Raw genomic sequence first — 44,109 nt, 5'->3', positions numbered from 1 at the left:
CATTCTTTTTTAAATTCATAACTATATTTCATAAAAATACCCTCCTTACTGGTTTGTCCAGTAAAGAGGGTACATATCATAATCTTTGTGCCGATTTTTATTTGCCTTGCAATTTGAAAAATATTATATAATATCTTTATAGATATAATAATTTGCGGAAATTTTTGTTGGATATAATAATTTGCAGAAATTTTTGTTATATAATTATTGGCAAAAAATTTATTTACAAAATTTTAAAAGCTACATAAAAAGGAGGGTTCTATGAAAAAATATTTTTTACTTTTAATGGCGTGCCTAATGTTTGTACTTCCTGCTTGCAATAAGACAGGTCCAAGTGAAAATAAGGTTGAAAGCAATTATCCACCCATGGTTAAGGTTAAGGGCAAAACCTATGTTGACACAGGCTATGAAAATGCCATGGTCACATGTGGCACTGCAGATGGTCAAATAAAAACTACTGTTGATGGGAGAGAGATGCCTAGTAAGGACGATGAATCTAATTTTGGCAAGGGCTATGACTACCAAGTTTGGGAGAAGGGCTATATAAATGTTCAAATTGACAATAGGTGGATTTTATTTAGGGACCTTGACCTAAAAGTTGAAAGCAGAGAAATTCCTGAATGGGTTGCTCATTTTACAGGCAGGGTAATAAAGGCAGAAAGTGATTCACTTATGGTTGAAGCGACTGACATTGACGATAGATTTTATTTTAAAGAAATAATGACAAAGCCCATTTCTCTATCAATTGAAAATTTAGATAATTCTAAAGATGGAAAAGTTACTACAGAAGGTCTTGAAGGTAAAACTGTTGAAGTTTATTTTGGCGGAGAAATTAAAAATATTGAGCCGGAAAATTCTGCGCCAATTTTTCTCGAAAATATTTATAGGATTATTGTGAAGTAAAAATCTTTTTTTAAGAGAAATTTTTATAATAAGAGTTAAATACATTTTACAAATACACTTTAGCATATTATAATCTTAATAATTAGTATTTAATTTAGTGAATTTTTAAGGAGAAATAAATGGATTATAGAAATGGATATAAGGACACAATAAAGGCGAGAGAGAGAATTAGGGATTATGTTTATGACACACCTCTTATTAGGCTTGACTATATTTCCGAAGCTTTAGGTACTTCTGTCTACGCCAAGATGGAAAATATGCAAAGGACAAATTCTTTTAAAATTAGGGGAGCTTTAAATAAGGTTAGAAAGCTTTCCACTGAAGAGCTAGAAAAGGGTGTCGTAACTGCTTCTTCTGGCAATCACGGCAAGGCAATTGCTACTTGTGCCAAGATGCTTGAAATTCCCGCAAAGATTGTCTTGTCAGATACTTCTACTGAATTAAAGAGGCAGATGATAAGGGATCTTGGCGCTGAAGTTGTAATTACAACAGCGGAAAAAAGATTTGAAGTTGCAAAAGAAATTTCTGAAAAAGAAGGCATGACTTTTATTCATCCCTTTGACGATTTAGATGTGTCTGAAGGTCAAGGCACTATAGCTGTTGAAATTTTAAATAAGATGGATCACTTGAAGATGATTGTGCCCATTGGTGGCGGCGGACTTATTTCTGGCATTGCCATGTACACTAAGGGTGTAACTAGATGGGCTGAGGTAATTGGTGTTGAGCCAGAAAATGTGGCAAGATTTACTGCTTCTTTAAAGGAAGGAAGACCAATTGATGTCGAAAGAGGAGAAACTCTTGCTGATGGACTTCTTTCTGTTAAGCCTGGTAATCATGTATTTCCAATTGTAAGAGATCTTGTTGATCATGTGGTAACTTGCCAAGATAAATATATTAAAAAAGCCTTGGATTTGTTGTATAATAAAGAGAAATTAATTGTTGAGCCATCTTCTGCTATTGGTCTTGGAGCAATCCTTGAGGGCAAAATAAAATATGATGACAGGGACAAGCTGGTTCTAATCATCACAGGGGGCAATGTGGAAGCCAGCTCAATTGAAAAAATAATTAATTCATAAGGGAGGAAGCTATGAGGGATTTTATTTGTAGCAAATTTAATAAGGTAGCACCATCAGGTATAAGAAAGATCAACGAAAAAACTATTGAAATGGAAAGAGCTGGCAAGAAAATTTACCATTTTGAAGTTGGTAGACCTGATTTTGATACTCCAAAGGTGATTAAGGATGCAACTATAAAAAGCATTGAGGCAGGAGATGTTTTTTACACTTCAAACTTTGGCATTATGCCACTAAGAGAGGCTGTGGCTGAAAAACTTAGAGATGAAAATAATTTGGACTATTCTGCCAAAGAAATTTTAATAACTGCAGGGGCAAGCGAGGCAATTTACGATACTTATTCTGTAATTTTAGAAGAAGGCGACGAGATCCTTCTTCCAAATCCATGCTGGCCAAATTATGTAAATATTGCCCACATTATGAAGGCAAATCCTATTAGATACAGCTTAGCAGAAGAAAATGATTTTCAAATTGACTTTGATGAGCTAGAAAAACTTGTCACAGAAAAAACTAAGGCTATGGTAATTATCACTCCATCAAACCCAATTGGTTCAATGCTTTCTGAGGAAACTCTTGAAAAACTATCTGACTTTGCCAAGAAAAAGGACCTACTTATAATTGCCGATGAAATTTATGAACAAATTGTATATGGAAACAAGGAACATATCTCTATGGCTTCAATTGATGGAATGAAGGAGAGAACTATTACTATTAATGGTTTTTCAAAAACTTATTCAATGACTGGCTTTAGACTTGCTTATATTGCAGCGCCAGAAGAATTTATTAGAGTTTTAAATATTGTCCACCAACACAACACTTCTTGTGCAACTTCCTTTGTTCAACATGCAGGCATCACAGCCTTAAAAGAAGGAAGAGAAGGCGCAGAAGAAATGGTTAAGGAATACAAGAGAAGACGCGACTACATTGTAGAAAGAGTAAATTCTATTGAGGGACTTAGCTTAAATGCTCCTGACGGTGCTTTTTATGCCTTCATTAACATCAAGGGTCTTGGAGTCTCTTCAGAAGAATTTTGCCAGTATCTTCTCGACGAAGAGTGCGTTGCCATAGTTCCAGGCACTGTCTTCGGAAGTGCAGGAGAAGGCTTTGTAAGATTTTCCTACGCATCTTCTTATGAAGACATTGTTGAAGGTCTAAACAGGGTGGAAAAAGCCTGCAAGCACTTCATGAATAAATAATATTTTTGAGAATGAGAAAATTTTTAATAATACTTTTAAATGTTTTAATTTTTGCAGCGGCGTCAATTTTACTCTCACGGACTGAAAAAAATGGCGATTTGATTTTAAGAATAATTTATTCTGTGGCCCTCGTGAAGGCAGGATTTAATATAACAAAAACATTAAAAAATGAGTAGGTTCAAAAAGAGCCTACTCTATTTTATTTGCATAAGTTTTTAAAAATATGCCAACGACTTTGTGAAATCTTGCCATGTCAGTTATATAGGCATAGTCGTTGCCATAAATCTTTTTGATGTTTGTACTTTCTGATTCTTCGCCAGTGAAGACTCCAAAGCTGTTGATGCCCTTTAGTCTTGTGAGTAGCACTTCCTTTGATGTGTCCATTACTGCCTCATCCTCTTTATAATTTTCTCCAGGAATTTTTGAGGCGCCAACTATACCAATGTCGATCTCGTCAAAGGGAAGGCCGTCTGTTAAAACTATTAAAAATCTTCTTGCGTCCTGATTTTTTGAAATCAATTGGCGCATAAATTTTATTGCAAGTCCATCTCTATTAGACCCACTTGGTGAATACTTGAAGATGTCCTTGTTCTTGGAAGATGGGTCCTTGTAGTCCCTGTATTTTTTTATGACCAGATAATTGTAAAAATTATTGTAGGAAAAAATTCTAGTTTTTATCTTAAGGCTTGTGAGAGCCTCTGCTATGATGTAGCTTTCTGTTGCCACAATTTCCTTTCTGTCATTTTGCGATGCAGAGGAGTCAAGGAGGATGTCCACGAAAATTTCGTTGGAGTCCTTTCTATTTATTTTTCTAAAAATCCTGTTCTCATTTAATTCCTTTGACTTCCAAATTTCTGATGGAATAATTTTTCCTGAATTTGATTTTACTATTTCATCTTCAGATTCCTTTAAGAGGGAATTTCTTATGACGCCGGCAAGCTCACGAATGGCTCGCTGATTTTGAAGCTTGTTATCTTTATAAAATTTTAGGTTATCCTGGTAATTGTTTTTTTCTTCCTGGGCGAAGTAGGAATTTTTATTTTTAAATTCGCCGCTGGGAAAATATAGTTTTATGTCTCTGTGTATGCCTGTGGAAATTTCCTCAGAAATTTTATCAGACACATACCTCTTTACCTTTTCTGCACCGTAGTGTTTTTCCAGGGCTTCATAAATATTTTGGTCGCCAAAATTATTTTTTAAGCTATCTTCCCTTACATTGATGTCCCTGTAATCGTCGTTAAAAAAAGTAAACTCTGCAGATTCAATGTTGTACCTCTCCAGGAAGGTATTGTCTACAAACTTTTTTCTCTTGTAGGGGGAATTTTTTTTGGAAGATGAATTGGACTTGGCTTCCTTTTTAAATTCCTCATAGGTCTCGTCAAGGTCCTTGGGAAGATTTTTATTAATGTGAAAATATTTTTTGAAGAGATATTTTAAGAAATCGAGGTACAAAAAGGTGTCTTTTTCCTTAAAATTATAAATTTCACCTAGCATCTCTTCCAAAACTCTTTGAATTTTTGGATACTTGCCTCTTTCTTTTCTGATGTAGCCAATTTTAAGCTCCACTGTCAAAATAATTTCTCGTCTATTTAAATTTTTTAAGATTTCTTCGTCATGAGACTTTTTAAAATCAAGGGTGCCAGGTCTTTCCAAAATCATTTCCTGAGAAAAAATATTTTCCATTATGAGTTTTGAAATTTCCCACAGGTCTTTTTTGTTGTTTAAATTATTTACATATTTTTTGAAAAAATCATCAATAAGATAAAAATCAAAGTGCCTTGATCCATAGCCAAGTATAGAAGCCTCATAGGCGTCCACTGGTTTTAGGGAAAAATTAAAAATATCAAAATCGTAAAAATCTGAAAGAGTCCAAAAAATATTTTTTAGTCTATTTTCATCTCTCAAATAAATCAGCTCTCTTAGTGTCCCTTGCAAAGAGGGTGTCAATTACATCTGTGACAATTTCTCTCTCATAGGAGTCAAAAGTCTTATCCACAATGCCAAGCTCAAGGGAATCTCTTATACCTAGGCCCCTATTCATGAGCTCAATAGAAGAAAGAAGTCCACGAAGGTCAATTGCCTTGGAAGAAATTTCTGAATTTAAAGATTTTTCTTGCAAGTCTAAAAATAATTTTGTGAAAATTTTTATGGCGCTATCCTTTAAATTTGTATTTTCTTTAAACAATTTTGCCAAGTCACTTTCTGCAATTGTTGGCATGTCGATTACTAAAAATCTTGAGACAAGAGCCTCGTTAAGATCACGAGTGCCAATGTAGCCGTAGTTCATTGTGGCAATAAATCTCGTTGCATCGTGAAGATTTAGTCTGTCATAGCCAGAAATATCTAGGACTCTTCTGTAATCAAGAGTTGAATGGACAACAGAAAGGGCTTCGTTTTTTGCCATATTTATTTCGTCAAAAACTGCAAAGCCACCTTGCTCTGCTGCCTCATATACGGGACCCTTCTTAAGAGTTACTTTGTTGTTCTTAAAGGTATCAGAGCCAATTAAACTTGATGGATCTGATGCAATGTTAAGAGAAACTGTCCAAAGGGGTCTCTTAAAGAGGTAGGCAAGATTTTCTGCCAATACATTTTTGCCTGTCGCCTTTGGTCCGGATAGAAGGATGTTGTCGCCAGATAAGATGGCAGCAATAGCCTTCTCCCAGGTTTTTTTGCCATAATATTTATATTTTATATTTGGAATTCTATATCTATAATCTTCATTTAAGTCGTGTTTTTCTATAAATTCGTCTACTCCCTTAAGTAGATCTTCTGAAACGCCTTGTGAAAGTAAAAACTCTCTCATTTCATCACCTCAAATGTATTATAACAAAAAGGTGGATTATGTGTGGACAATAAATTTTGTAAAAGGAAGATGTTACTGTTATAATGTAATAAAGAATAAAGAATAAAGAATGAAGAATGAAGAATGAAGGGAGAGATAGCCGTGGCTTTTACATCTAAATCATTTATTGCTTTAATTTTAGGCTTTGGGGTCTATGCAGGAATTATTGTACTTATAATTTTGGCAATCCTCGCACTAATAAAATACTTAAAAAAATAGTTTTGTATAAGGAGGTAAATCTATGAATAAAGAATTTGCAGGTTTTATGTACTTGGTTCTTACATTTTCAGTGCTATTTAGAGTAGCAATTTTTATTCTTATAATAGTTTTAATCCTTGCCCTAATAAAATACTTAAAAAAATAAAACCCTAGAAGGGTTTAAAAATAAAAAGGATATGGTATAATATAGATAAAGAGGACACCGTTAAAGACGGTCGCCCTGCAGTATGATTTATGAAACCACCTGTAGTGACGATACAGGTGGTTTTTTCTAACTACTTATTTTTACAAAGTGTTAGGATGGCGATTATAAGTGTAAAAAACTTAAGCATTATACTTAAAATTTCATAATCACTCATAAAAGCACCTCCCAATAATTAAATTGGGCGACCATCTGTATGTCCTCAAGTACATTATACATATTTTACAAATTCTCATCAATTGGTTAGCAACAATTATAAAAAAATAAAACCCAAGCAGGGTTTAAAAATAAAAAGGATATGGTATAATATAGATAAAGAGGACACCGTTAAAGACGGTCGCCCTGCAGTATGATTTATGAAACCACCTGTAGTGACGATACAGGTGGTTTTTTCTAACTACTTATTTTTACAAAGTGTTAGGATGGCGATTATAAGTGTAAAAAACTTAAGCATTATACTTAAAATTTCATAATCACTCATAAAAGCACCTCCCAATAATTAAATTGGGCGACCATCTGTATGTCCTCAAGTACATTATACATATTTTACAAATTCTCATCAATTGGTTAGCAACAATTATAAAAAAATAAAACCCAAGCAGGGTTTAAAAATAAAAAGGATATGGTATAATATAGATAAAGAGGACACCGTTAAAAGCGGTTGCTCTAAGTTGATATTTATTAAATACCACTTGTAGTGCAATACAGGTGGTATTTTATTTCATGCTATTTCTTATTAATAAACAGGGCTAATATAGCAATAATCAAACCAATAATTTTTAGCACAATGCTTAAAATCTCAAAATCTGACATTGCAATCACCCCCTCTACTATAAAAGTAAAGAGCTACCACCTTAGTATGTCCTCACTAACATTATACATATTTTACAAATTCCCATCAATAATTAGCAACAATTACTAAAAAATAAAACCCAAGCAGGGTTTAAAAATAAAAAGGATATGGTATAATATAGATAAAGAGGACACCGTTTATACCCATTCGGGCACAAGCGACGGTTTTCCCTGAGGCAAATTATAAAAACCTACCTATCAGCGAAAATACAGGTAGGTTTTTTATTTTCTATTTCTTATTTTGAAATAGGGTAACAATAGCAATAACCAACATAAAAATTTTAAAAATTACAGATAAAATTTCATAATCAGTCATTCTATCACCCCCAATCTACGTTAGATTAGGGAAAACCATCTGCCTGTACCGTCTAGTTGATGTCCTCATACCTATTATAATCTTTTGAAACAAATCAATCAATTCACTTTACTTTAATGCTCAAAAAGCTTGAACTTATTTTTCCTTATGGTATAATAAAAAAAACTAAAAAAGACAATAATTGAGAATAGTAATTTTAGAAAGTTTTTTAGAGAGCAGGTGGTTGGTGCAAATCTGTAAACTCATAAAATGAATCCACCTCATAGTCTATGAATTTTTAAGTGAACCATTTGGTTAATTAGGGTGGCAACGCGGGTCTCTCGTCCCTTTAGGGATGAGGGGCTTTTTTTAATTTAAGGGAGGATTTATGTTAGACATTAAATTTGTAAGAGAAAACCCAGAAGCAGTAAAGGAAAACATTAAAAAGAAATTCCAAGATGACAAACTTCCACTAGTTGACGAAGTTATAAAAATCGACGAAGAACTTAGGGAAGCTAAGACTAAGGGCGACAACCTTCGTGCAGAAAAAAATCAAACTTCAAAAGAAATTGGTGGCTTTATGCAAAAGGGCGAAAAGGACAAAGCCGAAGTAGCTAAAAAAAGAGTTGCTGAAATAAATGAAGAAATCACAGAACTTGAAGCAGCTGAAAGAGATCTTGGCGAAGAACTTAAGAAGAGAATGCAAGTTATTCCACAAATGATTGACGACTCAGTGCCAATAGGAAAGGACGACAGCGAAAATGTTGAACTTGAAAGATTTGGCGAACCAGTAATTCCAGATTATGAAGTACCTTATCATGTTGACATCATGGAAACTTTTAACGGAATTGATTTAGATTCTGCAAGAAATACTTCTGGCGCAGGTTTTTATTATTTAAAGGGCGACATTGCAAGACTTCATTCTGCAATTTTATCTTATGCAAGAGACTTTATGATAGACCGTGGCTTTGAATATCACATTCCACCATTTATGATTAGATCAGATGTTGTTACTGGCGTAATGAGTTTTGCTGAAATGGAAAATATGATGTATAAAATCGAAGGCGAAGACCTTTATCTAATTGGTACATCTGAACACTCAATGATTGGTAAATACATCAACACAATAACTCCAGAAGAAGAAATGCCTCTTGCACTTACTTCTTATTCTCCATGTTTTAGAAAGGAAGTTGGAGCTCACGGCATTGAAGAAAGAGGAGTTTACAGAATTCACCAATTTGAAAAGCAAGAAATGGTTGTAATTTGTAAACCAGAAGATTCAAAGGAATGGTTTGTAAAATTGTGGAAGAACACAGTTGACTTCTTCCGTTCACTAGAAATTCCTGTAAGAACTCTTGAATGTTGTTCTGGTGACTTGGCAGACTTAAAGGTTAAGTCCCTTGATGTTGAAGCCTTTTCTCCAAGACAAAATAAATATTTTGAAGTTGGCTCTTGCTCAAACCTTGGCGACGCACAAGCTAGAAGACTTAACATCAAACTTCGTGGCAAGGATGGCACATATCTTGCTCACACATTAAACAACACTGTAGTTGCACCACCAAGAATGTTAATTGCCTTCTTAGAAAATCTTCTACAAGAAGATGGCAGCGTAAAAATTCCTAAGCCACTACAAATGTATATGGGCGGCATGGAAAAAATTGTGCCAAAAAATAAATAAAATTTTCTAAAAAAGACTTGAATTAATTTTATTTGGGTAATATAAACTTAGATTGTTTTAGGCAAAATAATTTGATATAATTTATTAGCTTTGGGGAGTAACTTTTAAATTTTCAGTCGTCATTACGGCATAGCCCGGCTGGAAAGCTTATTATTAAGTTTGTGAGACCGATGTAACAATCGGTCTCTTTTTTATTAAATATTTTTATTTTGCATTTATAAGGAGGAATTATGGAAAAAAATTGGTATAATCAGTCGCCTGATGAAGTCCTAAAAAATCTTTCCACCACAAAGGAGAGGGGACTAAGTGAAGATGAAGCCAAAAAAAGGCTAGAAGAGTATGGGGAAAATGCTCTAGCAGAGGAAAAGAAAAAAACCTTTGGCGAAAAACTAAAGGAACAATTTTTTGACCCAATGATAATTATTTTAATTGCAGCAGCCCTTGTTTCTATTTTTGTTGGTGAAGGTCTTGATGCAGGAATTATCATTGCCATTGTTATTGTCAATGCCTTTCTTTCAATTTATCAAGAGGGCAAGGCAGAAGAGGCCATTGCAGCCTTGCAGAAGATGTCTTCACCAAAGGCTAAAGTAATAAGAGATGGCGACCATGAAGAGGTAGACTCAAATAAATTAGTGCCTGGTGACATCATCCTTCTTGAAACGGGGGACATTGTTCCAGCAGATTTAAGACTAATTGAATCATCAAATTTAAAAATCGATGAGTCTTCACTAACTGGAGAATCTGTGGCAGTTGAAAAACATTTTGATCAAGTTTATGAGAGCAAAATGGAAATTGGCGACAGGGAAAATTTAGCATACTCATCAACTATTGTAACTTACGGAAGGGGAATGGGAGTAGTTATTGAAACTGGTCACAAGACAGAAATTGGTAAAATCGCAACTTCTATTGCTACAGTTGGCGATGAGCAAACTCCACTTCAAAGAAAGCTTGCCAAGCTTTCAAAGACTCTTGGAATTTTAGTAATAGTTATCTGTGCAGTGGTAATGGGAGTAGGCTTACTATATAAGCACGACCCACTAGATATGTTTATGACTGCAATTTCACTTGCAGTTGCAGCTGTGCCTGAAGGGCTACCTGCCATTGTTACAATTGTACTTTCCATTGGTATGGGCAAGATGGCAGAAAAAAATGCCATAGTTAAAAAACTTTTGGCAGTGGAAACTCTTGGTACAACAACAGTAATTTGTTCCGACAAAACTGGTACACTTACACAAAATGAAATGACAGTTGTGAAAGTCTTTACTGACGGTCATGTCTATGATGTATCAGGAACTGGCTACTCTCCAGAAGGAGATGTTACTAAAAAAGATAAAATCGTAACAATTGATGATGACGAAAACCTAAAAATCCTTTCATCCATAGCAGCTTTAACTAACGACGCAAAGTTAAAGGTAAAGGAGGGAGATGCCTCCATCACTGGAGACCCTACTGAAGGAGCCCTTCTTACCTTTGCAGAAAAAGCAGGCAACGGACTAGATAAACTTTATAAAAACTTTGACAGATTGGAAGAAATTCCCTTTGACTCTGACAGAAAGATGATGACAACCTTCCACGACAAAATTTTTGAGGGCATCGCATCCTTTACCAAGGGCGCACCTGATGTTGTACTTGAAAGATGCGAAAAAGTTTTAATTGATGGAAAAGAAGTTGAACTTGACGAAAAATTAAGAAAAGAAATTTTAGAAAAGAACAGCGAATTTGCAAGGTCAGCCCTAAGATGCTTAGGTTATGCCTATAGAAAGCACAGCGACATGCCAAGTGAAATTACATCAGAATCCATAGAAAAGGACATGGTCTTTGTTGGACTAACTGGAATGATTGACCCATCAAGACCAGAGGCAAAGGCAGCCATAAAAGAATGTAAATCAGCTGGCATTAGACCGATTATGATCACTGGCGACTACCTTGAAACAGGACTTGCCATAGCCAAGGACCTTGGCATTGCTGAGCGTGACGACCAGGCAATAATGGGTAGAGAACTTAACGAAATGTCTGAGGCAGAACTTAGAGAAATCGTAAAGGAAAAATCTGTCTACACTAGAGTTTCACCAGAAAATAAGGTTCAAATTGTTACAGCCCTAAAACAAAATGGTCACATCACAGCCATGACTGGCGACGGCGTAAATGACGCACCGGCAATTAAAAAGGCAGACATTGGTATTGCCATGGGAATTACAGGCACAGATGTTGCAAAAAATACTGCAGAAGTAATTTTGACAGACGACAACTTTGCCACAATTGTAAACGCAGTTGAAGAGGGAAGAATAATCTATTCCAACATCAAAAAATTCGTGGCTTATCTTCTTTCTTGTAACTTGGGAGAAGTCCTAATAGTTTTAATTTCAATTTTGATGAACTTGCCAGTGCCACTAATTCCAATTCAACTACTTTGGCTTAACCTTGTGACAGACTCCTTCCCAGCTCTAGCACTTGGAGTTGAAAGAGGAGAAGCTGACATAATGAATGAGCCACCTCGCGACCCTGACGAGCCAATTCTGGACACAGAAATAAAAATCACAGTTGCAATTCAATCTATTGCCATAACTGTGGCAACACTTCTTGCATACCTAGTTGGACTTAAGTGGTATGGACAAGCGGAAGGACTACACCACGCAAGGACAATGGCATTTTCAACACTTATTATTTGTGAGCTTCTAAGAGCCTACTCATCAAGATCAATTGACAAAACTGTCTTTGAAATTGGAGTTTTCACAAACAAAAAATTAGTGTTTGCGACTCTATTTTCTTTCATGCTAATGCTAGTAGTAATTTATGTGCCAGTATTAAACGATGCCTTTGGACTCATGGACTTAGGACCAAGAGAAATAGCAGTAGTTCTTGGATCATCACTTATACCACTAGTAGCTGGAGAAATTCAAAAGAAAGTAAGATTTAAGAAAAATAAATAATATAATTTTAAAGCCGACAGGGAAAATTCTCTGCCGGCATTTTTTATTGGAAAAAATTTTTTAAAAGCCTTGACAAAGTTATTTGACGGGACTATAGTGTAAATATAAAGTATACACACTTAAAATTCAAGAAAAGGAGTTTGAGAGATATTATGAAAAAAGATTTAAAAATTTTTATTGGAATATCATTTATAATTCCCTACTTAATGGGATTTGCTATTTACTATTGCAAGCAACACAATATAGAAACAAATATTTATCCTTTACTTCAAATGTTCATTCCATTTTTAGGTGTAATTGCATTATTGCATAAAGAAGACAAAAATATTTTAAAAATTTCTGTCATTAGAATATATTTAGTGACAAGTATCATATTATTTGCACTTTCAATAATAAATATTTTCAATCCAGAATTTAGTAAATTTTCTGAATTTGTTATTTTATTTTCAGCTATTCCAATGATAATAGCTATTTCAACTATGGATAAAGAGGTTAAAAAGAAATTATCTCTAAACAATCCAAATAAAAAGATGACGCTTTTAATGTGTTTAATTTTTATTTTTATATATTTTTTAAGATTATTTATTGGTTGCATTTTAGAAGGAGAAATAATGGAATTTGTAGAAGTCTTTAATCTTCATAGTTTAAAAGTTTTTATTTCCATTATTATTTTCTCTTTTTTAAACATTATGCCTTTTATTGGAGAAGAATATGGTTGGAGGGCATATTTAGCACCAAGACTAAAAGAAATTTATGGCCTTAAAAATTCTATTCTACTTACAGGTTTTATTTGGGGAATTTGGCACTTGCCCCTCAATTTATTTTATTATTCAGATGGGCTCTTGACATCACAAATTTATTCTATACTTGTACAACTTGTATTTTGTATATTTTTAGGGATATTTTTAACTTATGCTTACAATAGGACAAAATCAATTTGGGCTCCTGTTATGATTCATTATTTAAACAACAATCTTGCCCTACTATTTGTCACAGATTTTTCTAAAGATATATTTTCAGGACAACATTATGATTTAAAAGGAACTTTATTTTCAATAGTAAGTTCAATAATATTATTTGGAATTTTCATATTTTCAAAGTATATAAAGGATGAAGAACTTTGGGAAAAATCTGTATATGAGAAAATTAAAGAATCTTAATTATTTTGTTCTTTTAAAAATTATTACAGTATTTAATACAAGTATTGTGTAAAAGCAAAAATATAAAGTATATACACTTAAGGGTGGTGTGATATGAAAATTATTATTTCAAATGACTCTGGCATTCCAATTTACGAGCAGATAAAAAATCAAATCAAGGCTCAAATCGTTGCTGGAGATTTAAAAGCTGACGAAGGACTTCCTGGCATGAGGACTCTTGCCAGTGACCTAAAGGTTTCTGTCATAACGACAAAGCGTGCCTACAATGACTTGGAGCAAGAGGGCTACATTTATTCCATGACGGGCAAGGGGTCTTTTGTGAAGAAATTAAATGAAGAAGTGGTGAGAGAAAATGCTCTTGCAGAGATAGAAAAACATTTTACTGACGCAATGACTGTTGCTAAGGCTTCTGGAATTGGCATAGATGAATTGCAAGAAATTTTAAAGACATTAGATGAAGTGGGTGAAGTATGAAAGTAATAGAAATAAAAAATTTGAAAAAAGAATTTAAGGACTTTGACCTTAATATAGACAGTTTAGAAATTCCAGAGGGAGCAGTTATAGGACTAATTGGGGAGAACGGTGCAGGCAAGACAACACTACTTAAATGCATCTTGGACCTCTATAGGTATGATGGGGACATAAAAGTTTTTGGAGAAAAAATTCACAAGGAAAGCTTTGAAAAAATTGGGGCAGTGATACCTGACTCCTTCTTTAACGATACCTTTAAGATAAAAGATGTTGTGGACATTTTAAAAGTTGCCTACAAAAATTTTGATGAAGAAAGATTTTATGACTGTGCAGATAAATTTAAGATGCCAAGGGACAAAAAATTAAATGAACTCTCTACAGGTAACCTGATGAAGCTGAAAATTATTTCTGCAATTTGCCATAAGCCAGAATTATTAATTTTTGACGAGCCAACTTCTGGACTTGACCCAGTTATTCGCGACGAGATCATTGAATTTTTATTCGACTACATGAGAGATGGGGACAGGACAATTCTATTTTCATCACACATCTTGTCTGACATAGAAAAAATTGCCGACTATATAATTTATATTCATGGGGGAAGAGTAATCTTATACGACGAAAAGGACGCCCTCATAGAAAAGTATGGAATCTTAAAAACTTCTGAAGAAAATTTAGAAAAATACGGCGATTTTATTCTAAAGACAAGAAAAAATAAATACTCAACAGAAGCTTTGATAAAAAATGTCCAAGTTTTTAAAGAATTTTATCCAAATGAAGTTGTTGATAAGGTAAATGTGGAGGACATAATGATATTTTTATCAAGAGGTGGACAATGAAAGCAGTATTAATAAATGAGTGGAAAATATTTAAGTATTATTTTTTAGCTTCTATCCTAGGATTGGTATTAATATTCTTAATTTTTATTAATAATATGGAATCAGATAACAGGTTTTTTATTTATTGCATAGCGATTGTTACTTATACACTGAGAGGTCAAATTATATTTGGTGATAAGTATAGTGATATGTGTAAGTTTCTAACAATGCCAGTTTCTATTAATGACTATACCCTTGGAAAAATCATGAGGAATATAATTGTTTATGTAATAACATCGACAGCATTTTTTTCTTTAGTAATTTTTAAAGAAAATATTACAATGGAAATTATAAAAAGATTTATATTTTATTTTTTAGCAATTGATTTTAGCTTAATGAGCATCTTCCACGTAATTTTTTCAAGATATCAAAAACCTTTTATTTTTATAATTTATATGATATCAGTTTTAATAGTTGGGCTTCCAATGCTTAGATACACCAAGTATCTTTTGAATTACAAAATAATTTTTATAATTCTTTCAATAGTCTTACCACTAATTTCAGTTTTTATGGATTATAAATTCTCATCAAAACTTTTAAAGGAGAATGAGATAGTATGAAAGCAGTATTAATAAATGACTTTAAACTTGTAAAGAATATTGCCCTACCAATTGTTATATTCATTACTTCCATACTTTTTATTGGCTTTTTGATAACAGGACAAGCCTTCAGCAGATTTTTTAGTCAATGGACTCTTACAATGATATTTATCATTAGGGCACAAGGTGTTTTTGGGGATAACTTCAAAGATTTTCAAAAGTTCATGACTATGCCAATATCTATTGAGGACTATTCTCTTGCCAAGATAATAAAAAACCTAATTATCTTTGCAATTACTTCCCTTGTTTTGTTAATGGGAATAATTATTAGTGCTGATGAAGATAAAAATTTTATGATAAATCTTTATCTAAGTATATTTATTGCCCTTGACTTTATGGCACTTAGCCTTAGTCACATTGTTTTTACAAAATATAAAAAGGGAATAGTTGTATTTCTTTACACTATTTTGATTGTAGGCTTAGGAATATTTTTTGGCATGACCTATGCAGCCTATTACGAAAATTTATTAAACTACAGACCTGCCTTTATAGTAGGATCAATAATAATTTGCATCTTGTCCTTTAAGTTAGACTACAAGTTTTCCACAAAATATTTAAGGGAGAGGGGAATCCTATGAAATTACTTTTACTAAATGATTTTAAAATTAGAAAAAAATTTATCATAGCCTATTTCATATTTATTGCAATGATATTTTCCCTAAAGAGTCTTGGACTTTTCTATGAGGAATTTACTTTCTTTGCAGACAAGGCCTTTGCCCTATTATTTATGTCAGCTCTCCTAGTTCACTATGTCCTATATATAATATCCAGCGAAGGAATGATAGTGGACAAAAGCAAGCCCTACCTTTTGACTCTTGGTGCAAGAAGAGCTGACCTTATAAATGTAAAATTCCTAAAGATACTTATGATTTTTATAATGGATTCAATATTAATTTTTTACATCATGCGAGAAGTTGAAATAAATGGAATTGACTTTAGGATAGGATTCTTTTTTGTCTTATTTATAATGGCATACTACCTTATAAGTATTCCAATCTATCTTTACTTTGGACAAACAAGTGGTCTTGGAACATTGTTTACATCATCGCCTGCTCTACTTCCCTTGCTTGACAAAATTGGAAAGAATCCCGCAGGATTTTTCGTTGGCATAATAAAAAGAACAAGTTCTCTTAAATTGACTTTATTCTTACTTGCCTTTGTAATAACAATTTATATAATCTCTCGACTACTAGGAGAGAGAAAAGATTATTAATAGAGAAAGACTTTTGAAGTCCCACTTCAAGAGTCTTTTTTTTCTTATTTAAAAATTATTTTTCACAGAAAAAAATTTATCATCTTCCTACCATTTGCCTTTCAATGTGATAGAATAAAAAATGTATTTTATATGAGGAGGAAAAAATGGAAACAAATTCAAGTTTTTTAGAAAAGACTTTTTCTCTAAGTGAGAGAAAGACTAATGCCAAGACAGAATTTTTGGCAGGACTTACAACTTTTATGACCATGTCCTATATTCTCGTTGTAAATCCAAATATGTTATCAGAAACTGGAATGGACAAGGGTGGAGTTTTCACTGCCACTATTGTAGCATCTATTATTGCCATGCTCTTTATGGGCTTATTCGCAAACTTGCCCTTCGCACTTTCAGCAGGTATGGGACTTAATGCATTCTTCACATACACAGTAGTCCTTTCCATGGGTCACGACTGGTCCTATGCACTTACTGCAGTATTCTTAGAAGGTGTCATCTTTATAGTGATGAGCTTTTTCAACATTCGTGAGGCAATATTTACTTCTATACCAATGTCACTTAAGAATGCAGTATCTGTTGGTATAGGCTTATTTATAACCCTAGTTGGACTTACGTCAGCAGGAATTATTGTAAATAACGACGCAACTCTTGTTGCCCTCGGAGAAATTGCATCAAGACCTTCAGTAGTATTTATAGTTTCACTAATGGTTATGGCTCTTTTAACAGCAAAAAATGTCAAGGGTGCACTTTTATATGGAATAGTAACGGGAACTGTCCTTGCACTTATTTTAGGAGTTACACATCTTCCAGGAGGAATGTTATTTTCACTTCCACCATCACTTGCTCCTGTTGCCTTTAAACTTCACTGGGGGGATTTATTTACCTTTGACATGTTTTCAGTAATGTTTACATTTTTATTTGTAGACTTATTTGACACAGTGGGAACCCTAACTGGCGTTGCCACAAAGGCAGGCTTAATTGACGAAGATGGAAATCTTCCGGGAGTTGGTCGTGCCCTTTTATCTGATGCCATTGGTACAGTTGTGGGAGCACTTCTTGGAACATCTACAGTTACAACTTTTGTTGAATCAGCATCAGGTGTAGCTGACGGAGGTAGAACAGGACTTACATCACTATCATGTGCCTTCTTCTTCCTCTTATCACTATTTTTATTCCCAATATTTTCTATTGTGCCAGCCCAAGCAACATCAGCTGCCCTAGTAATGGTAGGACTATTTATGATCAGTCCAATTAACCAAATAAAATTAGACGACTACACAGAATCAGTGCCAGCATTTTTGACAATGGTTACAATGCCCTTTGCCTATTCAATTGCAGAAGGCATTTCAGTTGGTATGATTTCCTATGTAATATTAAAAGTAGCAACAGGTCGTGGCAAAGAAGTTAGCCCTGTAATGTATATCTTGGCACTTATTTTTACACTTAGATATTTAAGACCAATACTAGCTTTTTAATCTTTAAAGACTCATTTATTGAATTGTTTAAGCCCCTTTAGTATAATTAAAGTATTAAGGGGGCGTTTTTAATGAAAAAAATGTTTTTATACATACTTATGACTTTTACGCTTTTTATAAATGTTTTTGCAGCTGAAGACATTCAAGTTGTCTTGGAGCAACCTGCTCTTTCTGAAGTGAAGAGTGGCGACTCTTTGAAGTACAATTTAATTGTCAATTTGCCAAATAATTACAAGGAAAAATATTCATCTTTCTCTGTTACTCTTTTGTTTGACAAGGCAATTGAGGTTAAGGGCACAAAGCTTTTAGAAGGAGAAGAGTCTCAAGGTAAACTTGACATTAGAGAGACGTCTATTAAGGGCAAGGACCAAAATATTGTCACTATAAATGCCAACGACCTTTCTGTCATCAAGGGTGACAAATTAAATCTTGAAATCGACACTAGGGTTAAAAATGATGTTGGTTCAAGCTCCAATCTTAAAAATTCCTTTGTCCTAAGTTTTGTGGACAAGGCTGGAGAAACAAAGAGCGACCAAAAAAACCTTGAGTCTTCTACTAAGACGCAAAATGGCGTTCTTTCTATAAAGGATGTCTACGATGGCTCTAGTGAAATTGTTGGAGTGACTGAAAAAAATGCCATGGTTAGACTTGCCATTGACAAAAAAGTTGTTGCCAACGCTATTTCTGATGGGGAAGGCAATTTTAAAATTGAAAATTTAGATTTGAAAGAAGGTTCTTTAATTAGAATTGTTGCTGCAAATAAGGAAAAAGAGGCGAGCTTAGATTATATTGTCAAGGCAAAGCTTGAATCAAAGAAATCCACTGAACTTGTTAATGACAACAACGATGAAAAGGAACTTTACAGCATTATTAAGACTCTTGAAAAGTTGACAGATTATGTTGATTTTGCAAAAAATCTTTCAACAGCCAAGGCAAGCATTCAAAATGAAAGAAGAATTCGCGCTGCCATTGCATCAGCTGAATATGTTGTTGTAAAAAGTGAAGTGTCCTCTGATGAAATAAATAAATCCTTTGAGGAACTTCAAAAGTCCATTGAAGTAATTAGACTTCCATATATGTCAGGTATTGCCAAGGATAAATTCGCTCCCGACGAAAAAATCACAAGGGCTGAAGCTGCTTCAGTTCTAAAAAGGGTAATAGATGACAAGGCATCTGCCAATGATATTTCTTCCTTTAGAGATTTAAAGGAAAGCGACTGGTTTTACGACAATATTGTCTTTATAGAAAAGGCTGGTTTAATTTCTGGCTATGATGATGGAACTTTTAGACCAAGGGAAGCCATGACAAGGGCACAATTTGCCAGCATGATGGCAAATTATTTGAAGCTTCCAATGGGCAATAATCCCATTGACTTTAAGGATGTAAAGGAAAACTTCTGGGCAAGAGATGCCATTAACACACTTTCAAGTCAGGGCATCATGGTTGGTAAATCTAAAAATGAATTTAAACCAAATGATAAGATCACAAGGGCAGAGGCTGCCACAATTTTTAACAAAGTTTTAGATAGAAAGATAAACAAGTCTTTCTTAGATAAATATTCAAAGAACCCATTTAAAGATATAAACAGAAAACATTGGGCCTACTATCAAGTAATAGAAATCACAGCAAAATAAGGAGAGAGGAAGAAAAAATGTCAGATATTAAAGTAAGATTTGCACCATCACCAACAGGTTATTTACACATTGGTGGACTAAGAACTGCCCTATACAATTATTTATTTGCCAAGAAAAATGGCGGCAAGTTTGTTTTGAGGATAGAAGATACAGATAGGACAAGATATGTGGAAGGTGCCATAGAAAACCTAATTGAATCCCTTGAATGGGCAGGCATCACTCACGATGAAGGTGTCTTTGTAAAAGATGGAAAGATAACAGATGTAGGCGACTGCGGTCCTTACATCCAATCAAACAGACTAGAAATTTATCAAAAATATGTTGATGAACTAATTGAAAAGGGCTTTGCATATTATTGTTTCTGTTCCAAGGAAAGACTAGATAATCTTCGTGAAGAACAAAGAATTAAGGGAAAAGTGCCTAAGTACGATGGACTTTGCCGTGGCATTCCTCTTGAAGAGGCAAAGAAGAGAGTTGCAGCAGGGGAAGATTATGTTGTTAGACTAAAACTTTCTAAAAATAAGGATATAACTTTTCACGATGCAGTTCGTGGAAAAGTTACAATAAACACAGACGAAATTGACGACCAAGTTTTGATGAAATCTGACGGATTCCCAACTTATCACTTGGCTGTAATTGTTGATGACCACCTAATGGGCATCACTCACATTGTAAGGGGAGAAGAATGGCTACCATCAACTCCAAAGCATGTCTTTATGTATGAATGTTTTGGCTGGGAAGCGCCAGAATTTGTTCACCTTCCAACAGTTTTAAATAAGGACAGAAAAAAACTTTCCAAGAGACAAGGTGATGTTTCCGTTGAAGACTTTAGAAATAGAGGATATTTGCCTGAAGGAATTGTAAATTACCTTGCCCTTGTTGGTTGGTCACCAGAAGATGGGGAAGAAATTATGACAATGGATGAATTAATAGAAAAATTCTCCTTTGAAAGAGTAGGGAAGTCTGGAGGAATTTTTGACACAGACAAGTTAAACTGGGTTAACTCTCACTATATGAAGTCCTACGATTTAGATAAGTTAGCTGAGCTTTCAATTCCATTTGTGACAAAATCAGGACTATTGACTGAAGAGGAAATTAGAGGAAACTTTGAATGGTATAAGATTTTAATTGACACAGTGAGAGAAGCTTGCGACAAGTTAGAAGACATACCAAAGCACATTGACTTCTTATTTGGCGACATTGAAATAACAGAAGATTCAGCTAAGGAAGAACTTGGGCAAGAACATGTGCCTGGGCTTTTAGATTCCTTTATAAAAATTGTAGAATCTCATGATGAAATAGACATGGAAACTGCCAAGGGACTAATGAAAGAGGTGCAAAAGGATTCTGGAGTAAAGGGCAAAAAACTTTACATGCCAGTAAGAGCTGCCATCTCAGGAAATGTTCACGGACCAGAAATGCAAAATATTATTTATCTTTTAGGAAAAGATAAATTAATTGAAAGAGCAGAAAAAATTAAAAATTCACTTTAATTTGAATTAGATAAAATTAAATTATGTATAAAAAATAAGAGGGGAGATAAGTAAATCTTCCCTCTTAAAATTTGCCATAAAAACAAAACTAAAACTATTCTTTAAAAGAACTATACAATTTAGAAACTTCAACAATAATAAGTATTCCAATAATTATGGAAATTATTTGTGTGATTAAAGTTATAATTTGGATTAAAGTAAAAATAGAAAAATTAAAATTATAAAATATGCTTAATTCTTTTGTGCTAAGACCAAGATAATTAATCAATAAACTCCAATTTGGAAAAATTGAAAAATTTTCAGAGATTAATCCAAAACAGTTTACAAATAACAAGTAATAGAAACACAAAAATCCGATTTTAATTATTTTCTTTTTTTTAATCATTTGAAATCAGTCCTCTTATTTTTTATGAATTTCTTGTATAAGCTTGAAATTATTTTAAAACTCCAAACTCATAACCTCTGTCTTTAAAATATTTTATTACAGAGCTTAGGGAATCGGCTGTAAGCTGCTTATTAATTGCATCATGGGCAAGGACAACTGCAATTTTTGTATTTTTATTTTCATTAAGACTTTTATCAAGATAAGATACAAAACCATTTACTGTAGTTGGTCTCACAGATTTTTTTTCTGCATCGCCGACAAGTGAGTTCCAGTCAATCCAGTGTATGCCATTAGATTCCAAGAGGGCATTACTTGCCTCTGTGTTTTGCCAAGACATTTCGCCGCCAGGATACCTAAAGACGCTGGAGTGAAAGTCAGGTCCTAGAATATTTTTTAGCCTTTCATTAGTTTTTGCAATTTCTTCATAAACTCTTTCAGGGCTAACTACTCTTCCTGGATAGAGATAGTCGTAGTCGTGACTAAAGGAGTGGGTGGCAATGGCATTACCATTTCTTAAAATTTTGCGAACTTGACCTGCAGTCTTATCTCCAATGGACTTGCCTACTAAGAAAAAAGTAGCACGAACATTTTCTTTTTTTAGTATATCTAAAACTTGTGGAGTTATAGTATTGTTTGGTCCATCGTCAAAGGTTAAAAATACAATTTTTTTGTCGCCGCCATAATTATTTTTTTTGATGTATTGGCGAATTTCCTTTGTGTCGTAGGCATATTTGTCAGCTTTCTTCAAGTGATTTGAGCCCTTAACTATAAATTCATCTTCCATGCGAAGTAGAGGATCTAGTGCTACATTGGAAATATATTCAGGATCGTAATAGTATTTTCTCGGTCTGTCCTTATTAATTTCATTGGCATAGTACCACATAAGGGCAGGAGAAATTTCATCCTTTGGTTTGTTTATTGCAGAAAAGATCTTTGAAAATATAAAAATAAATATTAGGGCAAAAATTGAAATAGAAATGGTCTGTCTTATTCTCTTTCGCCTTCTTGCTTTTTGCCTTCTTAATTTTTTTCTCTTATCATAATTTGAATTCTTATTTGCATAAGCCTTTGCATCGTATTTTGTTTGGGTCATAAAAAACCTCCCACTGATAATATACATCAGTGGGAGTAAACTTGCAATTACAAAAGAATTACAATTACTTTATTGAGTTATAGATAAGGTATAAAATTTCCTCAAGACTTGGTTCTTTATCTGGATTTATTTCCTTATCAATGTAGCCAAAGCCCTTGGCAATAATATAATAATTTTCATAGTCGCCTAGGGATTTTTGATTTTTAAAGATGTCCTCCTTAAAAATTCCCTTGGCCTTTGTGAAGTCCTCAAAGCTCTTGTATATTACTAAAATTTTTATGGCATCTTTTTCAGAAATTTTCTTGTCTTTTACTTTATCCCCATCTAAATCATAGCGATCAAAGTCGTAATAGTCACCTTGGTATCTTCCATTAAGGAGACTTAAAAATTCCTTGTAAGTTATTTTGTCAGCTAATTTTTTGCCAATAGTTCCAATTTCCATGTCCTTTAAAGAATTTATTGCATCCTTATCCCTTGCCTTATCAAAGTCTTCATAGGATATTTGTTCCTTAAAGTTAACTATATTTCCAAATTTGTCTCGCAAAATTTTATCTTCGCCAACTAGAGGCACAATATTTTTTATTTTTCCATAGAGAAGCTTAGGACCCTTTTCAGTCATTTCATACTTTAGGCCAAAGTTTTTAGAATTTAGATAAATTTTATTTGCCTCATCCTTTGTAAGAGCTATATCTTTTGCCTTCTTAAAATCTGCTGTTGAAAAATCTTTTTCATAAGTTACAACATTTTTCTCGTCGTCAACAGCAATAATTAAGGCTTCACCTAATACAGGAAGAGAGTTAACATACCTTGGTATGTTAAGGATAGTAAGGTAGTCAAATTTCTTTACATCAATTTTTCCTAAATTAAGTTCAGTCTTGTCGCCATATTTTTCTAGGAAGTCAAGGGCAATTTTTTTAGCTTCTTCATCAGTGACCTTAGTCTTGACATCTCTTTTGTCATTCCAAATATCTAAGCCCACTAATTTTAAAGTCTTGGCATTTAATACAAGGCTGCCAGGATTTTTTTCATTTTCAAGATTTATTCTGTAATAATAATTATCCTTGTCGGAAGTTAGGGAAATACTTTCAACTGTATAAGACTTGCCTACAATTTCAAGAGCCTTACTTTTTGCCTCTGACTTTTTCTTTAAATCCTTAAGGCCGTCAATTTTTTTCACTTCAACTTCACTTAAGGCACCTGAATCCTTTGCCTCTTCTTTAGTATAAGGCGTGTAGGGATCTCTTAAATTATTTTTAAAAACCTTACCCGTAAGGGCATCAATATCCACTACATCACTTGAAAAAACTTTTTCTACAGACTTGCCATTCCTAGTCACCTTGTAGGAGAGAGTGAGGGGCGATTGTTCTAAAAATATTTTTTCTGCATCTTCAGGACTAATTTTTGCCTCCCCCTTAAAGTCCTTGTCCCTTAAAAATGTTATGGCATAGGATTTATCTCCCATGAGAATTATGTCACTTATTTCGCCTGTCTCAGATGAAAAGCTTACATTCAAATAATTATCAGCAAGAGGAAGTCCAGCTAAAAGTCTTTGATAAGTTAGCTCTATATAATCACTGCCAGGACGGAGACTATAATCGGATAAAATATATTTCTTGTCAAAATCCTTTATTGCCTTCTTTAAAATATTTTCTGCAGCCTTTAGAGCGTCATCCTTTGAATATTTTTCCTTATTATTTTGCTCCTCAGATCTTGTCCACTTATTATAGGAAATAAATTCTCCATCGCTAGTGTAGGAGACGCTGACCTCGCCTAGCTTTTCGTCAGACCACCTGTAAGTTGTGATGGACTTATTTTTTATGAGCTTATTTAAGTAGTCACTTCCACTATCACTATTCATTGGGTCACTTGAAATAGTAAAGCTTTCATAATTTCCAGTGATGCTAAAAATCTTTTTTATTTCTTCAACTTTTTTCTTTTCAGCCTCTGTCACTTCAAGGGTCACTGCCTCATCTGTTTCAATATATTTGGAGCCCTCATTTACTGCAAGGTCTCTATTTACACTGGCATAACTTGTGCTTGTAAGTAAAAGTAAAGTGCTTGCTAAAATTAATTTCTTATTCATATTTTTCTCCTTATTAAAGTCTTAAAGTTATTATGTAAAAAAAGAAGAGGCCTCTGCCTCTCCTTTATAGCTTAAATTAAGCTTCTGCTTCTTCTTTGCTATCTTTATTAAGTGCAGCTACAAGCATATTAGGATCTATACCATGAACCATGGCAGCTTCTTCAAGAGATTCCATTTGAGAAGATGGACACATGATGCAGCCCATGCCGAAGCTCATTAAAGTGCCAATTGATTCTGGTTTTTTTGAAAGAATTTCTCCAATTAACATTTCTTTTTTAATTTCCAATGTAAACACCTCCTATTAGATTATACCCAATCTTATTTATATTTAAAAGATGAGTATTTAATAAAATGATCTTCAGTCTTTCCACCAAGAGAGATTTCAAATTCACTTGTAGAATCAAAGCCCTTGGCAGCCAAAGTTTTTGCAACTTCAAATTTGCCTTCATAAGGGAAAATTTCAGATTTTTCGCCTTGACTTACTTGAATATAAGGCTTGTAAGTGAATTTGCCATTGTACTTAGTAGAAGTTGGAAGAACTTCAACAATGTTTTCTGATTTAATGTATTTCGCCTCGCCGTTAACTTGTCCTTCATCCTTGGTAGCTAGAATACTATTATTGATATTTCCTAAAAATTTATCAATATCTAAGATTGGATCCTTTAAGATGTCCAGACTTTTATCTTCATAGCTTGCTCTATAATCAAGTATTTTTATTTCAACTTGATTGTTTAAAATGGCCTTGGGTTCAATTGCTCTTGAGTCAATTGTAACCTTGTTGTTTTTTTGGGCATAGTCAACTACAAAGCCAATAGTTTGTCCCAACTCTCTAAGCTTAAAATAATTGTAGCCGTCAATAGTGTAGACATTAAGAGAATGTCTCACTCCATTTACAATAATATTGTGAAAGGATTTTTTTACTTCGCTGTCACTATCCTTTAGGGGACTTAAATCAGAATCAGTTTTTGTGTAGTCGGACTTGCTGTTTATGATGACACTTGACCTCTCTTGGTCGTAGCTTACGCTAAACTCAGCATCTTTTCCATCAAGAAGTGCAGCAACATCTCTTAGTTTAAAATAATTGTTGTCCTCAATATTGTAGCCCTTAACGCCAGTGTCTTTGCCGTCAAGCACAATGCTTTGGCTTGAAACTTTTGCGCCAGCAAAGACATTTATGCTTGAAAATAAAATAAGTGATGAAGCTACAAGGCCTAGAAATTTTTTCATATTATTACCTCCCAAGTCTATTGTATTTTAAAAGATGGCTCTCGACAAGAGAAAATATTTAACCTATAATTTATAGTGGTGATGAAATGGAAAACTTATTAATGGGATTTAATATAGTATCACCTGTTTTTTTTGTATTGCTCCTGGGCTACTTCGCAAAAAGAAGGGGATACATAGATAACAACTTTGTGGACAAGGGTACATGGATAGTCTTTTACCTAGCCTTGCCCTTTAAATTATTTTACGACATAAAAAATGCAAGGATTGTCTCCCTCCATCCAAAATATGTGGCATATATACTCTTGGGAGTAATTTTTGTAATTTTTATTTCAATAATTATTGCCAAGGCTTTGAGGATTAAGGACAAGAAAAAACTATCAGCCTTTGTCCACTGCGCCTATCGCTCAAACTTTGTCTATGTTGGCTTTCCAATTTTAGACATAATTTATAATGGTGCGCCTTCCATGGAGCACATGATAGTCATAATTGCCTTTGGCCTCACTCTTTACAACATTTCTGCAATAATCCTCTTAACTTATTACAGCGAAGCAGAGGACAAGAGCATTTCCTTTATTGATATTTTTATAAAAATTTTAAAAAATCCAATGATAGCCGGCGTTGTTGTTGGGGCAATATTTAATTTCTTGCAGCTTCCTGTCTATCAAGGAGTGGACAAGGCAATAGAGATGGTGGCAAAAATTTCTACGCCCATGTCTCTCATCTTAATTGGAGCAAGTTTAAATTTTGAATCTTCAAAGTCCGACTTCAAGCTCATGTTTATCTCTGCCTTTATTAAGACAGTTATAGCTCCGGCACTGCTTATACCAATTGGAGTTAAGCTTGGCTTTACAAATATGGAACTGGGCATAGCCTATGTCTTTTGGGCGACACCTTGTGCAGCAAACTGTTTTATTTTCACAAAACAAATGAAATCTGACTATGAATTTGCCTCAAAGGTAATAACTTTAAGTTTTATCATGAGTATTATTACCTATCCTGTAGGAATTTCTTTAATGAATTATTTTAATCTATTGCACTAAGTAAATATTGATGTTATAATCAAGCTACAACTAAAAATAATACCTTATTGAGAGTGGTGGAGTGAATGGGCACTTTGAAACCCGGCAACCTAGTTGGTGCTAAATCCCACAGATTTTTATCTGAAAGATGAGGTTTAATGGTCCTCACTTTTTGCGTGAGGATTTTTTTATGGATTAGTATTTCAAAATAAATATAAAGACAAAAAATTAATTCATACATTAAATCAAAGGTATTTAAAATGGAGGAATTAAAAATGAAAAAATGGCAATTTAGTTCAGAGTCCGTTACTGAAGGACATCCTGACAAAGTTTGTGACCAAATATCTGATGCTATATTAGATAAAATTTTAGCAGAAGATAAAAAGGCGAGAGTGGCATGCGAAACTATGGCATCCACTGGAATGATAGTTATAACTGGAGAAATTTCAACAGACACTTATGTTGACTTTGAAAAGACAGCAAGAGAAGTCCTAGAAGATATTGGATACAACAGAGCTAAGTATGGTTTTGACGGAAGAACTTGTGCAGTTTTATCTGCCATTAAAGAACAATCTTCTGACATTGCCATGGGCGTTGACAGATTTAAGGAAGCTGGAGTAGATGAACTTGACGCCTTTGGAGCAGGAGACCAAGGAATAATGTTTGGCTTTGCTTGCAATGAAACTGAAGAGTTAATGCCTCTTCCAATTTCTCTTGCCCACAAGCTTGCACTAAGACTTACTGAAGTGAGAAAAAATGGCACACTGGACTATTTGAGACCAGATGGCAAGACTCAAGTAACTGTTGAATACGAAGACGACAAGCCTCTAAGACTTAAAAATGTTGTAGTATCTTCACAACACGCACCAGAAGTTCCAATGGAACAAATTAGAGAAGATATAATAAGAGAAGTTGTAGAAAAAGTTGTGCCTGAAGGCTTAATTGACAAGGACACAGAATTTTTCATCAACCCAACAGGCAGATTTGTAATTGGTGGACCAATGGCAGATGCTGGACTTACTGGCAGAAAAATAATCGTAGACACTTACGGTGGCTTTGGAAGACATGGAGGAGGAGCTTTCTCAGGTAAAGATCCAACTAAGGTAGATAGATCTGGAGCCTACTACGCAAGATACATTGCAAAAAATCTTGTGGCAGCAGGACTTGCAGACAAGGTTGAAATTGGACTTGCCTATGCAATTGGTATTGCCAGACCAACTTCAGTCTATGTAGAAACTTTTGGCACTGGCAAATTATCTGACGAAGAAATCGAAAAAATTATTATGGAAAACTTTGACATGAGACCAGCTGCAATTATTCGCGACCTTGACCTTCTAAGACCAATTTACAGACAAACTGCAGCCTATGGTCACTTTGGAAGAGATGACTTAGATCTTCCATGGGAAAAGACAGACAGGGTAGAAGACCTAAAAAAATATTTAAAATAAATAAGTGAGTTAAATTTAAAAAATCGGGTACAAAAAGCTTGTTGAGTAAAAAACACTAACTTAGTATGTTATAATAAAAAGGTAAGTTAAAGTTTAGATTCGAGAAGAGGATGATTATGAAGAAAAGTTTTAAATATTTTAGGGCTAACCCTTGTGGTAATATTACTGGCTTTGTAGTAGCACCAGTTTATCCAGGCTATAGAAAAGCTTATACAAAGTGTATAATTGAACAAATAGATAAGGATGTTGAACAAGTTGGATTTATTTCACCAGCCTATGAAGGCGCACCACTTAGAATGGACATGATGGGTGGAGAATTTTGTGCCAATGCAACTAGGGCCTATGGACTTTATTCTGCAGGCTTCTATGACACTGATGGACTTGTTGACATTGAAGTCTATGTAAGTGGTCATGAAGGAACAACTGATGTAATAGCTGATGTGAAAAACCAAAAGGCTTATGTTGCAATGGATGCACCACTTGCAAAGAAGACTGTAAAAGTTAAGGGTGGGGACTACAAACTCATTCAACTACCTGGAATAAGTCATCTAATTGTTGAAGACCAGGAAGACGAAAAATTTGTCCAAGATGCCCTTGAAGTTCTTAAAAAGGATTACAAGGACGAGGCCTATGGAGTGATCTTCCTTGACAAGGAAAAGCTAGAACTTGTACCCTTTGTCTATGTAGAAGGTTCAGACACCTTATTTAGAGAATCTTCTTGCGGTTCAGGCACAGTTGCAGTAGTAAATTATCTTGAAGATGACATAGATGGTCTTGATGAAGATTATAAAATTTCCATTAAGAACCCAGCAGGTGAACTTGAAGTTTTTGTCTACGAATTTGAAAATGGCAAAAAGCTTTGTGTAGGTGGAGAAGTTGAACTTTCCGAAGTAGAAAAGAAATCAATTGACATTCCACAAGATGTTGTTGCCAGCGTAATTGCTGAACACGACAAAATTGTTGAAGAAAGAAAAAAACAAATGGCTGAAGAAGAACAAGAAAAAGTTGTAGACGAAAGCGACTTAACTGACGAAGAGCTTGAAATAATGAGAAAAAAATTTGGCTTTGATTAATTTTTAGTTTATCGAAGAAAATTTTATAAAAGATTTAAAGAGGGGGCAACCTCTCTTTTTTTGACTAAAAGTGTAGGTAAAAAAAGATTTTTTTAAGCACAGCTGATATAATGTAAGAGGTGATAAAAATGATAAATGTTGTTGGACTTGGGTCTACTTCTGCCAAAGATCTCACTCTTGAGGCAGTAAAAATTATGAAAAATGGAAATAAAAATTTTTTGAGGACAGAAAGGCATGACTCTCTTTCTTTTTTTGAAGAAAATAAGATAAATTATGAGTCCTTTGACTATCTCTACGATGAAATGGAAAGCTTTGACGAAGTTTACAATAAAATCGTAGAAATTTTAATTGAAAAATCTAAGAATGAAGACATAAATTATTTTGTGCCCGGTACTCCTCTTGTTGCAGAAAAAACTGTGAAGTTCCTAATAGAAAGAGAAGTTGAAATAAATATAGTTAATGGCATTTCTTTTATTGAGCCAGTTCTGGCAGCAGTGGGAAGGGATGCAGTAGATGGACTTTTGTTTTTAGATTCAGATGCAGATAAGTTTGACTTTGATACAAGAAGGGACACCCTAATCACTCAAGTTTACAACAAGAGAATTGCATCAGATTTATCTCTCTTGCTGCAAGAAGTTTATGATGAAGAGGATTTAGCCTATGTTATTACCAATGCAGGCCTCCCAGAGGAGATCCTTAGAGAGGTAAAAATTTATGAGCTTCCAAGACTTGATGACTACAACCATCAGTCCTGTGTCTACATTCCAAGAAGTTGTGGCAAAAATTTTAATATGATTTTAAATAAAATTTCTTCTATTATTAGTGAAAAAGATATTTATTTAGATGATGAAAATTTTGAAAGTATAAAAAAAGAAATTTTAGAAAAATCTAAGTCGATTTCCATGGACTATGAAGAGGAAAAAGATCTTTTATCCCTCTTATTTTTCTTAATTTTATTAAAGGACAGGGATGGTCTAATAGATTTACGACAAATTTATGAAGAAATATATAAAAAATTGGATAAAATAGCGATTTTTTTAAAATAAATGTAGAAAATAAACGCAACATGAGTTATAATTGTAACAGTCTTAGGTTTGCGCGCCCAATGAGTGCCTAATGTTTTCTGAAACATTGCAATTCTAAGAAAAGATTATAAAAAATCTTCAAGGAGGATATAAAATGAACAAATCAGAATTAGTAGCAAACATTGCTGAAAAATCAGGTCTTACTAAAAAGGACGCTGAACAAGCTTTAAACGGATTTATTTCTTCAGTTCAAGAAGCTCTTGCTAAGGGAGAAAAAGTACAATTAGTTGGATTTGGAACTTTCGAAGTTAGACAAAGAAAAGCTAGAGAAGGAAGAAACCCTAGAAATCCAGAAGAAGTTATTAAAATTCCTGCATCTAAAGCACCAGTTTTCAGATCAGGTAAAGCTCTTAAAGAAGCTGTTAATAAGTAATAAAAGAGAAGGCGAGGCCTTCTTTTTTTATACTCAAATTTCTTATAAGTATTGAATTTTTCTAGTTTTTTTGATATATTCATAGTGGAGTGAATTATGAGATTAGATAAATTTTTAAAAAACTCAAGACTGATTAAGAGAAGGACCATCGCAAAGGAAGCTTGCGAAAAGGGACTTGTCAAAATAAATGACAAAGTTGCCAAGCCAGCAGATGATGTCAATGTAGACGACATTCTTACTTTAAAACTTGGCGAAAGAGAAATAAAAGTCAAGGTTAAGGATATTTCTGATGTGAACAGCAAGAAGGATGCAGAAACTCTTTACGATAGAATTGACTGAAGGTAATTGGATTTAAATTGGAGAGAATTTATGAAGGTTAAAAGAAAAAAATTCCCAGTGGCTCTTGCCCTTATAATTTTATTTTCTGTTGTATATGGTTCTGTGAAAATTGGCAAATCAATTTCCATAAGAAACCAAAAGCTAGAAATTATTTCTGGGAACAAAAAAGAAATTTCTAATTTAAAAATTGAAATAGATAATTTAAATTCAGAACTTGAAAATTCTTCTTCTGCAGATTTTGTAGAAAAAGTTGCCAGGGAAGAATTGGGCATGGTTAAACCTAGAGAGGTTATCTATGTAGATAAAGACAAGGAAAAAGTTTCAAATAAAGATAAATTTGCCAGTGAAGAAAAAATTTCTAATAATAAAAATAAAGATTTAAATAAATAGGAGGAAGTTATGGATTTATCGCCAGGCGATATTGTAGAAGGTGTAGTTAGCAAGGTAACTAAATTTGGAGCCTTTGTTGATTTAAAGGAAGGCAAAAGTGGTTTAGTACATATTTCAGAGATTGCAGATACTTTTGTTAAAAATATTGAGGATCACATCAAAGAGGGCGACGAAGTCAAGGTCAAGGTTCTTAGCATTGACGAAAAGGGAAAAATTGCCCTATCAATTAAGGATGCCCTTGAAAAAAAAGAAGAGCCTAAGGATGAAAAAGTTGATGAAAGATTTGAAGATATTTTGAGCAAATTCTTAAAGGAAAGCAATACTAAACTTGATGAAGCGAGAGCTAGATATAATCAAAAGACAAAGAAGAGGAATTCTAGAAATTAGCAAGTGGTTGACTATCTTTTGATAGTTCTACCACTTTTTTTATTATGGACAGGTTATTTTTTGAAAATTTAAAAAAATTAAATATTATAAAAAAAGGCGACAAGCTCTGTCTTGCAGTCTCTGGTGGAGCCGATTCCATGTATCTTTTTTACAATTTTATGGATTTAAGAGATGACTTTGATTTAGACATAATAGTCTGTCATTTAAATCATGGCATTCGCGAAACTGCCAAAAGAGATGAGGACTTTGTAAAAAATATTTGCAGGGACTATGGGGTAAAATGCCTTACAAAGACTGTGAATATGGATGAATTTGCAAGAATTTATAAACTTTCATCAGAAGAAGCTGGAAGAATTTTAAGGTATGAATTTTTTAGGGAAAATTCTTTTGGAAGAAAAATTTTAACTGCCCACAATGCCAATGACCGCGCAGAAACTCTTCTATTTAACATTATTAGGGGAACAGGTATTAGGGGTCTAGCTGGAATGACTGAAGTCAATGAGGACATTTACAGGCCTCTCATTGACATAAAAAGGTGTGACATAGAGGGCTATTTACATAAAAATAATTTGCCCTATGTTGAGGACGAGACAAACTTTGAAGAAATTTACACGAGAAATAAAATTAGGCTTAGCCTAATTCCAAAATTAAGTGAACTCAATCCAAATATTATTGACGCCCTTCTCAGACTTTCAGAAAATGCCTCTGACGCCTCTGATTTTATAGAAGAACTTGTAGAAGAAAATTATAGTAAGTGCATCAAGGATTATTATTTTATTGTAGAAGAAATGAAAGGGCTTAACAAATTCCTAGCTTGCGAAATTATTAAATCATACTTGGCAAAAAACTTCTACAGTGAAAATATTTTAAGTAGGAACAATATTTTAGGTATCTACGACTTGATCTTGGGGGAAAGCGGAAGAGTCATCAATCTTGGCAGCAAGATCTCTGCCAGAAAATCCTACGACAAAGTTTTTGTTGAAGAGGAAAAAAGTGAATCAGTTAAGAGAGAAGCAAGCTTAAAATTGGGTAATAATTACACAGACTTTGGTGAAATTTTTATTTCAAAAGATGGGGCAATTTCTAAGGGAGACTCCTTTATAAAAACTATAGACTGTGATAAAATTAAGGGAAGCCTTTTTATTAGAAGTAGACAAAGGGGCGACAGGTTTAAGCCTCTTGGCATGAATAATAATAAAAAGTTAAAGGACTATTTTATAGACAGAAAAGTTGACAGGTTAAAGAGGGATGAAGTAGGTCTTATTTGCGATGATGAAAAGATTATCTACGTTCTTGGCATGGATATTTCTGAAGATGTCAAGATAGATAAAAATACTTTAAATAAACTCGTTTTGGAGGTTAAAAATGTCAGATATTAAAGAAGTTCTTATTACTGAAGAAGAAATTCAAAATAAGGTTAAGGAACTTGGAGAAAAAATAACTGAAGATTACAGGGACAAGGATTTATTTTTACTTGGCATACTAAAGGGCGCTGTTCCATTTATGGCAGATATTATGAGAAAAATAGACCTAGACCTTGAATATGATTTTATGGATGTGTCCAGCTATCAAGGCACAAGATCCATGGGTGAAGTTAGAATTTTAAAGGACATATCTACTTCAATTGTTGGCAAGGATATTCTAATTGTGGAAGACATAATTGACACTGGCATCACACTTTCTTACTTAACAAAGGTGTTAAAGTCAAGAGGTGCAAATTCCATTGAAATTGTCACTATGCTTTCAAAGCCAAGTAGAAGAAAAATTGACTTACCTGTTAAATACAATGGATATGAAATTGAAGATTATTTTGTAATAGGATATGGAATGGATTATGACGAAAAATACAGGGCTCTTCCTTATATTGGAATACTAGATGAGTCTGTATATTCAAAATAAGAAGGGGTGATATAGTTGAATAAAAAAATTGGAGGAGCAGGTTTTTATATTGTACTAATTTTAGTATTGGTGCTTACAATAAAATTTTTCAGCCCACCTGTAAACACAGTGGATGAAAAAAGTTTTACTGAATTTGTCACAGAACTGGACAAGGGTAATGTAAAGAGTGTAACCCTACAAAATGGAATGGACTCCATTGCCAGCGTTAAATTAAAAAGCGATGAATCCTTTAGGACTGTAATACCTAAGGAGGCATCAGATACTTTTTATAAGGATTATTTAAAGGAAAAATCTGATGCTGGCGAGATAAATGTAATTTCTACACCAACTAAGCAAACTTCTTTTCTTGTTGAATGGATTCCAACTCTATTGATGTTGGGAGTACTGATTTTCTTCTGGTACAAGATGATGCAACAAGCTGGCGGTGGCGGAGGAAAGATGAATTCCTTTGGCAAGAGCAAGGCTAAACTCATAAATAAGGAAGATTCAAAAAATCTTGTAAAGTTTAAAGATGTTGCAGGTCTTGAAGAAGAGAAGGAAGAACTTGGAGAAATTGTTGACTTCTTAAAAAATCCTAAGAAGTTTATTAACATGGGGGCAAGAATACCTAAGGGAGTTCTCTTGGTGGGACCTCCAGGAACTGGTAAGACTTATCTATCTAAGGCAGTTGCTGGCGAAGCAGGCGTTCCATTCTTCATCATGAGTGGATCTGACTTTGTAGAAATGTTTGTGGGTGTTGGTGCTTCAAGAGTAAGAGATTTATTTGAAAACGCAAAGAAAAATGCACCATGTATAATTTTTATAGATGAAATTGACGCTGTTGGAAGAAGAAGAGGGGCAGGCCTCGGCGGCGGACATGACGAAAGAGAGCAAACCTTAAACCAACTTTTAGTTGAAATGGACGGCTTTGGCACTAACGAAGGCGTAATAGTAATGGCTGCAACAAATAGGGCAGACATACTTGACCCTGCCATTTTAAGACCAGGAAGATTTGACAGAACTGTCTATGTTGGAAAGCCTGATGTCCGTGCCAGAAAGGCAATACTTGAAATTCACTCAAGGGGCAAAAAACTTGCAAGAGATGTTGACCTTGAAGTAATTGCCAAGAGAACTCCTGGCTTTACTCCAGCAGATCTTGAAAACTTGATGAACGAATCTGCCCTACTTGCTGCAAGAAGAAATGACAGCGAAATTTCAATGGAAGATGTTGACGAAGCATCAATTAAGGTGCAAGCAGGTCCTGCAAAAAAATCTCGTGTAGTATCAGAAAAGGAAAGAAAGCTAACTGCAGTTCACGAGTCAGGACACGCAATTGTGTCAAGGCTTCTGCCAGAGGAAGACCCAGTCCACATGATAACAATTATTCCAAGGGGAATGGCTGGCGGCTTCACTGCCTATCTTCCAGAAGACGATGTTTCCTTTATGACAAAGAAAAAAATGGAAGCTTCCATTGTATCTCTACTTGGAGGAAGAGTTGCAGAGTCCCTTGTCCTTGATGACATATCCACTGGCGCATCAAATGACATTGAGAGGGCTACAAAAATTGCCCGTGCCATGGTAACTCAATACGGAATGAGCGACAGGCTTGGCACCATAAATTATGATTCATCTGAAAATGAAGTCTTTATCGGTCGTGACCTTGGCAGGTCAAAGGATTATTCTGAAAGAACTGCTGCAGAAATCGACGAAGAAGTTGCAAGAATAATAAATGAAGGCTACTCAAAGTGTAAGGAACTTTTAAGCGATAACCTAGACAAGCTTTTGGCACTTTCCGATGCACTTTTGGAAAAGGAAACAATTTATGCCAATGACTTTGAAAAGATCTTTAATGGAGAAAAATTGGAAGAAGAGTCTATAGACATTGACGACTCCATAAAGGTCACTGATCTTTCTGAAGAAGCTCGACAAATAATTAGCAAAAAGGAAAGTGAAAAGAAAGATAAAGAAGTCAGTGAAGACAGAGAAGAAGCAAAGGATTCTGAATAAATTCATTAAAAGCCCCTAGGGGCTTTTTTCCTTGGATAAAAATTCTTAAGCTAAGACAATTTATAAATTTTATTAAAACTGCTGGAGATCTATCTTTAGCAGTTTTTTATGTAAGTCACCTAGGAAATCATAAATAAATTAATAAAGGGCAATAAAAAACTGGAGCTTTACTCCAGTTTCTTAAGCTTAATTTTCATTTGTATCTTCATTTAAAATTGATGCTTTTGAATGAGATTTTTTCTTGCCAGCATTTTCACCTGAGGACTTCTTCCTATTGCCATTGTCATTGTTGTTGTTATTATTCTTGTTTTTGTCTTTCTTCTTTTCTTCATCATCGGAATCTCTATACCAACCTAACTTATTAGTATAGTGTGGCTTAGTTCCGTCAGCTAGTAGTTCACGCCTTCCATTTACATATTTAGTGAAGATTCCATCTGGTTCTTCAAATTCTTTTTTGTCCAAGTCTTCGTGAACAGCCTTCATAATTTGCTTCCAAAGGTAGGCAGATTGAGTTGAACCAAAGGCAAGCTTTTGATGCTTGTCGTTGCCTATCCAAACTGAGCAAGTGTAGTAAGGAGTGTAACCTACAAACCAAACATCCTTCTTGTCAGTAGTTGTACCAGTTTTACCGGCTATGTCTTGTCCTGGGAAAGAAGCGTTGCGACCAGTTCCCCTTTTAACGACATCTTTTAACATATCTGTCAAGATATAAGCGTTTTGTGGAGAAGTTATTTCTTTTTCCTTAGGGTCAACTTGATAGATGACATCTCCAGTGTTAGTTTCAATCTTTGTAATTACATAAGGGTTAGCATATTTTCCCTCGTTGGCAAGAGTTGTGAAGGCTCCAGCCATTTCGAAAGGACTAATGCCATAGCTCATGCCGCCAAGAGTAAGAGGAGCATAGTCCATGTCATTCCACGTTGGATTGTCCTTTTTCTCTACAATAGTGCTGACTCCAATAGATTTTAAGGTGTCAATCATCTTATTAATTGACTCTTCGTCATTGTAGACCTTTGAATAAGTTGAATTTTTATTTGCCTTTGCTTCTTTGTCAGCAGAAATATCTCTGGCAACTTGATAAGCGCCAACATTTGATGATTGACGAAGAAGATTTCTTATTGTAGTCCAACCTTGGTAATAGCTGCCAGCATTTTTAGGTGAGTGACCAAATAATTTTTCTGGCATCTTTGCGTCAAGGTAGACATCACCAGCAGTGGCTCCATTGTTAAAGGCAGTTAAATAAACTGAAATTGGCTTAATAGAAGATCCAGGTTGTCTTGGAACTAAAGCCCTATTTAAAAGTCTGCCACCACTTACATTTCTACCGCCAACAAGAGCCTTAACTTCGTGAGTTTTTTGGTCGATAATAACTGAGGCAACTTGTGGTTGTATTATTCCATTTTTTTCTGTGAAAGTGCCATAATAATATTTAGGATTTGATACAACTTGTTCTAGGGTCCTTTGCATGTCAATGTCCATTGGTGTGTAAATTTTTAGTCCGCCATTAAATAATTTATTTGTGGCTTCTTCCTTTGTGTAGCCAGAGTTCATCAAAATCTTAATAGTATTTTTTTGCACAACATCTGTGTAGAAAGATGAAATTCCACTTTCTTTACGAGAGCCTATGTCGATGTTAATTTTTTCATTTAAGGCATTTTCATATTCTTCATTAGTAATAAGACCTTGCTCAGCCATTTTCTTTAAAACTAATTTTTGTCTCTCTTGAGAAGTTTCGTTGAAGACAGCCTTTACTGGCACTACTAAATTATTTTCTATTTGTATAAGTTCAAAATTATCTATTTGTCCAAGTTCATTTAAATTTTTTGAAATTTCAATAATTTTGTCAGAGTTTGGCTCTGAACCTTCATTTTTTGGCAGTAAAACTATTTCAATATTGCCAAGGTCATCATCTTCATTTATCTCTTGAGTGTTGTAGGGAGTGTACTTTTCTGGCAAGTTTGTAACGCCTGCTAAGAGTGCACACTCAGCAAGGTCAAGTTCAGATACATCCTTGTTGAAAAAAGTTTTTGCAGCGGCTTGGACACCCACTGTACCCTTAGAGAAGCCTGCAGAGTTTAAGTATGCCTCAAGTATCTGCTCTTTTGACAGTTTTTCTTCTATTTGGTAGGAATAGTAGATGTCTGTGATTTTTCTAACCACGCTCTTTGAAAAAGATGTGTACAAGTTCTTGGCAAGCTGCATAGTAATAGTTGATGCACCTTGGTCAAAGGACCTTGTCTTTATGTCATGGACAAGAGCACCTGCCACTCTTCTATAGTCAACTCCACTGTGTTCAAAAAATCTTTCGTCTTCTATTGCCACAATGGCATTTAATAAATTTTTTGGTATATCCTCGTAGGGAACAAATTCACTAAACTCATCAGAGACTAAAGTCTCAATAAGTTTTCCATCATTGGTATAGATCCTAGAAGTTTCAGAGAGCTGAGCTCTGTATTCTGTGGGTTCTATTAGGGGAGCTTTTTTAAAAATACCAAGTACAATAGCAGTGACCATTGAACCTAAAATGATTATTGCAGCAACAACTATTAGTATGAGTATTTTTATTAGGCTTGAAAATTTTATTATTCCACGAGCTTTATTGTTTTTGGAATCTTTCATAACAACCTCCTATCTTGATATTATAACAGAATTTTTATCATATAACTATAAGTAGATATGAAAAAATCCCGCCCAGGGGCGAGACTTTAACATAAAATATTCTATTAATTATAAACTATTTAGTCTTTAAAAGCCTAGTTATTCATAGCTTTTAAAATTCTTGGCGCAATAAGAGCTGCAACTACTGCCTTTGCCATATCAGGTATGATAAAAGGAATCATGCCAATGGAAAAGATTTTTGCCACGCCCATGGAAGTGCCCATTACATTATTTAAAATGATGTACATATAGGGAAGACCTATTGCGTAGAAAATAACTTCTGCTAAAACTAGAACGATCATAATTTTGCCAAAGTTTTTTTCTCCATGAGCAAATTTAGAAATAAAAATTGCACCTATTATAAAGGCAATTAAAAATCCAAAGCTTGGTTTTAAAAAGGATTGAAAGCCTCCAGTGAAGCCTGCAAAAATTGGCAGACCTATTAAGCCAAGTAGGACATATATGAAAACTGTAAGTCCTGCATAAAAAGGTGTAAGTAAAAGTCCTGTCATAAATACAAAAAAGTTTTGTAAAGAAAAGGGAACAGGTCCAATTGGTATAGAGATAAAAGCTCCCACAGCTATAAGTGCAACTAAAAGTGCAATTTTTGTTATGTCTTTTGTTTTAATTTTCATCATTAACCTCCGAAAGATATAGTACACAATGTTTACTCTTTTGTCAACAAGGTTAACGCAAAATTTTTCGCATTTAAAATAAATTGATTAATTATAAATATTGGGTAAATAATTAGTTGAAAGTGAAGATTATAAAATATATAATGAAAACAATTTGTTAAATGAGGTGTAAAAATGTTATTAGTAATAGATGTAGGAAATACTTCCATAACTTGGGGCGTTTATAAGGGGGATGAGCTAGTAAATGATTTTAGGACTTCCACTGTGAAGACTAGAACATCAGATGAGTACGGTCTTATTTTTATAAACACACTAACTCATGCCAATATTGATCCACAAGATATTGAAAATGTAATAATTTCATCCGTTGTGCCAAACCTTATGCACACACTTCCTTCTATGGTTAGAAAATATTTTAATAAGAACCCAATGATTGTAAGTGCAGACTTAGACTTGGGACTTAATTTAAAGTACGACAATCCCAAGGAAGTTGGTGCCGATAGAATTGTAAATGCTGTTGGCGCCCTTGAAATTTATGGAAAAAAATCCATTATAGTTGACATAGGAACGGCTATGACTTTTTGTATAGTTGACGAGGAAAAAAACTACCTTGGCGGTTTGATTATGCCAGGTATTGGCATTTCTGCTGAAGCACTTTTTATGATGACTTCAAAACTTCCAAAAATTGAAATTATTGCGCCAGAAAAAGTTATTCAATCTAACACAGTTGGAGCAATGCAATCAGGCCTCTATTACGGCTACGCTGCAATGATTGATGGAATTGTAGATAAACTTTTAAAGGAACTAAATTGGAAGGAAGAAGATACAAATATTATTTCCACTGGTGGTTTCTCTACTATGTTAACTAGTGATTCAAAATATAATTTTATAATCAACAAATTTTTAACTCTTGAAGGGCTAAAAATTATATTTGAAAAAAATAGCAAAATAGATTGAGAGTGATTTTGTGTTAAAAATTTTAGCACCAATGGCAGGCTACACTGACATAGCCTTTAGGGAAGTGGCAACAGAAAAGGGAGCAGACTTAACTGTGACGGAAATGGTTTCAGCCATGGCTCTCGTCTATGAAAACAAAAAGACCCTAGACCTTTTAGAAATTTCTCCCAAGGAGAAAAAAGTTTCTGTGCAAATTTTTGGATCAGACCCAAAAATTATGGGGGAAGCTGCCAGCATTTTAAATGACTATAATTTTTCTTATGTTGACATAAACATGGGCTGCCCTGCACCAAAAATTGTAAAAAATAATTCAGGCTCACATCTTTTAAGGGACCCCTCACTTGTCTATGACCTAGTAAAAGCTGTTGTAGAAAATTCAAAAAAGCCAGTTTCTGTTAAGGTTAGAAAGGGAATTGGTGGAATTTCCTCCATGAAGGCAATAAAAAATATTGAGGCAGCAGGGGCAAGTTTTGTAACAGTTCACGGCAGAACGAGAGAAGAATATTACACAGGAAAGGCTGATTGGGATTTTATTAAGTCTGTCAAGGAAAATGTAAAAATTCCCGTAATTGGAAATGGTGACATAGCTAGTCCAGAAGATGCCCTAGAAAAAATAAATTATTCCAAGGTTGACGGCATAGCAATAGGAAGAGGAGCAGTGGGGAACCCCTACATCTTTAATCAAATTGAAGAGCTCATAAAAACTGGCTCCTACTATAAGCCAAGTGACAGAGAAAAACTTCTTTTAATGATAGATGAGCTTGAGAGAAAAATATCTTATAGGGGAGAAAAACTTGGCATCCTTGAAATGCGAAAGGTCTACGCAAATTATTTTAAGGGCATGAAGGACTCAAAGGAAGTTAGAAATAAATTAAACACACTAAAGGATAAGGATGAGATAATAAAACTTATCAAAGCTTATATTGAAACTTTAGACTAAAATAAATTTTAACTCTGCATAAAAGTGCGGAGTTTTTATTTTTTGGAGAAATTTTATGAAAAAATCATGGAAAAACTTTAAAATCTTGACATAAAGAGAAGTTTCGACTATAATAGCCTAGATTAAAAGGTTTTTGTAAAGGGCGGCTGACGCCTTATTTTTTATATATTGAGGAGAGAGAATTTTGGAAAAAGATATATTTTTCACACCGGAAGGTCTAGAAAAAATTGAAAATGAAATTGAGTATTTAAAAACAGTTAGAAGAAAGGAAGTTTCTGAGAGAATTAAAGTTGCCCTAGGTTATGGCGACCTTTCTGAAAACTCTGAATACGATGAAGCTAAAAACGAACAAGCACAAGTTGAAGAGAGAATCGCAAAACTTGAAATGATGGTTCGTAATGCAAAGATAATTGACGAAAAAGATTTAAATACAGATGTAGTTAACATTGGTTCCAACGTAAAGGTAAGAGAACTTGAAACTATGGAAGAAGACGAATACACAATTGTTGGTTCAGCAGAAGCAGATCCACTAGAAGGAAAAATTTCTAACGAATCACCAGTTGGCTCAAGACTTATTGGCAATCGCGTTGGCGATGTAGTGGAAGTTGAAGTTCCAGACGGAATTATTAAATACGAAATTTGCGGAATAACTATTTAGGAGGCAATTTGTGAAAAAAACAGAAGATGCAAATCTAAATGAAATGCTTTTGTTAAAGAGACAAAAGCTTGACGAATTAAAAAGCGAAGGCAAGGATCCCTTTGTTAATGAAACCTACGATGTAACTGCTCGCTCAAAGGACATCAAAGAAGAGTTTAAAGAAGATGAAGAGAGAGAAGTTTCCATAGCTGGTCGTGTAATGAGCAAGAGACGCCATGGCAAAATTTGTTTCTTAGATGTGAGAGATTCCTTGGGAACTATTCAAGTTTTTGCAAGAAAGGATGTCCTTGAAGACAAGTACGAAGAAGTAAAGGGACTTGACATTGGAGACATAGTTGGAGTAAAGGGTCTTGTATTTAAGACAGAAGCAGGCGAAATCACAGTTCGTGCAACAGATCTCACTCTACTTTCAAAATCACTTCAAATTCTTCCAGAAAAATTCCACGGTCTAAAGGACCCAGACCTAAGATACAGACAAAGATATGTTGATTTAATTGTAAATCCTGAAGTAAAGGATGTATTTATAAAGAGAAATCAAATTATCAAAAAAATCAGAGAATTTTTAGACAATAAAGGCTTCTTGGAAGTTGAAACACCAATCCTTGGCACAGTAGCAGGTGGAGCAAATGCAAGACCTTTCTACACTCACCACAACACTCTTGACATTGACATGCAACTTAGAATTGCCAACGAGCTTTTCTTAAAGAGATTAATCGTAGGTGGCTTTGAAAAAGTTTATGAAATGGGCAAGATGTTTAGAAACGAAGGAATGGACCCTAAACACAATCCTGAATTTACAAATATTGAGCTTTACCAAGCCTATGTTGACTACGAAGAAATGATGAGAATAACTGAAAACTTATTCGAATATGTAGCCCTTGAAGTTCTTGGAACTGACACAATAAACTACCAAGGCACAGAAATTTCATTAAAGGCACCTTGGAAGAGAATTACCATGATCGACGCAGTTAAAAAATACGCTGATGTAGACTTTAACGAAATCGACACAGATGAAAAGGCTAGAGAAATTGCAAGAGAAAAGGGACTAGAAATTTCAGATCACGACACTTGGGGCAAAATTCTTTCAGAAATGTTTGAAGAATTCTGCGAAGAACACCTAGTTGAACCAACTTTTGTAATTGGTCACCCAGTAGAAGTTTCTCCACTTGCGAAGAGAAATCCAAAGGACCCAAGACTTACACAAAGATTTGAAGCCTTCATAAACACTTGGGAATTTGCCAACGCCTTCTCTGAACTTAACGACCCAATCGACCAAAGAGAAAGATTTGAAGCACAAGTAGCTGAAAAAGAAGCAGGCGATGACGAAGCTCATCCAATGGATTCAGACTTCATCAATGCAATTGAAGTAGGCCTTCCACCAACAGGTGGACTTGGAATTGGCGTTGACAGAATGATTGTACTTTTGACAGACCAACCATCCATTAGAGATGTACTTTTATTCCCAACCATGAAGCCAATAGGAAAAGAAGTTGCAGAAATAAATGCAAATAAAGTAGCAGATGAAAAATCAGCGGTAAAACTTGACCTATCAAAGGTAAAAGTTGAGCCATTATTTGAAGAATTTGTAGACTTTGACACTTTCTCAAAATCTGATTTTAGGGTAGTAAAAGTTAAAAACTGTGAAGAAGTTCCAAAATCTAATAAACTTCTCAAGTTCACTCTTGATGACGGAACAGAAGAAGAAAGAATAATCCTATCAGGAATTAAAAACTTCTACTCTGCAGAAGAATTAGTTGGAAAAACTCTTGTTGCAATAACAAATCTTCCACCAAGAAAGATGATGGGAATAGAATCCTGCGGCATGCTCCTATCAGCAGTTTGTGATTATGATGGCGAAGAATTATTAAATCTTCTTATGGTAGATGACAAAATCCCAGCAGGGGCAAAATTATATTAAAAGAACACGCTAATTAAAAAACTGGGGTTTGGTATGAATCCCAGTTTAATTTTTATAATTGGATTAATAGAATTATTGAGTTATACAATAAAATCAATTTAAAGAAAAATAAATATTAGATAATCTCAGACGATAGAAATTAAAAACTCTATCGTTTTTTTATATTTCAAAATTAGTAGGTAAAAGTGACAAGGATAAAAAGCCCCACTTAAAACAGTTTAATACATTATACATTTAGCGATTGAATATATAAGTTCAGTCGCTTTTTTAATTGAAATTTATAGATTAAGGAGAAGAAATTAATGGATAAAGTAAAAGAGGGATATTATGGCACTTAACTATAAACCATTATGGATACAGTTAGCAAAAAAAGGATTAAAGAAAACAGATGTAATAGCTATGGCAGGACTAACAACAAATGTTATGGCACAAATGGGCAAGGA

The 44,109-nt window shown here is 34.2% G+C and carries 41 protein-coding genes, 1 riboswitch and 1 other annotated feature; of the genes, 31 read left to right on the top strand and 10 right to left on the bottom strand.

Translation table 11 applies throughout. The features are described from left to right. The first annotated feature begins 261 nt into the window (after window positions 1–261). From WMO19_RS06255 to WMO19_RS06245, 3 genes are all read left to right on the top strand, one after another. Entirely contained in the window at window positions 262–903 is a 642-nt protein-coding gene (locus WMO19_RS06255; protein WP_349170792.1) for a hypothetical protein, read from the top strand. Window positions 904–1,022: 119 nt separating this feature from the next. Continuing rightward, on the top strand, window positions 1,023–1,979 hold the full coding sequence (locus tag WMO19_RS06250; protein WP_349170790.1) for a threonine ammonia-lyase: 957 nt from the start codon (window positions 1,023–1,025) through the stop codon (window positions 1,977–1,979). A gap of 11 nt (window positions 1,980–1,990) precedes the next feature. Then, window positions 1,991–3,172 carry a pyridoxal phosphate-dependent aminotransferase gene (locus WMO19_RS06245; RefSeq protein WP_349170789.1) on the top strand — a complete coding sequence of 394 codons (1,182 nt, stop codon included), beginning with the start codon at window positions 1,991–1,993 and terminating at the stop codon, window positions 3,170–3,172. Window positions 3,173–3,361: 189 nt separating this feature from the next. On the opposite strand, the gene WMO19_RS06240 is transcribed toward WMO19_RS06245, so the two are convergent. Both WMO19_RS06240 and WMO19_RS06235 read right to left on the bottom strand, forming a co-directional pair. After that, window positions 3,362–5,077 carry a hypothetical protein gene (locus WMO19_RS06240; protein ID WP_349170787.1) on the bottom strand — a complete coding sequence of 572 codons (1,716 nt, stop codon included), beginning with the start codon at window positions 5,075–5,077 and terminating at the stop codon, window positions 3,362–3,364. Next, window positions 5,067–5,978 (bottom strand): AAA family ATPase, encoded by a 912-nt coding sequence (locus tag WMO19_RS06235; RefSeq protein ID WP_349170785.1) that lies wholly within the window; start codon window positions 5,976–5,978, stop codon window positions 5,067–5,069. Before WMO19_RS06235 ends, WMO19_RS06240 begins: the two co-directional genes overlap by 11 nt. Before the next feature lie 123 nt (window positions 5,979–6,101). On the opposite strand from WMO19_RS06235, the gene WMO19_RS06230 reads away from it, so the two are divergent. Both WMO19_RS06230 and WMO19_RS06225 read left to right on the top strand, forming a co-directional pair. Beyond that, complete coding sequence (locus WMO19_RS06230; RefSeq protein WP_349170783.1) at window positions 6,102–6,236, top strand: hypothetical protein; 135 nt, start codon at window positions 6,102–6,104, stop codon at window positions 6,234–6,236. A gap of 22 nt (window positions 6,237–6,258) precedes the next feature. After that, complete coding sequence (locus tag WMO19_RS06225; RefSeq protein WP_349170781.1) at window positions 6,259–6,381, top strand: hypothetical protein; 123 nt, start codon at window positions 6,259–6,261, stop codon at window positions 6,379–6,381. Window positions 6,382–6,511: 130 nt separating this feature from the next. Here WMO19_RS06225 and WMO19_RS09905 read toward each other — a convergent pair whose 3' ends face one another. After that, a complete protein-coding gene (locus tag WMO19_RS09905; RefSeq protein WP_353963051.1) occupies window positions 6,512–6,595 on the bottom strand; it encodes a putative holin-like toxin in 84 nt (27 codons plus the stop codon). Between the two features lie 240 nt (window positions 6,596–6,835). Continuing rightward, the gene (locus WMO19_RS09900) at window positions 6,836–6,919 is read right to left on the bottom strand and encodes a putative holin-like toxin (protein WP_353963051.1); all 84 of its coding nucleotides are present in this window, start codon (window positions 6,917–6,919) and stop codon (window positions 6,836–6,838) included. A gap of 855 nt (window positions 6,920–7,774) precedes the next feature. Continuing rightward, window positions 7,775–7,937: a binding site (T-box leader), on the top strand. Between the two features lie 36 nt (window positions 7,938–7,973). Between WMO19_RS09900 and serS the strand changes: the two genes are divergently transcribed. The 11 genes from serS to gltX all read left to right on the top strand — a co-directional run bounded on the left by serS (window position 7,974) and on the right by gltX (window position 21,113). Next, on the top strand, window positions 7,974–9,263 hold the full coding sequence (gene serS, locus WMO19_RS06220) for a serine--tRNA ligase (RefSeq protein WP_349170779.1): 1,290 nt from the start codon (window positions 7,974–7,976) through the stop codon (window positions 9,261–9,263). Between the two features lie 230 nt (window positions 9,264–9,493). After that, window positions 9,494–12,193 (top strand): cation-translocating P-type ATPase, encoded by a 2,700-nt coding sequence (locus tag WMO19_RS06215; RefSeq protein WP_349170777.1) that lies wholly within the window; start codon window positions 9,494–9,496, stop codon window positions 12,191–12,193. Between the two features lie 152 nt (window positions 12,194–12,345). Beyond that, a complete protein-coding gene (locus WMO19_RS06210; RefSeq protein ID WP_349170775.1) occupies window positions 12,346–13,353 on the top strand; it encodes a CPBP family intramembrane glutamic endopeptidase in 1,008 nt (335 codons plus the stop codon). Between the two features lie 93 nt (window positions 13,354–13,446). Then, window positions 13,447–13,827 carry a GntR family transcriptional regulator gene (locus WMO19_RS06205; RefSeq protein ID WP_349170773.1) on the top strand — a complete coding sequence of 127 codons (381 nt, stop codon included), beginning with the start codon at window positions 13,447–13,449 and terminating at the stop codon, window positions 13,825–13,827. Continuing rightward, entirely contained in the window at window positions 13,824–14,663 is an 840-nt protein-coding gene (locus WMO19_RS06200) for an ABC transporter ATP-binding protein (RefSeq protein WP_349170771.1), read from the top strand. The genes WMO19_RS06205 and WMO19_RS06200 overlap by 4 nt, the downstream gene beginning before the upstream one ends. After that, window positions 14,660–15,262: a hypothetical protein gene (locus WMO19_RS06195; protein WP_332086631.1), complete on the top strand. Its 603-nt coding sequence runs from the start codon at window positions 14,660–14,662 to the stop codon at window positions 15,260–15,262. Before WMO19_RS06200 ends, WMO19_RS06195 begins: the two co-directional genes overlap by 4 nt. After that, window positions 15,259–15,879: an ABC-2 transporter permease gene (locus WMO19_RS06190; protein ID WP_349170770.1), complete on the top strand. Its 621-nt coding sequence runs from the start codon at window positions 15,259–15,261 to the stop codon at window positions 15,877–15,879. Before WMO19_RS06195 ends, WMO19_RS06190 begins: the two co-directional genes overlap by 4 nt. Continuing rightward, the gene (locus WMO19_RS06185; RefSeq protein ID WP_349170768.1) at window positions 15,876–16,514 is read left to right on the top strand and encodes a hypothetical protein; all 639 of its coding nucleotides are present in this window, start codon (window positions 15,876–15,878) and stop codon (window positions 16,512–16,514) included. Before WMO19_RS06190 ends, WMO19_RS06185 begins: the two co-directional genes overlap by 4 nt. A gap of 146 nt (window positions 16,515–16,660) precedes the next feature. Beyond that, window positions 16,661–17,986: an NCS2 family permease gene (locus tag WMO19_RS06180; protein ID WP_349170767.1), complete on the top strand. Its 1,326-nt coding sequence runs from the start codon at window positions 16,661–16,663 to the stop codon at window positions 17,984–17,986. A 71-nt stretch (window positions 17,987–18,057) separates the two neighbouring features. After that, window positions 18,058–19,620, top strand: coding sequence for an S-layer homology domain-containing protein (locus WMO19_RS06175; RefSeq protein ID WP_349170765.1), 1,563 nt, complete (start codon window positions 18,058–18,060; stop codon window positions 19,618–19,620). 17 nt (window positions 19,621–19,637) lie between these two features. Next, window positions 19,638–21,113, top strand: coding sequence for a glutamate--tRNA ligase (gltX, locus tag WMO19_RS06170; protein WP_349170764.1), 1,476 nt, complete (start codon window positions 19,638–19,640; stop codon window positions 21,111–21,113). Between the two features lie 434 nt (window positions 21,114–21,547). Here the strand turns inward: gltX and WMO19_RS06165 are convergent, their stop codons facing one another. The 4 genes from WMO19_RS06165 to WMO19_RS06150 form a co-directional block, all read right to left on the bottom strand. Beyond that, window positions 21,548–22,591 (bottom strand): polysaccharide deacetylase family protein, encoded by a 1,044-nt coding sequence (locus tag WMO19_RS06165; RefSeq protein WP_349170763.1) that lies wholly within the window; start codon window positions 22,589–22,591, stop codon window positions 21,548–21,550. Between the two features lie 64 nt (window positions 22,592–22,655). Next, window positions 22,656–24,674 carry a YcdB/YcdC domain-containing protein gene (locus tag WMO19_RS06160; protein WP_349170762.1) on the bottom strand — a complete coding sequence of 673 codons (2,019 nt, stop codon included), beginning with the start codon at window positions 24,672–24,674 and terminating at the stop codon, window positions 22,656–22,658. Window positions 24,675–24,750: 76 nt separating this feature from the next. Continuing rightward, on the bottom strand, window positions 24,751–24,960 hold the full coding sequence (locus WMO19_RS06155; RefSeq protein ID WP_019124082.1) for a DUF1858 domain-containing protein: 210 nt from the start codon (window positions 24,958–24,960) through the stop codon (window positions 24,751–24,753). A 32-nt stretch (window positions 24,961–24,992) separates the two neighbouring features. Continuing rightward, complete coding sequence (locus WMO19_RS06150; protein ID WP_349170760.1) at window positions 24,993–25,901, bottom strand: hypothetical protein; 909 nt, start codon at window positions 25,899–25,901, stop codon at window positions 24,993–24,995. An 86-nt stretch (window positions 25,902–25,987) separates the two neighbouring features. Between WMO19_RS06150 and WMO19_RS06145 the strand changes: the two genes are divergently transcribed. The 11 genes from WMO19_RS06145 (at window position 25,988) to ftsH (ending at window position 35,900) form a co-directional block, all read left to right on the top strand. Continuing rightward, a complete protein-coding gene (locus WMO19_RS06145; RefSeq protein WP_349170758.1) occupies window positions 25,988–26,941 on the top strand; it encodes an AEC family transporter in 954 nt (317 codons plus the stop codon). A gap of 41 nt (window positions 26,942–26,982) precedes the next feature. Continuing rightward, window positions 26,983–27,075, top strand: a riboswitch (SAM riboswitch). Window positions 27,076–27,195: 120 nt separating this feature from the next. Then, window positions 27,196–28,368 carry a methionine adenosyltransferase gene (gene metK / locus WMO19_RS06140; protein ID WP_316719739.1) on the top strand — a complete coding sequence of 391 codons (1,173 nt, stop codon included), beginning with the start codon at window positions 27,196–27,198 and terminating at the stop codon, window positions 28,366–28,368. 116 nt (window positions 28,369–28,484) lie between these two features. Then, entirely contained in the window at window positions 28,485–29,441 is a 957-nt protein-coding gene (locus tag WMO19_RS06135; RefSeq protein WP_349170756.1) for a hypothetical protein, read from the top strand. A gap of 128 nt (window positions 29,442–29,569) precedes the next feature. Further along, a complete protein-coding gene (locus WMO19_RS06130; protein WP_349170754.1) occupies window positions 29,570–30,487 on the top strand; it encodes an SAM-dependent methyltransferase in 918 nt (305 codons plus the stop codon). Between the two features lie 133 nt (window positions 30,488–30,620). Then, window positions 30,621–30,899 (top strand): HU family DNA-binding protein, encoded by a 279-nt coding sequence (locus WMO19_RS06125; RefSeq protein WP_019124088.1) that lies wholly within the window; start codon window positions 30,621–30,623, stop codon window positions 30,897–30,899. 96 nt (window positions 30,900–30,995) lie between these two features. Further along, window positions 30,996–31,238: an RNA-binding S4 domain-containing protein gene (locus tag WMO19_RS06120; protein ID WP_297392626.1), complete on the top strand. Its 243-nt coding sequence runs from the start codon at window positions 30,996–30,998 to the stop codon at window positions 31,236–31,238. Window positions 31,239–31,268: 30 nt separating this feature from the next. Further along, entirely contained in the window at window positions 31,269–31,628 is a 360-nt protein-coding gene (locus WMO19_RS06115; protein WP_349170752.1) for an FtsB family cell division protein, read from the top strand. Window positions 31,629–31,637: 9 nt separating this feature from the next. Beyond that, window positions 31,638–32,015: a S1 RNA-binding domain-containing protein gene (locus tag WMO19_RS06110; protein ID WP_019124091.1), complete on the top strand. Its 378-nt coding sequence runs from the start codon at window positions 31,638–31,640 to the stop codon at window positions 32,013–32,015. Window positions 32,016–32,059: 44 nt separating this feature from the next. Beyond that, the gene (gene tilS / locus WMO19_RS06105) at window positions 32,060–33,394 is read left to right on the top strand and encodes a tRNA lysidine(34) synthetase TilS (protein ID WP_349170750.1); all 1,335 of its coding nucleotides are present in this window, start codon (window positions 32,060–32,062) and stop codon (window positions 33,392–33,394) included. Continuing rightward, window positions 33,381–33,914 carry a hypoxanthine phosphoribosyltransferase gene (gene hpt / locus WMO19_RS06100; protein WP_070610201.1) on the top strand — a complete coding sequence of 178 codons (534 nt, stop codon included), beginning with the start codon at window positions 33,381–33,383 and terminating at the stop codon, window positions 33,912–33,914. Before tilS ends, hpt begins: the two co-directional genes overlap by 14 nt. 15 nt (window positions 33,915–33,929) lie before the next feature. After that, a complete protein-coding gene (ftsH, locus tag WMO19_RS06095; RefSeq protein WP_349170748.1) occupies window positions 33,930–35,900 on the top strand; it encodes an ATP-dependent zinc metalloprotease FtsH in 1,971 nt (656 codons plus the stop codon). Between the two features lie 186 nt (window positions 35,901–36,086). Here the strand turns inward: ftsH and WMO19_RS06090 are convergent, their stop codons facing one another. Together WMO19_RS06090 and WMO19_RS06085 are read right to left on the bottom strand one after the other, a co-directional pair. Next, window positions 36,087–38,519 (bottom strand): transglycosylase domain-containing protein, encoded by a 2,433-nt coding sequence (locus WMO19_RS06090; protein ID WP_349170746.1) that lies wholly within the window; start codon window positions 38,517–38,519, stop codon window positions 36,087–36,089. 134 nt (window positions 38,520–38,653) lie between these two features. Then, window positions 38,654–39,193 carry a biotin transporter BioY gene (locus WMO19_RS06085; protein WP_019124096.1) on the bottom strand — a complete coding sequence of 180 codons (540 nt, stop codon included), beginning with the start codon at window positions 39,191–39,193 and terminating at the stop codon, window positions 38,654–38,656. A gap of 174 nt (window positions 39,194–39,367) precedes the next feature. Between WMO19_RS06085 and WMO19_RS06080 the strand changes: the two genes are divergently transcribed. The 4 genes from WMO19_RS06080 to lysS all read left to right on the top strand — a co-directional run bounded on the left by WMO19_RS06080 (window position 39,368) and on the right by lysS (window position 43,666). Beyond that, complete coding sequence (locus WMO19_RS06080) at window positions 39,368–40,150, top strand: type III pantothenate kinase (protein ID WP_349170745.1); 783 nt, start codon at window positions 39,368–39,370, stop codon at window positions 40,148–40,150. 10 nt (window positions 40,151–40,160) lie between these two features. Continuing rightward, entirely contained in the window at window positions 40,161–41,090 is a 930-nt protein-coding gene (dusB, locus tag WMO19_RS06075; protein ID WP_349170743.1) for a tRNA dihydrouridine synthase DusB, read from the top strand. 184 nt (window positions 41,091–41,274) lie between these two features. Continuing rightward, window positions 41,275–41,748, top strand: a complete 474-nt coding sequence (gene greA, locus WMO19_RS06070; protein ID WP_019124099.1) for a transcription elongation factor GreA — start codon at window positions 41,275–41,277, stop codon at window positions 41,746–41,748. Window positions 41,749–41,791: 43 nt separating this feature from the next. Next, on the top strand, window positions 41,792–43,666 hold the full coding sequence (lysS, locus tag WMO19_RS06065; protein WP_435891052.1) for a lysine--tRNA ligase: 1,875 nt from the start codon (window positions 41,792–41,794) through the stop codon (window positions 43,664–43,666). Window positions 43,667–44,109 lie beyond the last annotated feature (443 nt).

It is taken from the genome of Peptoniphilus hominis (ex Hitch et al. 2025) (assembly GCF_040096015.1).
In the GTDB taxonomy this organism is placed as follows: Bacteria; Bacillota; Clostridia; order Tissierellales; family Peptoniphilaceae; genus Peptoniphilus_A; species Peptoniphilus_A hominis.
Note: the sequence above shows the minus strand (reverse complement) of the source record. Positions and strands in the feature narration are given on the sequence as shown.

Excerpts from the sequence above, each read along its gene's own strand:
- WMO19_RS06205 (WP_349170773.1), top strand. The coding sequence starts at position 13,447 with ATGAAAATTATTATTTCAAATGACTCTGGCATTCCAATTTACGAGCAG.
- WMO19_RS06110 (WP_019124091.1), top strand. The coding sequence starts at position 31,638 with ATGGATTTATCGCCAGGCGATATTGTAGAAGGTGTAGTTAGCAAGGTA.
- WMO19_RS06250 (WP_349170790.1), top strand. The coding sequence starts at position 1,023 with ATGGATTATAGAAATGGATATAAGGACACAATAAAGGCGAGAGAGAGA.
- WMO19_RS06180 (WP_349170767.1), top strand. The coding sequence starts at position 16,661 with ATGGAAACAAATTCAAGTTTTTTAGAAAAGACTTTTTCTCTAAGTGAG.
- WMO19_RS09900 (WP_353963051.1), bottom strand. The coding sequence starts at position 6,919 with ATGAGTGATTATGAAATTTTAAGTATAATGCTTAAGTTTTTTACACTT.
- WMO19_RS06090 (WP_349170746.1), bottom strand. The coding sequence starts at position 38,519 with ATGAAAGATTCCAAAAACAATAAAGCTCGTGGAATAATAAAATTTTCA.
- WMO19_RS06195 (WP_332086631.1), top strand. The coding sequence starts at position 14,660 with ATGAAAGCAGTATTAATAAATGAGTGGAAAATATTTAAGTATTATTTT.
- gltX (WP_349170764.1), top strand. The coding sequence starts at position 19,638 with ATGTCAGATATTAAAGTAAGATTTGCACCATCACCAACAGGTTATTTA.
- WMO19_RS06190 (WP_349170770.1), top strand. The coding sequence starts at position 15,259 with ATGAAAGCAGTATTAATAAATGACTTTAAACTTGTAAAGAATATTGCC.
- WMO19_RS06225 (WP_349170781.1), top strand. The coding sequence starts at position 6,259 with ATGAATAAAGAATTTGCAGGTTTTATGTACTTGGTTCTTACATTTTCA.
- WMO19_RS06115 (WP_349170752.1), top strand. The coding sequence starts at position 31,269 with ATGAAGGTTAAAAGAAAAAAATTCCCAGTGGCTCTTGCCCTTATAATT.
- WMO19_RS06215 (WP_349170777.1), top strand. The coding sequence starts at position 9,494 with ATGGAAAAAAATTGGTATAATCAGTCGCCTGATGAAGTCCTAAAAAAT.
- WMO19_RS06185 (WP_349170768.1), top strand. The coding sequence starts at position 15,876 with ATGAAATTACTTTTACTAAATGATTTTAAAATTAGAAAAAAATTTATC.
- WMO19_RS06175 (WP_349170765.1), top strand. The coding sequence starts at position 18,058 with ATGAAAAAAATGTTTTTATACATACTTATGACTTTTACGCTTTTTATA.
- hpt (WP_070610201.1), top strand. The coding sequence starts at position 33,381 with ATGTCAGATATTAAAGAAGTTCTTATTACTGAAGAAGAAATTCAAAAT.
- WMO19_RS06085 (WP_019124096.1), bottom strand. The coding sequence starts at position 39,193 with ATGAAAATTAAAACAAAAGACATAACAAAAATTGCACTTTTAGTTGCA.
- WMO19_RS06120 (WP_297392626.1), top strand. The coding sequence starts at position 30,996 with ATGAGATTAGATAAATTTTTAAAAAACTCAAGACTGATTAAGAGAAGG.
- WMO19_RS06255 (WP_349170792.1), top strand. The coding sequence starts at position 262 with ATGAAAAAATATTTTTTACTTTTAATGGCGTGCCTAATGTTTGTACTT.
- WMO19_RS06210 (WP_349170775.1), top strand. The coding sequence starts at position 12,346 with ATGAAAAAAGATTTAAAAATTTTTATTGGAATATCATTTATAATTCCC.
- WMO19_RS06160 (WP_349170762.1), bottom strand. The coding sequence starts at position 24,674 with ATGAATAAGAAATTAATTTTAGCAAGCACTTTACTTTTACTTACAAGC.
- metK (WP_316719739.1), top strand. The coding sequence starts at position 27,196 with ATGAAAAAATGGCAATTTAGTTCAGAGTCCGTTACTGAAGGACATCCT.
- WMO19_RS06200 (WP_349170771.1), top strand. The coding sequence starts at position 13,824 with ATGAAAGTAATAGAAATAAAAAATTTGAAAAAAGAATTTAAGGACTTT.
- WMO19_RS06080 (WP_349170745.1), top strand. The coding sequence starts at position 39,368 with ATGTTATTAGTAATAGATGTAGGAAATACTTCCATAACTTGGGGCGTT.
- WMO19_RS06135 (WP_349170756.1), top strand. The coding sequence starts at position 28,485 with ATGAAGAAAAGTTTTAAATATTTTAGGGCTAACCCTTGTGGTAATATT.
- WMO19_RS06150 (WP_349170760.1), bottom strand. The coding sequence starts at position 25,901 with ATGAAAAAATTTCTAGGCCTTGTAGCTTCATCACTTATTTTATTTTCA.
- WMO19_RS06230 (WP_349170783.1), top strand. The coding sequence starts at position 6,102 with ATGAAGGGAGAGATAGCCGTGGCTTTTACATCTAAATCATTTATTGCT.
- tilS (WP_349170750.1), top strand. The coding sequence starts at position 32,060 with ATGGACAGGTTATTTTTTGAAAATTTAAAAAAATTAAATATTATAAAA.
- WMO19_RS09905 (WP_353963051.1), bottom strand. The coding sequence starts at position 6,595 with ATGAGTGATTATGAAATTTTAAGTATAATGCTTAAGTTTTTTACACTT.
- WMO19_RS06235 (WP_349170785.1), bottom strand. The coding sequence starts at position 5,978 with ATGAGAGAGTTTTTACTTTCACAAGGCGTTTCAGAAGATCTACTTAAG.
- WMO19_RS06245 (WP_349170789.1), top strand. The coding sequence starts at position 1,991 with ATGAGGGATTTTATTTGTAGCAAATTTAATAAGGTAGCACCATCAGGT.
- WMO19_RS06130 (WP_349170754.1), top strand. The coding sequence starts at position 29,570 with ATGATAAATGTTGTTGGACTTGGGTCTACTTCTGCCAAAGATCTCACT.
- serS (WP_349170779.1), top strand. The coding sequence starts at position 7,974 with ATGTTAGACATTAAATTTGTAAGAGAAAACCCAGAAGCAGTAAAGGAA.
- lysS (WP_435891052.1), top strand. The coding sequence starts at position 41,792 with ATGCTTTTGTTAAAGAGACAAAAGCTTGACGAATTAAAAAGCGAAGGC.
- WMO19_RS06125 (WP_019124088.1), top strand. The coding sequence starts at position 30,621 with ATGAACAAATCAGAATTAGTAGCAAACATTGCTGAAAAATCAGGTCTT.
- WMO19_RS06165 (WP_349170763.1), bottom strand. The coding sequence starts at position 22,591 with ATGACCCAAACAAAATACGATGCAAAGGCTTATGCAAATAAGAATTCA.
- WMO19_RS06145 (WP_349170758.1), top strand. The coding sequence starts at position 25,988 with ATGGAAAACTTATTAATGGGATTTAATATAGTATCACCTGTTTTTTTT.